Annotated in this window: 57 protein-coding genes (1 of these 57 running past the window's edge); 41 read left to right on the top strand and 16 right to left on the bottom strand. The window is 71.2% G+C overall.

The window, feature by feature from the left end:
• The 6 genes from BM204_RS17405 to BM204_RS17380 all read left to right on the top strand — a co-directional run.
• Positions 1-709: the 3' portion of an L-aspartate oxidase gene (locus BM204_RS17405; protein WP_091115999.1), read on the top strand. 1,028 nt of this gene lie to the left of the window's left edge; only the last 709 of its 1,737 coding nucleotides appear in the window; its start codon lies off the left edge, out of view; the stop codon is at positions 707-709.
• The gene (nadC, locus tag BM204_RS17400) at positions 706-1,629 is read left to right on the top strand and encodes a carboxylating nicotinate-nucleotide diphosphorylase (RefSeq protein WP_091115997.1); all 924 of its coding nucleotides are present in this window, start codon (positions 706-708) and stop codon (positions 1,627-1,629) included. The genes BM204_RS17405 and nadC overlap by 4 nt, the downstream gene beginning before the upstream one ends.
• On the top strand, positions 1,626-2,399 hold the full coding sequence (locus tag BM204_RS17395; RefSeq protein WP_091115995.1) for a type III pantothenate kinase: 774 nt from the start codon (positions 1,626-1,628) through the stop codon (positions 2,397-2,399). Before nadC ends, BM204_RS17395 begins: the two co-directional genes overlap by 4 nt.
• A gap of 77 nt (positions 2,400-2,476) precedes the next feature.
• Positions 2,477-2,803, top strand: a complete 327-nt coding sequence (locus BM204_RS17390; protein WP_091115993.1) for a histone-like nucleoid-structuring protein Lsr2 — start codon at positions 2,477-2,479, stop codon at positions 2,801-2,803.
• Between the two features lie 194 nt (positions 2,804-2,997).
• Positions 2,998-5,565 (top strand): ATP-dependent Clp protease ATP-binding subunit, encoded by a 2,568-nt coding sequence (locus BM204_RS17385; RefSeq protein ID WP_091116093.1) that lies wholly within the window; start codon positions 2,998-3,000, stop codon positions 5,563-5,565.
• Between the two features lie 100 nt (positions 5,566-5,665).
• A complete protein-coding gene (locus BM204_RS17380) occupies positions 5,666-6,742 on the top strand; it encodes a glycosyltransferase family protein (protein WP_091115990.1) in 1,077 nt (358 codons plus the stop codon).
• Here the strand turns inward: BM204_RS17380 and BM204_RS17375 are convergent.
• Positions 6,708-7,589: an HhH-GPD family protein gene (locus BM204_RS17375; protein ID WP_091115987.1), complete on the bottom strand. Its 882-nt coding sequence runs from the start codon at positions 7,587-7,589 to the stop codon at positions 6,708-6,710. The two genes, BM204_RS17380 and BM204_RS17375, sit on opposite strands and share 35 nt — an antisense overlap.
• Positions 7,590-7,654: 65 nt before the next feature.
• On the opposite strand from BM204_RS17375, the gene BM204_RS17370 reads away from it, so the two are divergent.
• Positions 7,655-8,494 carry a hypothetical protein gene (locus tag BM204_RS17370; RefSeq protein WP_091115984.1) on the top strand — a complete coding sequence of 280 codons (840 nt, stop codon included), beginning with the start codon at positions 7,655-7,657 and terminating at the stop codon, positions 8,492-8,494.
• A 173-nt stretch (positions 8,495-8,667) separates the two neighbouring features.
• Here the strand turns inward: BM204_RS17370 and disA are convergent, their stop codons facing one another.
• Together disA and radA are read right to left on the bottom strand one after the other, a co-directional pair.
• Entirely contained in the window at positions 8,668-9,750 is a 1,083-nt protein-coding gene (disA, locus tag BM204_RS17365; RefSeq protein WP_218031265.1) for a DNA integrity scanning diadenylate cyclase DisA, read from the bottom strand.
• A 49-nt stretch (positions 9,751-9,799) separates the two neighbouring features.
• The gene (gene radA, locus BM204_RS17360; RefSeq protein ID WP_091115979.1) at positions 9,800-11,221 is read right to left on the bottom strand and encodes a DNA repair protein RadA; all 1,422 of its coding nucleotides are present in this window, start codon (positions 11,219-11,221) and stop codon (positions 9,800-9,802) included.
• Between the two features lie 205 nt (positions 11,222-11,426).
• Between radA and BM204_RS17355 the strand changes: the two genes are divergently transcribed.
• A complete protein-coding gene (locus BM204_RS17355; RefSeq protein WP_091115977.1) occupies positions 11,427-12,458 on the top strand; it encodes a LacI family DNA-binding transcriptional regulator in 1,032 nt (343 codons plus the stop codon).
• Positions 12,459-13,118: 660 nt separating this feature from the next.
• On the opposite strand, the gene BM204_RS17350 is transcribed toward BM204_RS17355, so the two are convergent.
• The 3 genes from BM204_RS17350 to BM204_RS17340 form a co-directional block, all read right to left on the bottom strand.
• The gene (locus tag BM204_RS17350; RefSeq protein ID WP_246166340.1) at positions 13,119-13,706 is read right to left on the bottom strand and encodes a class I SAM-dependent methyltransferase; all 588 of its coding nucleotides are present in this window, start codon (positions 13,704-13,706) and stop codon (positions 13,119-13,121) included.
• 182 nt (positions 13,707-13,888) lie between these two features.
• Positions 13,889-14,527 carry a VOC family protein gene (locus tag BM204_RS17345; protein WP_091115973.1) on the bottom strand — a complete coding sequence of 213 codons (639 nt, stop codon included), beginning with the start codon at positions 14,525-14,527 and terminating at the stop codon, positions 13,889-13,891.
• A gap of 136 nt (positions 14,528-14,663) precedes the next feature.
• The gene (locus BM204_RS17340) at positions 14,664-15,440 is read right to left on the bottom strand and encodes a DUF3109 family protein (protein WP_091115970.1); all 777 of its coding nucleotides are present in this window, start codon (positions 15,438-15,440) and stop codon (positions 14,664-14,666) included.
• A 40-nt stretch (positions 15,441-15,480) separates the two neighbouring features.
• Here BM204_RS17340 and BM204_RS17335 point away from each other — a divergent pair, with 40 nt between their 5' ends.
• The 10 genes from BM204_RS17335 to BM204_RS17290 all read left to right on the top strand — a co-directional run bounded on the left by BM204_RS17335 (position 15,481) and on the right by BM204_RS17290 (position 23,389).
• Entirely contained in the window at positions 15,481-16,416 is a 936-nt protein-coding gene (locus BM204_RS17335) for a Ppx/GppA family phosphatase (RefSeq protein ID WP_091115968.1), read from the top strand.
• On the top strand, positions 16,413-17,204 hold the full coding sequence (locus tag BM204_RS17330) for a sugar phosphate isomerase/epimerase family protein (RefSeq protein WP_091115965.1): 792 nt from the start codon (positions 16,413-16,415) through the stop codon (positions 17,202-17,204). Before BM204_RS17335 ends, BM204_RS17330 begins: the two co-directional genes overlap by 4 nt.
• Positions 17,201-17,794, top strand: a complete 594-nt coding sequence (locus tag BM204_RS17325; protein ID WP_091115963.1) for a TetR/AcrR family transcriptional regulator — start codon at positions 17,201-17,203, stop codon at positions 17,792-17,794. The genes BM204_RS17330 and BM204_RS17325 overlap by 4 nt, the downstream gene beginning before the upstream one ends.
• Positions 17,795-17,968: 174 nt before the next feature.
• On the top strand, positions 17,969-18,694 hold the full coding sequence (locus tag BM204_RS17320) for an ABC transporter ATP-binding protein (protein ID WP_091115961.1): 726 nt from the start codon (positions 17,969-17,971) through the stop codon (positions 18,692-18,694).
• The gene (locus BM204_RS17315; protein ID WP_091115959.1) at positions 18,691-19,425 is read left to right on the top strand and encodes an ABC transporter permease; all 735 of its coding nucleotides are present in this window, start codon (positions 18,691-18,693) and stop codon (positions 19,423-19,425) included. Before BM204_RS17320 ends, BM204_RS17315 begins: the two co-directional genes overlap by 4 nt.
• Positions 19,426-19,434: 9 nt before the next feature.
• Positions 19,435-20,370: a proline dehydrogenase family protein gene (locus tag BM204_RS17310; protein ID WP_218031264.1), complete on the top strand. Its 936-nt coding sequence runs from the start codon at positions 19,435-19,437 to the stop codon at positions 20,368-20,370.
• Between the two features lie 7 nt (positions 20,371-20,377).
• Positions 20,378-21,181 carry a pyrroline-5-carboxylate reductase gene (gene proC, locus BM204_RS17305; RefSeq protein WP_091115956.1) on the top strand — a complete coding sequence of 268 codons (804 nt, stop codon included), beginning with the start codon at positions 20,378-20,380 and terminating at the stop codon, positions 21,179-21,181.
• Positions 21,181-21,918: a mycothiol-dependent nitroreductase Rv2466c family protein gene (locus tag BM204_RS17300; protein ID WP_246166337.1), complete on the top strand. Its 738-nt coding sequence runs from the start codon at positions 21,181-21,183 to the stop codon at positions 21,916-21,918. The genes proC and BM204_RS17300 overlap by 1 nt, the downstream gene beginning before the upstream one ends.
• A complete protein-coding gene (locus tag BM204_RS17295) occupies positions 21,918-22,475 on the top strand; it encodes a hypothetical protein (RefSeq protein ID WP_091115953.1) in 558 nt (185 codons plus the stop codon). The genes BM204_RS17300 and BM204_RS17295 overlap by 1 nt, the downstream gene beginning before the upstream one ends.
• Positions 22,476-22,483: 8 nt before the next feature.
• Entirely contained in the window at positions 22,484-23,389 is a 906-nt protein-coding gene (locus tag BM204_RS17290) for a haloalkane dehalogenase (RefSeq protein ID WP_091115951.1), read from the top strand.
• A 199-nt stretch (positions 23,390-23,588) separates the two neighbouring features.
• On the opposite strand, the gene BM204_RS17285 is transcribed toward BM204_RS17290, so the two are convergent.
• From BM204_RS17285 to BM204_RS17275, 3 genes are read right to left on the bottom strand one after another with little or no spacing between them, the layout of a single operon-like run.
• A complete protein-coding gene (locus BM204_RS17285; protein ID WP_246166334.1) occupies positions 23,589-24,266 on the bottom strand; it encodes a TetR family transcriptional regulator in 678 nt (225 codons plus the stop codon).
• Positions 24,232-24,672 carry a thiol-disulfide oxidoreductase DCC family protein gene (locus BM204_RS17280; protein ID WP_091115948.1) on the bottom strand — a complete coding sequence of 147 codons (441 nt, stop codon included), beginning with the start codon at positions 24,670-24,672 and terminating at the stop codon, positions 24,232-24,234. The genes BM204_RS17285 and BM204_RS17280 overlap by 35 nt, the downstream gene beginning before the upstream one ends.
• 12 nt (positions 24,673-24,684) lie before the next feature.
• Positions 24,685-25,119 (bottom strand): hypothetical protein, encoded by a 435-nt coding sequence (locus BM204_RS17275; RefSeq protein ID WP_091115946.1) that lies wholly within the window; start codon positions 25,117-25,119, stop codon positions 24,685-24,687.
• A gap of 134 nt (positions 25,120-25,253) precedes the next feature.
• On the opposite strand from BM204_RS17275, the gene BM204_RS17270 reads away from it, so the two are divergent.
• Both BM204_RS17270 and BM204_RS17265 read left to right on the top strand, forming a co-directional pair.
• Positions 25,254-25,790 carry a SigE family RNA polymerase sigma factor gene (locus tag BM204_RS17270; RefSeq protein ID WP_091115944.1) on the top strand — a complete coding sequence of 179 codons (537 nt, stop codon included), beginning with the start codon at positions 25,254-25,256 and terminating at the stop codon, positions 25,788-25,790.
• The gene (locus BM204_RS17265; RefSeq protein WP_091115942.1) at positions 25,790-27,010 is read left to right on the top strand and encodes a Kelch repeat-containing protein; all 1,221 of its coding nucleotides are present in this window, start codon (positions 25,790-25,792) and stop codon (positions 27,008-27,010) included. Before BM204_RS17270 ends, BM204_RS17265 begins: the two co-directional genes overlap by 1 nt.
• 94 nt (positions 27,011-27,104) lie before the next feature.
• Here the strand turns inward: BM204_RS17265 and trpS are convergent, their stop codons facing one another.
• Positions 27,105-28,094 (bottom strand): tryptophan--tRNA ligase, encoded by a 990-nt coding sequence (trpS, locus tag BM204_RS17260; RefSeq protein WP_091115940.1) that lies wholly within the window; start codon positions 28,092-28,094, stop codon positions 27,105-27,107.
• A 203-nt stretch (positions 28,095-28,297) separates the two neighbouring features.
• Between trpS and BM204_RS17250 the strand changes: the two genes are divergently transcribed.
• From BM204_RS17250 to BM204_RS17230, 5 genes are all read left to right on the top strand, one after another.
• Complete coding sequence (locus BM204_RS17250) at positions 28,298-29,494, top strand: acetoin utilization protein AcuC (RefSeq protein ID WP_091115936.1); 1,197 nt, start codon at positions 28,298-28,300, stop codon at positions 29,492-29,494.
• A gap of 152 nt (positions 29,495-29,646) precedes the next feature.
• Positions 29,647-29,853, top strand: coding sequence for a helix-turn-helix domain-containing protein (locus BM204_RS17245; protein WP_091115934.1), 207 nt, complete (start codon positions 29,647-29,649; stop codon positions 29,851-29,853).
• 172 nt (positions 29,854-30,025) lie between these two features.
• Complete coding sequence (locus tag BM204_RS17240; protein ID WP_008356322.1) at positions 30,026-30,127, top strand: 30S ribosomal protein bS22; 102 nt, start codon at positions 30,026-30,028, stop codon at positions 30,125-30,127.
• Positions 30,128-30,155: 28 nt separating this feature from the next.
• Positions 30,156-31,244 (top strand): NAD-dependent epimerase/dehydratase family protein, encoded by a 1,089-nt coding sequence (locus tag BM204_RS17235; RefSeq protein WP_091115932.1) that lies wholly within the window; start codon positions 30,156-30,158, stop codon positions 31,242-31,244.
• Complete coding sequence (locus BM204_RS17230; protein ID WP_091115929.1) at positions 31,237-32,472, top strand: 1-acyl-sn-glycerol-3-phosphate acyltransferase; 1,236 nt, start codon at positions 31,237-31,239, stop codon at positions 32,470-32,472. The genes BM204_RS17235 and BM204_RS17230 overlap by 8 nt, the downstream gene beginning before the upstream one ends.
• 115 nt (positions 32,473-32,587) lie before the next feature.
• Here BM204_RS17230 and BM204_RS17225 read toward each other — a convergent pair whose 3' ends face one another.
• The 3 genes from BM204_RS17225 to BM204_RS17215 form a co-directional block, all read right to left on the bottom strand.
• A complete protein-coding gene (locus BM204_RS17225) occupies positions 32,588-33,751 on the bottom strand; it encodes a DUF5667 domain-containing protein (RefSeq protein ID WP_143099820.1) in 1,164 nt (387 codons plus the stop codon).
• Between the two features lie 163 nt (positions 33,752-33,914).
• On the bottom strand, positions 33,915-34,673 hold the full coding sequence (locus tag BM204_RS17220; RefSeq protein ID WP_246166331.1) for a sigma-70 family RNA polymerase sigma factor: 759 nt from the start codon (positions 34,671-34,673) through the stop codon (positions 33,915-33,917).
• 234 nt (positions 34,674-34,907) lie between these two features.
• Positions 34,908-35,789 (bottom strand): HAD family hydrolase, encoded by an 882-nt coding sequence (locus BM204_RS17215; protein WP_091115921.1) that lies wholly within the window; start codon positions 35,787-35,789, stop codon positions 34,908-34,910.
• Positions 35,790-35,918: 129 nt separating this feature from the next.
• On the opposite strand from BM204_RS17215, the gene BM204_RS17210 reads away from it, so the two are divergent.
• The 10 genes from BM204_RS17210 to ppk2 all read left to right on the top strand — a co-directional run bounded on the left by BM204_RS17210 (position 35,919) and on the right by ppk2 (position 46,404).
• Positions 35,919-37,547, top strand: a complete 1,629-nt coding sequence (locus tag BM204_RS17210; RefSeq protein ID WP_091115919.1) for a class I adenylate-forming enzyme family protein — start codon at positions 35,919-35,921, stop codon at positions 37,545-37,547.
• Entirely contained in the window at positions 37,544-37,804 is a 261-nt protein-coding gene (locus BM204_RS17205; protein WP_091115916.1) for a glutaredoxin family protein, read from the top strand. Before BM204_RS17210 ends, BM204_RS17205 begins: the two co-directional genes overlap by 4 nt.
• A gap of 406 nt (positions 37,805-38,210) precedes the next feature.
• Complete coding sequence (locus BM204_RS17200) at positions 38,211-38,870, top strand: redox-sensing transcriptional repressor Rex (protein ID WP_091115914.1); 660 nt, start codon at positions 38,211-38,213, stop codon at positions 38,868-38,870.
• The gene (locus tag BM204_RS17195; RefSeq protein WP_091115912.1) at positions 38,867-40,159 is read left to right on the top strand and encodes a glutamyl-tRNA reductase; all 1,293 of its coding nucleotides are present in this window, start codon (positions 38,867-38,869) and stop codon (positions 40,157-40,159) included. Before BM204_RS17200 ends, BM204_RS17195 begins: the two co-directional genes overlap by 4 nt.
• Entirely contained in the window at positions 40,156-41,112 is a 957-nt protein-coding gene (hemC, locus tag BM204_RS17190) for a hydroxymethylbilane synthase (RefSeq protein ID WP_091115909.1), read from the top strand. Before BM204_RS17195 ends, hemC begins: the two co-directional genes overlap by 4 nt.
• Complete coding sequence (locus tag BM204_RS17185; protein WP_091115908.1) at positions 41,109-42,824, top strand: bifunctional uroporphyrinogen-III C-methyltransferase/uroporphyrinogen-III synthase; 1,716 nt, start codon at positions 41,109-41,111, stop codon at positions 42,822-42,824. The genes hemC and BM204_RS17185 overlap by 4 nt, the downstream gene beginning before the upstream one ends.
• The gene (hemB, locus tag BM204_RS17180) at positions 42,821-43,834 is read left to right on the top strand and encodes a porphobilinogen synthase (protein ID WP_218031263.1); all 1,014 of its coding nucleotides are present in this window, start codon (positions 42,821-42,823) and stop codon (positions 43,832-43,834) included. Before BM204_RS17185 ends, hemB begins: the two co-directional genes overlap by 4 nt.
• A 180-nt stretch (positions 43,835-44,014) precedes the next feature.
• Positions 44,015-44,794: a crotonase/enoyl-CoA hydratase family protein gene (locus BM204_RS17175; RefSeq protein ID WP_091115902.1), complete on the top strand. Its 780-nt coding sequence runs from the start codon at positions 44,015-44,017 to the stop codon at positions 44,792-44,794.
• Positions 44,795-44,980: 186 nt separating this feature from the next.
• Positions 44,981-45,424 carry a pyridoxamine 5'-phosphate oxidase family protein gene (locus BM204_RS17170; RefSeq protein WP_091115899.1) on the top strand — a complete coding sequence of 148 codons (444 nt, stop codon included), beginning with the start codon at positions 44,981-44,983 and terminating at the stop codon, positions 45,422-45,424.
• On the top strand, positions 45,421-46,404 hold the full coding sequence (gene ppk2 / locus BM204_RS17165; protein ID WP_218031262.1) for a polyphosphate kinase 2: 984 nt from the start codon (positions 45,421-45,423) through the stop codon (positions 46,402-46,404). The genes BM204_RS17170 and ppk2 overlap by 4 nt, the downstream gene beginning before the upstream one ends.
• 45 nt (positions 46,405-46,449) lie before the next feature.
• Here ppk2 and BM204_RS17160 read toward each other — a convergent pair whose 3' ends face one another.
• Genes BM204_RS17160 through BM204_RS17150 form a run of 3 tightly spaced genes read right to left on the bottom strand, consistent with a single transcriptional unit; the run spans position 46,450 to position 49,369 of the window.
• Complete coding sequence (locus BM204_RS17160; protein WP_091115896.1) at positions 46,450-46,758, bottom strand: metal-sensitive transcriptional regulator; 309 nt, start codon at positions 46,756-46,758, stop codon at positions 46,450-46,452.
• A gap of 56 nt (positions 46,759-46,814) precedes the next feature.
• A complete protein-coding gene (locus BM204_RS17155) occupies positions 46,815-47,921 on the bottom strand; it encodes an alpha/beta hydrolase (protein WP_091115894.1) in 1,107 nt (368 codons plus the stop codon).
• Positions 47,922-47,950: 29 nt separating this feature from the next.
• Positions 47,951-49,369 carry a sensor histidine kinase gene (locus BM204_RS17150; protein ID WP_170259202.1) on the bottom strand — a complete coding sequence of 473 codons (1,419 nt, stop codon included), beginning with the start codon at positions 49,367-49,369 and terminating at the stop codon, positions 47,951-47,953.
• Between the two features lie 353 nt (positions 49,370-49,722).
• Between BM204_RS17150 and BM204_RS17145 the strand changes: the two genes are divergently transcribed.
• The 6 genes from BM204_RS17145 to BM204_RS17115 all read left to right on the top strand — a co-directional run.
• On the top strand, positions 49,723-50,487 hold the full coding sequence (locus BM204_RS17145; protein ID WP_091115889.1) for a (Fe-S)-binding protein: 765 nt from the start codon (positions 49,723-49,725) through the stop codon (positions 50,485-50,487).
• Positions 50,484-51,980: a lactate utilization protein B gene (locus tag BM204_RS17140; protein ID WP_091115887.1), complete on the top strand. Its 1,497-nt coding sequence runs from the start codon at positions 50,484-50,486 to the stop codon at positions 51,978-51,980. Before BM204_RS17145 ends, BM204_RS17140 begins: the two co-directional genes overlap by 4 nt.
• Positions 51,977-52,564 (top strand): LutC/YkgG family protein, encoded by a 588-nt coding sequence (locus BM204_RS17135; RefSeq protein WP_091115885.1) that lies wholly within the window; start codon positions 51,977-51,979, stop codon positions 52,562-52,564. Before BM204_RS17140 ends, BM204_RS17135 begins: the two co-directional genes overlap by 4 nt.
• 483 nt (positions 52,565-53,047) lie before the next feature.
• The gene (locus BM204_RS22320) at positions 53,048-54,007 is read left to right on the top strand and encodes a sunset domain-containing protein (RefSeq protein WP_143099819.1); all 960 of its coding nucleotides are present in this window, start codon (positions 53,048-53,050) and stop codon (positions 54,005-54,007) included.
• 523 nt (positions 54,008-54,530) lie between these two features.
• A complete protein-coding gene (locus BM204_RS23675) occupies positions 54,531-54,929 on the top strand; it encodes a transposase (RefSeq protein ID WP_174813050.1) in 399 nt (132 codons plus the stop codon).
• Positions 54,926-55,391 (top strand): transposase family protein (locus BM204_RS17115; protein ID WP_501037384.1); only part of this gene is annotated, 466 nt, incomplete at its 3' end. The genes BM204_RS23675 and BM204_RS17115, both read left to right, overlap by 4 nt.

Here is a 55,391-nt window from a genome sequence, read left to right as displayed (position 1 = left end):
GAGCGGAGCGGGCACGTCGAGCTTCTGGGAGAAGCGTTTCCCCACCATCCTCGCCACGGCCCGCTCGCACGGAGTCGACCCGGTCACCCAGCTGATCCCGGTGGCGCCGGCGTGTCACTACGCCTCCGGCGGTGTTCGCACCGACCTGCAGGGCCGTTCCGACGTCCCCGGGCTCTACGCCACGGGTGAGGTGGCCTCCTCGGGCGTGCACGGCGCCAACCGGCTGGCCTCCAACAGCCTCCTCGAGGGTCTGGTGTTCTCCCGTCGGATCGCCGCGGTCCTGCCCGCCGAGCTGCGCCCCTGGTCGGCCCCGGTCGAGGACCAGCGGCCCGAGGACCTCGTCTCCGGCGACGTCCGGGCCGAGCTGCAGGAGGTCATGACGTCCCGAGTCGGCGTGCTGCGCCATGCGACCGGTCTCTCCGACGCCACCGCGCTGCTCGACAAGCTCGCGGGCACCCCGGCCGAGCTCGTCGACGTCCAGTCGTGGGAGACCACCAACCTGCTCACCATCGGCGCCGCGCTCGCCGCCGCCGCGACGCTGCGCGAGGAGACCCGCGGGTCGCACTGGCGCGAGGACTTCCCCGAGCGCGACGACGCCACCTGGGCCGGTCACTTCGATGCCGTCATGGTCGACGGATCGACCGAGCTCTGCTTCCGGCCGGCCCCGGCCAGCGACCCCGGTCCGACCCACCACGGAGGCACCGCATGATCCCCACGTCGTACGACGCCCTGCCGGCCGGTCTGATCGCCGAGCTGGAGATCGCCGGCCTCGACCCGCGCGCGCTCTACGCCGCCATCCTCGCCGCGCTGGCCGAGGACCTGCCCGAGGAGCTCGGTGGCGAGGACGTGACCAGCCGGGCCACGATCGCTGCTGACGCCGAGGGCGCCGGTGACTTCGCCGCCCGGGAGCCGGGTGTCGTCGCCGGCCTGACGCTGGCCGCGCTGGTCTTCCACGTCGTGCTGGGTGACGACGTCGTCGTCTCCGACCGCCTCGCCGACGGCACGAGCGTCGAGCCGGGCGACGTCGTCATGCGGGTGGCCGGCGCCACCCGTGGCCTGCTCACGGCCGAGCGCACGGCGCTCAACTACGCCAGCCACCTCTCCGGCATCGCCACCGCGACGGCGGCCTGGGTGCGGGCGCTCGACGGCACCCGTGCCCGGGTCCTCGACACCCGCAAGACGCTGCCGGGCCACCGTGCCCTCCAGAAGTACGCCGTGCGGTGCGGCGGCGGCGTCAACCACCGCTTCAGCCTGGCCGACCGGGCGATGGTCAAGGACAACCACGTGATCGCGGCCGGCGGCGTCGTCCCTGCCTTCCACGCGGTCCGCACCGCCTACCCCGACCTGCGCGTCGAGGTGGAGGTGACCGACCTCGACCAGCTGCGCGAGTTGCTCGAGGTCGGCTGCGAGGAGATCCTGCTCGACAACATGTCGACGCAGCTCATGGCCGAGGCCGTGCGGATCACCGCCGGCCGGGCGAGCCTGGAGGCCTCGGGCGGGCTGACCATCGAGCGGGCCCGGGAGGTCGCGGAGACCGGGGTCGACTTCATCTCGGTCGGCGCGCTCACGCACTCGGTGCAGGTCTTCGACATCGGCCTGGACCTCCAGGACCGCCCCAGCCCGTCATGAGCCTGCTGGCCGTCGACATCGGCAATGCCCACACCGTGCTGGGCCTCGTGGACGAGGGGGTGGTGGGGGCCCAGTGGCGGGTGGCCACCGACGAGCGGCGCACGGCCGACGAGTGGTCGGTGCTGCTGCGCGGACTCCTCGGAGACCTCGAGGACAGCGTCGATGGCATCGCGGTCTGCTCGACGGTGCCGGCGGTGCTGCACGCCTGGCGCGAGATGCTCGTGCGTCACTTCGGTGATGTCACCGCAGTGGTGGTCGAGCCCGGTGTCCGCACCGGTGTCCCGATTCTCATGGACAATCCCCGAGAAGTCGGCTCCGACCGCATCATCAATGCACTTGCGACGGTCTCGCTCTACGGCGGACCCGCGATCGTCGTCGACTTCGGTGGCATCGCCACGACGTTCGACGTGGTGAGCGCGCTCGGCCAGTACGTCGGCGGTGCCATCGCTCCCGGCATCGAGATATCCCTGGAGGCGCTGGGCCATCGCGGTGCCCAGCTGCGCCAGGTCGAGCTCCAACGGCCCCGCTCGGTCATCGCCAAGAACACCGTCGAGGCGCTCCAGTCGGGCATGGTCTTCGGAGTCGCGAGCCAGGTCGAAGGAATCGTGGCGCGCATGATCAGCGAGCTCGGGGAATTGCCTGAGGACGTCACCGTGGTGGCCACCGGATATCTTGCTCCTCTCGTGATCGACGAATGCAGTTGTTTCACCGCGCACGACCCGGCGTTGACCTTGAAAGGCCTCGAGTTGATATTCCTGAGGAATTCGTGAGCTGAATTCCCTTCTGCGTTATTCGGTGCCAGAATGCGGATACCCAAGAATCCATTCGGACAAAGAGGACTGCTTACATGGCGCAAAAGGTTAATATCGTGCTTGTCGATGATCTCGACGGCAGCGAGGCCGACGAGACGGTCACGTTCGCTCTCGACGGCACGTCCTACGAGATCGATCTCACCGAGACCCACGCCTCCGCCCTGCGCGGGGCGCTGGCCGGTTATGTCGGGCACGCCCGCAAGGTCGGCAGCGGCGCTCGTCGCGCCAAGAAGGCGGCGGCCGCCGGACTCGGCCCCAGCGCGCGCGAGGTGCGCGACTGGGCCCGCTCCAACGGGCTCGACGTCCCCGACCGCGGCCGCATCCCGGCCGATGTCCGCACCGCGTTCGACGCCGCCAACTGACCGCTCGCACCACCGGCGCCGACGATGCGTCCCGACAGGCCCGCCGCGCTCGACGCGGCGGGCCTGTTCGCTCTCAGCGGACCGACTTCCGTGCTTTCAGGGAACGCGTAGGCTGTCATCGGGGTTAGACACCTTGTTCTGATCCGTCCGACCCAGGTCGGATCGGCCCCCGTGATCTTTCAGGAGCGATGCGCATGTTCGAGCGGTTCACAGACCGAGCCCGTCGGGTGGTCGTGCTGGCCCAGGAAGAGGCCCGCATGCTCTCCCACAACTACATCGGGACCGAGCACATCCTGCTCGGTCTCATCCACGAAGGTGAAGGCGTCGCCGCCAAGGCCCTGGAGAGCCTCGACATCTCCCTCGAGGCCGTCCGCGCCCAGGTCGAGGAGATCATCGGCCAGGGCCAGCAGGCCCCCAGCGGTCACATCCCCTTCACCCCACGGGCCAAGAAGGTCCTCGAGCTGTCGCTCCGCGAGGCCCTCCAGCTCGGCCACTCCTACATCGGGACCGAGCACATCCTGCTCGGCCTGATCCGTGAGGGCGAGGGCGTCGCGGCCCAGGTCCTCCAGAAGCTCGGCGCCGACCTCAACCGGGTCCGCCAGCAGGTCATCCAGCTCCTCTCGGGCTTCCAGGGCAAGGAGTCGACCGCTGCCGCGGCCGCCCAGGGTGCCGGGGCCGATGCCCCGTCGTCCTCGCTGATCCTCGATCAGTTCGGCCGCAACCTGACCCAGGACGCCCGCGAGGGCAAGCTCGACCCGGTCATCGGTCGTGAGTCCGAGATCGAGCGGGTCATGCAGATCCTCTCGCGCCGCACGAAGAACAACCCGGTGCTGATCGGTGAGCCCGGCGTCGGCAAGACCACGATCGTGGCCGGCTTGGCCCAGGACATCGTCCGCGGCACTGTGCCGGAGACGCTCAAGGACAAGCAGATCTACACCCTCGACCTGGGTGCGCTCGTCGCCGGCTCGCGCTACCGCGGTGACTTCGAGGAGCGCCTCAAGAAGGTCCTCAAGGAGATCCGCACCCGCGGGGACATCGTGCTGTTCATCGACGAGATCCACACCCTCGTCGGTGCTGGCGCGGCCGAGGGCGCGATCGACGCCGCCAGCATCCTCAAGCCGATGCTGGCTCGCGGTGAGCTGCAGACGATCGGTGCGACCACCCTCGACGAATACCGCAAGTACCTCGAGAAGGACGCCGCCCTCGAGCGCCGCTTCCAGCCGATCCAGGTCGCCGAGCCCTCCATCGCCCACACGATCGAGATGCTCAAGGGCCTGCGCGATCGCTACGAGGCGCACCACCGCGTCACGATCACCGATGAGGCGCTCGTCTCGGCCGCGACCCTGGCTGACCGCTACATCTCCGACCGGTTCCTGCCGGACAAGGCGATCGACCTCATCGACGAGGCGGGCTCGCGCCTGCGCATCCGTCGCATGACGGCCCCCGCCGACCTGCGCGAGTACGACGACAAGATCGCCGAGGTGCGCCAGCGCAAGGAGGCCGCCATCGACGGCCAGGACTTCGAGGCCGCTGCTCGTCTGCGCGACGAGGAGAAGCAGCTCATCCTGAAGAAGTCCGACCGCGAGAAGCAGTGGCGTGCGGGCGACATGGACGAGGTCGCCGAGGTCGACGAGGAGCTGATTGCCGAGGTGCTGGCGGTCGCCACCGGGATCCCGATCGTCAAGCTCTCCGAGGAGGAGTCCACGCGGCTGCTCAAGATGGAGGACGAGCTCCACAAGCGCGTCATCGGTCAGGAAGAGGCCGTCCGGGCGCTCTCGCGGGCCATCCGCCGCACGCGGGCGGGTCTCAAGGACCCCAGGCGTCCCGGTGGGTCGTTCATCTTCGCCGGTCCGTCCGGTGTCGGAAAGACCTGGCTGTCCAAGACGCTCGCCGAGTTCCTCTTCGGTGACGAGGACGCGCTCATCCAGCTCGACATGTCGGAGTTCTCCGAGAAGCACACCATCTCGCGGCTCTTCGGCTCGCCTCCGGGCTACGTCGGCTACGAGGAGGGTGGCCAGCTGACCGAGAAGGTACGGCGCAAGCCGTTCTCGGTGGTCCTCTTCGACGAGGTCGAGAAGGCGCACCCCGACATCTTCAACAGCCTGCTGCAGATCCTCGAGGAAGGTCGCCTGACCGACTCGCAAGGCCGGGTGGTCGACTTCAAGAACACCGTCATCATCATGACGACCAACCTCGGCACCCGCGACATCAACAAGGCCGTCAACCTGGGCTTCCAGGCCTCGGGCGACGCCGCAGGCTCCTACGAGCGCATGAAGGGCAAGGTGGCCGAGGAGCTCAAGCAGCACTTCCGTCCCGAGTTCCTCAACCGTGTCGACGAGATCATCGTCTTCCCGCCGCTGACCAAGGAACAGATCGTCTCGATGGTCGACAACATGATCGCGGCCGTCGAGCTGCGGCTGCGCGACCGTGACATGAGCCTCGAGCTCACGCAGGCGGCCAAGGACCTGCTCGCAGATCGCGGCTTCGACCCGGTGCTGGGTGCCCGACCTCTGCGTCGCACGATCCAGCGCGAGATCGAGGACACCCTGGCCGAGAAGATGCTCTTCGGCGAGGTCGGCCCGGGGCAGATCATCGTGGTCGGCGTCGAGGGCTCCGGCCCGACGGCCACCTTCACCTTCGTGGGTCAGAAGGTCGGCGCACTGCCCGACCTGCCGCCCTTCGAGGTGGCAGAGGTGGGCGTGCTCGAGGGTCCCGACGACAGCGAGGGGCCGATCGACGTACCCCGCGGTGACGACGACTGACGCTCCACCCGCAGCGCGTGCCAGCGAGGGTCTCACCGGTCATCCGGTGGGGCCCTCGCGGTCGTTGAGGGGCAAGGGGACACCCCCTAAGGTGCATGCCATGCTCTTCACCGCCAGCACCATCAAGGACACGCTGCCCAACGTGCAGCGTTTCGTGACGGGCAACCTCGCCGGCGGCGCGGACCACCTCTTCGTCTTCCTCGACGCCGGTGACACCGAGGTGCGGGCCTACCTCGATGAGCACCCCCACGTCACCTGCGTGCGCACCGACAAGTCGTGGTGGCACGGCGACCGACCGGCCGAGCTCAACGTGCGCCAGCGCATCAACGCCAACCTCGTCAAGGCGCTGCTCAGCGTCGTGGACGGAGCCGAGTGGTTGTTCCACATCGACGGCGACGAGGTCCTGCAGGTCGACCGGGCGGCTCTCGCCGAGGTCCCCGCCTCGACACGGGTGGTGAAGCTCGCCCCGCTGGAGGCGGTGTCGCAGCGCAGCTGGGACGGCGACCCCACCTGGTTCAAGCGCCTGCTGGGCAAGGGCGACCTGACGCTGCTCACGACGCTCGGTGCGATCGACCGGCCCTCCAACGGCGCGCTCTTCCACGGGCACGTCGACGGCAAGTCCGGTGTGCGCCCTGCTCTCGACGTCTGGCTCACCCTCCACCTCGGCGTCGACGCCGACGGCACCGAGCTCGAGGCCCACGCCGACGACCGGCTGCGGCTGCTGCACTACGAGTCCTACTCGGGCGAGGACTTCGTGCGCAAGTGGACCTCCATCCTCGCCGCCGGCCCCATGGCCAACTTCCGTCCTGCCCGCGAGCCCACCGCGGTCGCGCTCGGCGCGCTCATCGGCAAGGGACTGAGCGAGGAGCAGGCGCGCCCCTACCTGCTGCGGATCTTCGAGCGCACCACGCTCGACGACCTCGACACCCTGCGCGACCTCGGGCTGCTCGTCGAGGCCGACCCCCGGACGGGCACCCACGTCCCTGCGCCGTTCCCCGAGGGGGCGCGCGACGACATGGAGGCGCTGCTCGAGAGGCTCGCCGAGGAGCCCAAGCAGGACTTCCATCCCGGAAGGCCCGCGGCCGTGGCCCAGACGATCCTGGACCGCGCCGTCGCTGGTGTCACCGGGTCGTCCGGCGCGACTAGGGGAGTGCGTAGCTTCCGGCGTCGACCCTGACCACGAGCCGGTCCTCGAGCAGGCTGGCCAGGCAGCGAAGCCGCTGACCCTCGTCGGCCCACGCCGCGTCGAGCCTGCTGCTCGGCACCGCCGCGTGGCTGTCACGCAGCACCGCCAGCAACCGGCCCCGACACTGCCGGTCGGTGCCGGCCCAGGTCTGCGCCTTGCGCGGCGGCCCGTCGTACGCCGGGTGGCCGGCCGCGCGCCACGCGCACAGGTCGGCGACCGGGCAGTCCCCGCAGCGCGGGCCGGCCGCCGTACAGACGAGGGCGCCGAGCTCCATGACCGCCACCGACCAGGTGGCCGCCGTGGGGACGTCGAGGGGGAGCAGGGCGGTCGCGGTCGCGCGCTCGGCCTTCGTGACCGACGTGCCGGGGAACTCGATACCGCCCGTGGTGCGCGCGAGGACCCGGCGCACGTTGGTGTCCAGCACGACGTGGCGCCGGCCGTAGGCGAAGCTGGCGATGGCGGCCGCGGTGTAGTCGCCCACCCCGGGCAGGGCGATCAGGTCGACGTAGGTCTCCGGCACGACACCGTCGTGGTGCTCCACGATCGCGGTGGCTGCGGCGTGCAGCCGCAGGGCTCTTCTGGGGTAGCCGAGTCGTCCCCAGGCCCGCACCGCCGCGCCGGTGGGCTCGGCGGCCAGGTCTGCGGGGGTCGGCCACCGCTCGAGCCACTGCGCGTGGACGGGGAGCACGCGGGCGACCGGGGTCTGCTGGAGCATCAGCTCCGAGACCATCACCGACCACGCCGACGCACCCGGCTCGCGCCAGGGCAGCTCGCGGGCGTGCTCGTCGTACCAGGCGAGGATCGGCTCGTGGAGGGGGTGAGGGGCGAGGTCGGACATCACCGACCATTGTCCCCTCGGTGTGGCAACGCGATCGAGGGCGGGCGGCTGACTAGCGTTGGCGCATGGCTTCGTCGATGACTCGGGGCCCGCACTCGGCGGGCGTCTACTGGCGTCGGCGCCTCGTGTTGCTCTCGGTCGCCACGATCCTGGTGGTGGGGCTCGCCCGGCTGCTGGGTGGCAGCAGCGACGGGTCGTCGAGCGACGCGGGCGTGGTCGAGCAGGCCGCCGCCGCGCCGACCTCGGCCGCCACCAGCCAGTCGCCGTCACCGACCGGCAAGGGGAAGGGCAACCGACCCAGCGCGACGCCGACCACCGAGGCCCCGCCGCCGCTCGCCGTGCCCGACGGGCCGTGCGTCGAGTCCGACGTCGTGATCACGCCCTCGGCCGTCGACGCGGTCGCGGGCCGCGACGTCGTGATCCTGCTGGCGCTGACCACCATCGTCGACCCCGCCTGCACCTGGCGGGTCTCCTCGGGCAGCCTCTCGGTGAAGCTCACCTCGGGCGACGACGACATCTGGTCCTCGCAGCAGTGCCCCTCCGTCGTGCCCGTCAAGGACGTCATCGTCCGCTCCGCCGAGCCCACCACCGTCGCGTTGGTGTGGAACGCCAAGCGCTCCGACGAGGACTGCTCGCGCTTGACCGAGTGGGCAGAGATCGGCGACTACCACGTGATCGCTGCCGCCCTCGGCGGCGAGCCAACCGATGTGCAGTTCACCCTCGAGGCTCCCGTCGCCGACGTGATCACCGAGACCGCCACCCCGACGCAGCAGGCGTCCCCGTCGGGGTCGGGCTCGCCGTCAGGACAGGGCTCAGGCTCAGGCTCGGTCGGTGGCTCCGGTGCTGGTGGGTCGGGCGGCCAGGGCAGTCAGCCCTCGGGTGCCGTGGAGCCCAACGGCCGCTGAGACGTCGTACGCCGAGTCGGCGCGATGTTGCACGGGGCCGGTGGGGCCGGCGATCGGCGCGGCTGACGTCCCCAGGATCGACCGCCCCGGTCTCGTCACGCCGGGTGGCGGGTTCGTTGCTCACCCGCGCGGCTCGCTCGACCACGATCAGCGAGTCCGTTGACGCGTCGCCGCTAGACGTAGCGCTCGAGGATCGTCGACTCGGCAAGGCGGGACAGGCCCTCGCGGACACTCCGAGCGCGGAGCTCGCCCACGCCCTCGACGGCCTGGAGGTCGTCGATGCCGGCAGAGAGCAGCTTCTGGAGCGTGCCGAAGTGGTCGACGAGCCGATCGACGACCGAGGAGGGCAGCCGGGGGACCTTGGCGAGCAAGCGGTAGCCGCGGGGGGCGACCGCGCCGTCAAGGTGCTCGCTGCTGCCGAGACCGAGGACCTTGGCGGCGGCGGCAGGATCGACGAGCTCGGTGGCCGAGAGCAGCTCGAGGCGGTTGAGCAGCTCCTCGGGGCTCTTGCTGCGACGCCCGGTGGCGACGTAGTCGCGGATCACCAGCTCACGCTCGGTGTCGACGCCGGTGATGAGCTCCTCGAGCTGGAGGGAGAGCAGGCGGCCGTCGGTGCCGAGCTCGAGGACGTAGTCGTCGATCTCGCGGGCGATCCGGGTGACCATCTCAAGGCGCTGCGCGACGACGGCGACGTCGCGGACGGTCACCAGGTCCTCGATCTCCAGCGCGGACAGGGTGCTGGCGACCTCGTCGAGGCGCAGCTTGTAGCGCTCGAGGGTGGCCAGCGCCTGGTTGGCCCGCGAGAGGATCTGGCCGGAGCCCTCGAGGACGTGGCGGGTCTCTCCGACGTAGGCGGCGATGATCTGCATCGACTGGGACACCGAGATCACCGGGAAGCCGGTCTGGCGGGCCACGCGGTCGGCGGTGCGGTGGCGGGTGCCGGTCTCCTCGGAGGGGATCGTGTGGTCCGGCATGAGGTGTACGGCGGCGCGCAGGATGCGGGTCAGGTCGCCGTCGACGATGATCGCGCCGTCCATCTTGGCCAGCTCGCGCAGGCCGGTGGCGGTGAAAGGGACGTCGAGGGTGAAGCCGCCGGTCGCGATCGAGTCGACCGTCTTGTCGTGGCCCATGACGATCAGCGCGCCGGTGCGCCCCCGCAGGATGCGCTCGAGACCGTCACGCATCGAGGTCCCGGGAGCGATGGAGGCGAGGGTCTCGCGCAGGCGCAGGACCTCATCGGTTCGATCGACTGGCACGGCGCTCCCTGGGTGCTGAGACATGGCCTCGGTCGGCCTCGCCAGGAGTTTAGCCGTCGTCCACGCCGTGGAGCGCGCGCTTTGCCGGTCGGGCGACGCCGAGCACCCGTAGGGCGGAAGCGACGTCCGGCGCGTCGATCACACGCATGCCGTCGATGGTGCGGTCGGTGGAGGTCGGACGGACGCCGCCGGGCGTCGACGGACCGGCGGGGACCACCGCCATGCGGAAGCCGAGCCGGGCTGCCTCGGCCAGTCGTTGGGGCAGGTCGCGCACCCGGCGCAGCTCTCCGGCGAGGCCGATCTCGCCCATGGCGACCACCCCGGCCGGCGGCGCGTTGTCGAAGGTGGCAGAGGCGAGGGCGACCGCGACCGCGAGGTCGCTGGCCGGCTCGCCGAGCCGCGCGCCGCCCACGGTCGAGGCGAAGACGTCGTGGGCGTGCAGGCGGATGCCGCAGTGCTGCTGGAGCACCGCGAGGACCATCGCGATGCGTGAGCCGTCCAGCCCCGACGTCGTGCGCCGGGGACGCTCCATCGCCGACGGGGTCACCAGGGCCTGGACCTCGGCGAGCAGCGGACGCCGGCCCTCCATGGTCACCGCGACGCAGGTGCCGGAGACGCGGCCATGGTGGTTCTCGATGAAGAGGCCGGTGGGGTCGGTGACGGCCGTGATGCCCTCGGGGCCGAGGTCGAAGCAGCCGACCTCGTCGACCGGGCCGAAGCGGTTCTTGATGGCACGGACCATCCGGAAGCGGGAGTTGCGGTCGCCCTCGAAGTGGAGCACCACGTCGACGAGGTGCTCCAGGACGCGGGGGCCGGCGATCGATCCGTCCTTGGTGACGTGGCCGACCAGGACCACGGTGATGTTGCGGGTCTTGGCGACGCGGATCAGCGCGGCGGCGACCTCCTTGACCTGGGTGACCCCGCCGGGGACCCCCTCGAGCCCGGAAGCCCCGATGGTCTGGACGGAGTCGACGACCAGGAGCGTCGGCCGGACGGTCTCGATGTGGGTCAAGATGGCGCCGAGGTCGGTCTCGGCCGCGAGGTAGAGCTCGTCCTGGACCCCGCCGGTGCGGTCGGCGCGCAGGCGCACCTGGGAAGCGGACTCCTCGCCCGTGACATAGAGGGTGCGGTGGCTGCGGGCCGCGGTCTGCGCCGCGACCTCGAGCAGCAGCGTGCTCTTGCCGACGCCGGGCTCGCCGGCCAGCAGGATCGCCGCACCGGGCACCAGCCCGCCCCCGAGCACCCGGTCGAGCTCGGGCACGCCGCTGGCGCGGAAGGCCGACTCGCTCACCGAGACCTCGGTGATCCGCACGGCGGCGGTGGTGACGGCGGAGGCTGCGGTGCGTGTGGTGGGGGCAGCGGCCTCGGTGACCGAGCCCCACGCCTGACACTCGCCGCAGCGGCCGACCCACTTGCCGGTCTCCCAGCTGCACTCGCTGCACCGGAAGGCGGGTCGCACGGTCTTGGCCATGCACCGAACGCTAGGCCCTGCCACCGACAGTGGCTCCCCGGCCCACGCCCACCCCCGACGCCCACCCCCGACGCCGCCCCCGACCCGACCTCGACGCCGACCCGGACCCGGGACTCACGCGCACCATCGGCGGAGGGGTGAGGACGAGCGCCGTCGTACTCCCATATGATCCCCATTGGAACGATCAAGTCCGCCGGAGGTGCGCATGACGAGGATCCCCGGGAGGGCGCTCACGGTGCCGCCGACCCTCGCCGACGTCGCCGAGCGGGCCGGGGTGTCGCGACAGACCGTCTCCAACGCGGTCAACAACCCCGAGCTGCTGCGCGCCGACACCCTCGTGCGGGTGCAGGAGGCGATCGAGGAGCTCGGCTACTCGCCCAACCGCGCCGCCCGCAACCTGCGCACCCGCTCCTCGCACCTGATCGGGTTGCGGATGAGCCCGGTCCAGGAGTTCACCGCCAACGCGGCCGCCGACCGGTTCGTGCACTCGCTGGTCGACACCTCGCGGGAGGCCGGCTACCAGGTGCTGCTTTTCTCGGGGGACGCGACCGATCCCGAGTCCGGCTACGACGACCTGCTGCGCTCGACCGCGGTCGACGCCTTCGTCGTCACCGACACCTACCTCGGCAACCCGCAGGCCGCCTGGCTGCGGGAGCGGCGGGCGCCCTTCGTGGCGTTCGGCCGGCCCTGGGACGACCCGTCCGCGACGCACCCCTGGGTCGACGTCGACGGTGCGGCCGGAGCGGAGCTCGCCACCCGGCACCTCCTCGACAAGGGGCACACCCGCATCGCCTGGATCGGCTGGCGCAAGGACTCCTTCATCGGCGAGGACCGGCGCTCCGGTTGGAGCCGCACGCTCAAGGAGCGCGGCCTGCCGACGACCGGTCTCGCCTCCCGGGTCGAGGACACCGTCAACAGCGGCCGCGAGGCCAGCGCCGTGCTGCTCGACGAGGCACTGCCGACCGCTTTCGTGTGCGCCTCCGACACCCTGGCGATGGGTGTGATGCACACGCTCGCCGAGCGCGGCATGCACGCCGGCGAGGACGTCGCGGTCGTCGGCTTCGACGACTCCCAGACTGCGCAGGTCATGCACCCCGGGCTCACCTCGGTGCGCCAGCCGTTGGAGGACGTCGCGATCGAGGTCGTCAGCGCGCTCGAGGGTCTGCTCGCCCATCCGCGGCGCATCGCGGAAGGCAAGCTGCTCACCCCTACGCTCGCCGTCCGTCGCTCCAGCTAGTCGGGATCGTGCCGCGCACGGACACGATGTCGTCGCGGGCGAACGTACGCATTGGCCTCCGCGCGCCGGCCACAGGCGTGAGGCAGGTGGGCGTCGCCCGATTGAGTACGTCCGACTACGAACCTCCGCGACCTCAGGAGCGCGAGGCTCGCCTGAGGTTGGGCGTCTGGCATCCGCGCAGCGGCCGCGCCGATGTGCGGGACCGATCCCGCAACGTCTCACCGGAAGGTGCCCAGCGCCATGCCCATGTCAAAGAATTGCCGTCCCAGGCCGCGTGGATCTCCATGGGGGACGGGGCATCCTCAGCGATGTCGTGCCCGGTTGCGGTCATCCGAAAGGTGACGACGCCACGACAGCCACTCAGGCTGCGTGACCCGACATGTCACCTGTCCGTGCAGCAGTCCCGCGCGTGCTCGGTCAACCTCCGGGCGTAAATACGACAGTGAACATTCACCGCTCTCCTCTCCGCTCACCGCTCCGCGGTAAAGCACTGGAGGTAGCGCCATCAAGTCGATCATGGTCGCGATGGCAACACGACCGCGTGGAACAAGTCACGGACGACCATCCCGGCTCGTCAGCACGCACATCGGCCAGATCCGGACGGGCGGTCCCGCCGTCATCAGCCTGAGGTCGAACACCTAGAACGCAGAACGCCTAGGCCTAGAACACCTTCGCCCACACGTTGACCGCGTAGTCGACCTCGAGCCCCTCGTGGCGACGCAGCACCGTGTCGGCGACGTCAGGCTTGAGCTCGATCCTCACGACCGCCTCGAGGTCGGCGCGCGAGGTGAAGCGCCAGCCCATGTCGACCGGCGTGCGGGTCCAGCCGCGCTGCGCCCAGAAGCGCTCGACCTCAGCGGGCGGCGGCAGGTGCGGGTAGCCAAGGCGGAACCACGCGCCGAACGTCGACCGGGAGCCGTCGTTGTCGATGATGATTGCAGTGCCCCCACGTCGTACGACGCGGTCGAGCTCGGCCAGCCCCGGCTCGCACCCGGGCCCGAAGAAGTAGGCCCACCGCACGTGCACCACGTCGACGCTGTGGTCGGGAAGAGGCACGTCCTGGGCAGTGCCCTGGAGGACGAGGACCCCCGCGACCGCGTTCGTACGACGGCGGGCGAGGGCGAGCAGGTCGGGGTGCGGCTCGACGCCGGTCACCGAGCCGGTGGGACCCACGGCGGCGGCGAAGCCGGGCAGGTGGAAGCCTGTGCCGCAGCCGAGGTCGAGGAGGTGGGCGCCGGAGAAGTCCACGAGAGCGCGGATCGCGCTCTCGAGGCGGCCGTCGGGATCGACGGCCAGGTTCTCGATCTCGTAGGTCGCGGTGTGGGACCAGATGTTGGGGCTGGGGACGGTGCCCCGCGGCAGCGGCCCGTCATGAGGCCCGTCAGGGCGCCCGTCAGAAGGCCCAGCGGGAGGCCCAGCGGGGTGCGGCGTCAGAGACGGACCAGACCGCGCGGGGTCTGGAAGTGCGCAGCGAGGATCCCGGGAGTGCCGTTGGGGGCGACCCATTCGACCTTGACGTCCTCGAGGGGGGACTCGACGCTCTCGCCGAGCCACTCGCTCACCCGCTGCGGATCACCCGCGATCTCCAGGCAGGCAAGGGAGAAGTCGCCGTCGGAGCCCGAGAAGGGGCGCAGCTCGTCGCCGGTCTCCCACTCGATGAAGAACGGGAGCTGGGGGTCGGAGATGAGGCCGTTCACGCCGATCTGGCGCCAGCGGAGCTCGGTGCCGTCGGGGCGGCGGCGGCTGCCGACGACCGCGGAGCGGCCCAGGCGCTGCTCGACGACGGTGATGTCGTCGACGGAGACGACCCAGCCGAGCCAGCCACCGCCGAGGGCGGAGCGGGCGCGCACGGCCTGGCCGAAGGGCGCCTTGTTCGAGGCCGGGTGGTCGAGGACCTCGACGACCTCGAGATAGGTGCGGTCGGCCAGCGGCAACGTCATGTTGCGGGTGCCGAAGCGGGGGTGGATGCCCCCGTCGGTGAACTCACGACCGAGGAGATCGCCCAGGCGCTGGGCGGTTCCTGCGAGTCCATCCGGCCCTGCAGCGAAAGAGAGGTGATCCAGGCGCATGCCGGTCATTGTGCGGCAGGCAAGGGTGTGCTTCCGGAGGCGGGGTCGGGGTCTCTTGACGTCGAGACGTCACCAGGCGCGGACGGGCTCCGCCCCGGAGGATCGACGGTCGGGCGTGTCGGTCCGCCGGCGTGGGTCAGTGCGGGTCGGCGGGGTGCAGCGCGAGCGCTGATCGCGAGCGCACGTGGGCGTCGCAGTGCCGCACCAGCTCGGCGTACGCCGCCGGGCCCATGAGCTCGGTCAGCTCCGGGGCATGCGTGACGTAGACCGGCTCGACGGCGACGTGGGCCTCGGTGTTGCCTGAGCAGTACCAGTCGAGGTCGTGGCCGCCGGCACCCCAGCCCCTGCGGTCGTACTCGGTGATGGTGACCTCGGTGTAGGTCGTGCCGTCCTGGCGCTCGACGTTGCGGAAGCGGCGACGGATCGGCAGCTGCCAGCAGACGTCGGGCTTGGTCTCGAGCGGGTTGCGGTCCTGCTGCAACGCCAGTCCGTGCAGGGCGCAGCCCGCGCCGACGGGGGTGCCGCCGGGCGCGAAGTCGGCGCGGTTGTGGAACACACAGGCCTGCTGGCCCTCCACCTCGACCGTGCGCGTCTTGCGCTCGCCCTCGTCGTCGGTCTCGATCCAGTCCTTCTTCTTGACCGCGCGACCGGGGTGGAACTGCCACTGCGTCTCGTCGAGCTGCGCAACGAAACCGGCGACCCGCTTCTCGTCGTCCTTGTCGGCGAAGTGCGCGCCGAGGGTGCAGCAGCCGGTGTCGGGGGCGTCGGCATAGATGCCCTGGCAGCCCTGGCCGAAGATGCACATGAAGCTCGACGTGAGCCAGGTGAGGTCACAGCGCATCACCTCGGTCTCGTCGGCCGGATTGACGAACTCCACGAAGGCGCGCGGAAAGACCAGGTCGACTTCGGGCATGCGCGTCAGCCTACGGGGAGGGCGGCGGTAGGTTTGACCCATGCGCCTGGGCGTCCTGGACATCGGTTCCAACACCGGCCACCTGCTGGTGGTCGACGCACACGACGGCGCAGCACCGCTGCCGGCCTTCTCCTACAAGCAGCCGTTGCGTCTCGCCGAGCACCTCGACGAGACCGGCGCGGTCTCGCAGACCGGCATCGACGCGCTCGCGGCCTTCACCGCTGAGGCGCTGGTCGTTGCGGAGGACAAGGGCTGTGAGGCGATGCTGAGCTTCGCCACGTCGGCGGTCCGCGACGCGGTCAACTCCGACGCCGTCCTGCGCACCGTGAGCGAGCGCACGGGCGAGCACATCGCCGTGCTCTCCGGTGAGGACGAGGCGCGCCTGACCTTCCTCGCCGTACGACGCTGGTTCGGCTGGTCGGCCGGCCGCCTGGCGGTCTTCGACATCGGTGGCGGCTCGCTGGAGATTGCCGGCGGGGCCGACGAGCGCCCGGACGTCGCGTGGTCCTTGCCGCTCGGGGCGGCCCGGCTGGCCAGGACGCTCTTCGACGTGGACCTCGACGAGCCCCGGATCCGTCAGCTCCGCAAGCAGATCCGCACCGAGATCGCCCGCGACGCCGGCAACCTGCTCCGGGCCGGCACGCCCCACCGTGCGGCTGCGACCTCCAAGACGTTCCGCTCGCTGGCCCGCATCTGCGGGGCTGCGCCCTCCGGTGACGGCCCCCTGGTCCCGCGCTCCCTCCAGCTCGACACCCTGCGGCAGTGGATCCCCAAGCTGGTGGCGATGACGCCCGATGAGCTGGCCGACCTGCCCGGCGTCTCGCCGAGCCGCACCCACCAGATCGTCCCCGGCGCGCTCGTCGCCGAGGCCTGCATGGACATCTTCGACCTCGGCGAGCTGGAGATCTGTCCGTGGGCGCTGCGGGAGGGCGTCATCCTCGAGCGCATCGACACGATAGGCGTGCTCGACGGGTGACCCCACGCATCGGACTCTCCACCGCCTCGGTCTACCCCGAGTCGTCCGCGCATGCCTTCGCCTACGCCGCACAGCTCGGCTACGAGGCGGTCGAGGTGATGGTCGGCATCGACGCGCTGAGCCAGCAGACCTCCGCGGTCCGGCAGCTCTCCCAGCACCACGAGATGCCGGTGAGCGCGATCCACGCGCCCTGCCTGCTCTTCACCCAGCGGGTCTGGGGCACCGAGCCGTGGGGCAAGCTCCAGCGCTCGGCGGAGATGGCGGCCGACGTCGGCGCCGAGGTGGTCGTCGTACACCCTCCCTTCCGGTGGCAGAAGGACTACGCCCGCGACTTCGTCAACGGCATCGCGGCCCTGGAGAACTCCACTGGGATCAAGTTCGCGGTCGAGAACATGTATCCCTGGCGAGCCTCCTCGCGTCGCGGCATGGAGATGTACCTGCCCGGGTGGGACCCCTCCGAGGAGCCCTACGCCAACACCACCATCGACCTCTCGCACGCCGCGATCGCGGCCTCGGACCCGATCGACATGGCCAAGCGCCTCGGCGACCGGCTGCGCCACATCCACCTCACCGACGGCAGTGGGTCCGCCAAGGACGAGCACCTCGTGCCCGGCCGCGGCTCCATGGGCGCCGCCCCGTTCCTGCGCTACCTCGCCAAGGTCGGCTTCGACGGGGAGATCGTCGTGGAGATCAACACTCGCCGCTGCAGCAGCCGCGAGGAGCGTGAGACCGACCTACGCGAGTCGCTCGACTTCGCGCGCGAGCACTTCGTGGTGCCCGCGTCGTGAGCGCCCCGCGTCGGGGGAGGCGGCCCGGCGCACCCGACACCCGGGCGGCGATCCTGGCGGCCGCGCGCGAGGGCTTCGCCGCCTCCGGCTTCAGCCGTACGTCGGTCCGCTCCGTCGCCGCGGCGGCCGGGGTCGACGCGGCGCTGGTGCACCACTACTTCGGCACCAAGGACGACCTGTTCGTCGCGGCCCTCGCGCTGCGCGTCGACCCCCGCGAGGCACTGCTGCCGGTGGTCGAGGGCGGGCTCGACGGGGCGGGGGAGCGGCTGCTCCGCGTCTTCGTCTCGGTGTGGGACGACGAGGAGACCAGGCTGCCGCTGCTGGCCGTCGTCCGCGGGATCGCTGAGCCCGCAGGCCAGCGGCTGCTGCGCGACGGGGTGATGCGCATGGTGCTGGGCCCTGTCGGGGAGGCCCTCGGACTCGACGACGCACCCCGCCGCATGACCCTCGTCGCCTCCCAGCTCGTCGGCCTCGTGGTCGTCCGCTACCTGCTCGCCGTCGAGCCGCTCGCCTCGATGCCCTCCGAGCAGCTCGTCGCCACCTATGCGCCGGTGGTCCAGGGGTTCCTTGACGGGGTGTTGCCGGGCTGAGGCCGGCCTGCATGAGTCCCCGGATGTCCGGGGACTCTGGCGCTTGAGAGGTGTTGCAACACCCCTCAAGCGACAGACTCGCCCGCCAAGACCCACCACGTCGGGTGGGACGACCTCCTCGGAGGTCCGGTCGACCCTTGCCAACGGCCCACCCGGACGCGCACAATTCATCGCATGATGAAATCAATCGTCGAGACCCGAGGACTGACCGTCGTCCGCGGACACCACCCGGTGCTCACCGACCTCGACGTCAGCATCGGCCCCGGGGTGACCGGCCTGCTCGGGCCGTCGGGCTGCGGCAAGTCGACGCTCCTGCGCTCGATCGTCGGCGTCCAGCGCATCGAGGGCGGCAGCGTGACCGTGCTGGCGGAGCCCGCGGGCAGCGCGCCGCTGCGGCGACGGGTCGGCTACGTGACGCAGGCCGCCAGCGTCTACGACGACCTCACGGTCGCGGAGAACCTGCGCTTCTTCGCCCGCGTGCTCGGGGTCCCCGACATCGCGACGGAGGCGGCGCGCGTGCTGGAGGCCGTCGACCTCGGCCGGCAGCGTGACGCGGTCGTCGGCGAGCTCAGCGGCGGTCAGCGCAGCCGGGTGAGCCTCGCGGTCGCGCTTCTCGGTACGCCGGGGCTGCTGGTCCTCGACGAGCCCACGGTCGGCCTCGACCCGGTGCTGCGGCGCGACCTCTGGGCGCTCTTCCACCGGCTCGCGGACGACGGCACCGCGGTGCTCGTCTCCAGCCACGTCATGGACGAGGCCGAGCGGTGCGACCGGCTGCTGCTCATGCGCGAGGGCCAGATCCTCGCCGACGACACCCCCGCAGCCATCAAGGCCGGGGCGGGCGCCGACGACATCGAGACGGCGTTCCTCATGCTCGTCGAGGGCGACGGGGCAGTGGCATGAGTCCCCGGGTCGTCGCGGCAATCGCCCGTCGGGTCCTCACGCAGCTGCGTCGCGACCGCCGCACGCTGGCCATGTTGTTCCTCCTCCCGACCCTGCTGATCACCCTGCTGTGGTGGATGTACAGCAACGACGGCGCGGTCTTCGACCGCGTCGGTCCCGCGCTGCTGGCGATCTTCCCCTTCACCATCATGTTCCTGGTGACCAGCGTGACCACGCTGCGCGAGCGCTCGAGCGGCACCCTCGAGCGGCTTCTCGCGATGCCGATGGGCAAGCTGGACTTTCTGCTCGGATACGCCGTGGCCTTCGCGATCGTCGCTGTGGCCCAGTCGGTCCTCGCCGTCGGGATCAGCGTCGGCCTCCTGGACCTGGAGGTGGCCGGACCGGTGTGGCTGCTGACCGTCGTCGCGGTCGTCGACGCCGTGCTCGGCACGGCGCTCGGTCTGCTCGTGTCGGCCTTCGCTCGTACGGAGTTCCAGGCCGTCCAGTTCATGCCGGCCCTGGTGATCCCACAGATCCTGCTGTGCGGCCTGTTCGTCTCGCGCGATGCGCTCCCCGAGGTCCTGGGCGCCCTCTCCGACGCGCTGCCGCTGTCCTACGCCGTCGACGCGATGACCCACCTGGGCGTCGCGACCACGACCGCGGAGGTGTGGGCGGACCTGGCGGTCGTGGGCGGCTTCGTCCTCGCCGGTCTCGCCCTGGGGGCGGCGACCCTGCGACGTCGTACGGCGTAGCCTGGCGCCATGTCCCTGCTCCGCCAGCCGATCCTGCTCCTGTCGCGGAGCGACCGGGTCAAGACGCTCGTCGCCACCATGCCCGTGACCTCCGGCATCGTCACCAGCTACGTCCCCGGTGAAACCACCGAGGCGGCCGTGGCCGCGACCGCCGACCTGGTCGACGACGGCCTCAAGATCACCCTCGACTTCCTCGGCGAGGACACCCTCCGCGTCGAGCAGGCCGACGCGACCGTGGCGGCCTACGTCGAGCTGCTGCGCCAGCTCACCACCAAGGGGCTGCCGCGTCACGCGGAGGTGTCGGTCAAGCTGACCGCGATCGGGCTGCTGTTGCCCGACCACGGTCACAAGACGGCCCTCGAGAACGCCCGCACCATCTGCCGGGCCGCGCGCAACGCGGGCACCACGGTCACCCTGGACATGGAGGACCACACCACCACCGATGCGACCCTGGCGATCCTGCGCGACCTGCGCAAGGACTTCCCCGAGACCGGCGCGGTGCTCCAGGCCTACCTGCACCGCACCGAGGACGACTGCCGCGCGCTCACCTACGAGGGCTCGCGGGTGCGGCTGTGCAAGGGCGCCTACAACGAGCCCGAGAGCGTCGCCTTCCAGGACCGGATCGACGTCGACAAGTCGTTCGTGCGGTGCCTCAAGGTGCTGCTCGCCGGTGACGGCTACCCGATGATCGCCACCCATGACCCGCGCATGGTCGAGATCGCCTCCTCGCTCGCCAGCCGTTACGGCCGCGCGCGGAAGACCTACGAGTTCCAGATGCTCTTCGGCATCCGCCCCGAGGAGCAGAAGCGGCTCGCCGCCAGCGGCGAGACCGTGCGCGTCTACCTGCCCTACGGCCAGGAGTGGTACGGCTACCTGATGCGGCGCCTCGCGGAGCGCCCGCAGAACCTGTCATTCTTCGTGAAGTCCCTGATCTCCAAGAAGTAGGTCCCACATGAGCCAGACCGCGATCCTCGGCGCCGGGGTGATGGGCGAGACCCTGCTCTCCGGCCTGGTCCGCGCCGGCCGCCGCGTCGACCACCTCCTCGTCGGCGAGAAGCGCGCCGAGCGCGCCCGCGAGCTCGAGGAGCGCTACGGCGTCGCCGTCGTCTCCAACGTCGAGGCTGCCACCTTGGCGGACACGCTGGCGCTCGTGGTCAAGCCGCAGGACATGGGCGACCTGCTCGCGGAGATCGCCGGGGTGCTGCGGCCGGGTCAGCTGGTCGTCTCGCTCGCGGCCGGCATCACGACTGCCTTCATCGAGAGCCGGGTGCCCGACGACATCGCCGTCGTACGCGTCATGCCCAACACGCCTGCCCTCGTCGACGAGGGGATGTCGGCGATCTCGCCCGGCTCCCACTGCAGCGACGCCCAGCTCGCTGAGGTCGAGGCGCTGATGGCCTCGGTCGGCAAGGTGCTCCGCATCCCCGAGCGCCAGCAGGACGCCGTCACGGCGATCTCGGGCTCCGGCCCGGCCTACATCTTCTTCGTCGTCGAGTCGATGATCGAGGCCGGCGTCCACCTCGGCCTGCCGCGCACGACGGCCAGCGAGCTCGTCATCCAGACCCTCGTCGGCTCGGCCAAGATGCTGCGCGAGACCGGCACCCACCCGGTGGTCCTGCGCGAGCAGGTCACCTCGCCGGGCGGCACGACCGCCTCGGCCCTGCGTGAGCTGGAGATCCACAAGGTGCGCGCGGCGTTCCTCGCCGCGATGGAGGCCGCGCGCAACCGCTCGCGCGAGCTCGCCGAGGGCATCTGATGATCGACGCGGGGCTGGTCGCGCCCGACGTACGGTTCTGGTTCGACCCGGTCTGTCCCTTCGCCTGGATGACCAGCAAGTGGGTCCGCCAGGTGCAGGCGCAGCGCGACCTGGTCGTCGAGTGGCGCTTCATCTCGCTGCGGCTGCTCAACGCGCACCTCGACTACGACGCGCACTTCCCCCCGGAATATGCAGCCGGCCACACCGCCGGGCTGCGTCTGCTCCGGGTCGCCGCCCACGTGCGCGACGACCACGGAGCCGACGGTGTCGCCCGCTACTACGAGGCGCTCGGCGCCCTGGTCTTCGACCGCGCACCCGACGAGGGCGGCGGCAACGACCCGTCACGCACGGCCGACGTGCTGCTCGAGGCGCTCGCCGCCGCCGGTCTGCCCGCCGACCTCGCCGATCACCTCGACGACACGTCCCGCGACGCGCAGCTTCAGGCCGAGACCGACGAGGCGCTGGCGCTGACCGGCAAGGACGTCGGCACCCCGATCCTGCACATCGCCCCGCCCGAGGGTGCGGCGTTCTTCGGCCCCGTCATCAGCCGGCTGCCCTCCGACGAGGACGCCGGGCGGCTGTGGGACCACGTCGTCGGCCTCGCGACGTTCGCCGGGTTCGCCGAGCTCAAGCGCAGCCTGCGCGAGCTCCCGCAGCTGCGCGCGCTCGGCGTCTCCGAGGAGGATGCGGGCGTGCAGGAGGACTGGCACGGCGGCAGCCGACGGCAGAAGAAGTAGTGGCCGGGCGCCTGCCCGCAGCCTGGGGCGCCGACGTCGACGACCTGCTCCGCGACCACCCGGCCGACGCGCTCGTCGAGCAACCGGCCTACTCGATGACGCGCGCCGTGTCCGTCGATGCCCCGCCCGACCTGACCTGGCGCTGGCTCTGCCAGACCGCCGTGGCGCCCTACTCCTACGACCTGGTCGACAACCTCGGGCGCCGCAGCCCGCGCGAGCTCACGCCCGGCGCCGACGACCTGCGTGTCGGTCAGTCGATGCTGATCATCTTCGACCTGGTCTCCGTCGACCCCGGGCGCCAGTGGACCGGGATCACCCGCCCGTCACTGGTGAGCCGGCTCGTGGGTCCCGTCTCCGTGACGTACGCCGTGCAGCCGGCCGCCGCAGGCACCTCACGGCTGGTGGCGCGCATGGTCGCGCGGGAGCAGGGTCTCGGTGGCCTGTTGTGGGCGCGCGGCCTGGCCTGGGGCGACCTGGTGATGATGCGCAAGCAGCTGCTGACCCTGAAGGAGCTGGCCGAGCGGGACGCACGCCGCGCTGGTCGTCGTGCTGGTTGACTGCGTCCATGGAGACCTACCGCACCCCTGACGAGCGCTTCGACGGGCTCGAGTCGTTCCCGTGGCCGCCGTCCTACGCAGACGTGCCCGACCAGGACGGCGGCACCCTGCGCATGGCGTGGGTCGAGGCCGGGCCCGCCGATGGCCCGGTCGCCCTGCTCCTGCACGGCGAGCCGACCTGGTCCTACCTCTACCGGCACGTCATCCGCGTGCTCGTCGACGCCGGCGTGCGCGTGGTCGCGCCCGACCTGGTCGGCTTCGGCCGCTCCGACAAACCGTTGGCGACCAGCGACCACAGCTTCGCGCGCCACGTGGAGTGGGTGCGCTCCCTGGTCCTGGACGAGCTCGACCTGCGTGAGGTGACGCTCGTCGGCCAGGACTGGGGCGGGCTGATCGGCCTGCGCCTCGTGGCAGAGCACCCCGACCGGTTCGTGGCCGTCGTGGCCGCCAACACCGGCCTGCCGACCGGCGACTTCGACATGCCGGAGATCTGGTGGCAGTTCCGCCGCGCGGTCGAGAGTGCCCCGTCGCTGGACATCGGTCGGTTCGTCGAGGCGGGCTGTCTGCATGGCCTCGCCGAGGCTGACCGCCTTGCCTACGACGCTCCCTACCCGGTCGAGGAGGCGAAGGCCGGGCCCCGCGTGATGCCCACGCTCGTGCCGACCCGGCCCGACGATCCCGCGACCGAGGCCAACCGTGCGGCCTGGGAGGTGCTGACCACCTGGGAGAAGCCGTTCCTCACGCCCTTCAGTGACGGTGACCCGATCACCGGGGCGATGGCGCCGATCCTGCGCAAGCTGGTGCCCGGGGCCGTCGGCCTGGAGCACCCGACGATCGAGGGCGCCGGTCACTTCCTGCAGGAGGACGCCGGAGAGGAGCTCGGTCGGGTCGTCGCGGCTTTCATGGGCCGCTGAGGTCTGCCGAGTCGGCGTGATGTCGCAGGGCGGCGGGATCCGCTTCATCAAGGTAGGCAGGCGGACCCTCCCCGTCCGCGGCCGAGCAGGCGGGCTCGACTGCCCACGGCGACACGCCACCTCCCACGGGGTGCACGCCGAGGGAAGTGACGTCTCGTCGACATACCTTGATGGAGCGGCCCCCGGACGGCGGCGCGCATCAGACCGAGCGCAGGGCCACCATCAGCGCGAGCAGGTCGTCGACCAGGCCGCGCACGACCGGCAGGCAGGAGAGCCGGGCGATCCGGTCGACCATCGGCACGACCTTCTCGACCAGCGCGTGGCTGCGGGCCTGGCCGGCGCTGTCGTCGTGCACCCAGAAGAGCACGACGCCCATCTGCATGAGCCACAGGAGGTCGGGCAGCTCGCGGCGCAGGGCCGGCGCGAGCTTGAGGTCGGAGCCGTCGACGACCTGGCGGTAGAGGCCGATGCTCGCCTCGCGCGCCCCCGCCGACTCCTCGCTGAACGGCGAGAGCGGGCTGGTCGGCTGGGCGGCGTTGCGGAAGAACTGCCCGGCGAACTCGTGGTCGGGCTCGGCCACGTCCAGCCAGGCCCGCAGCACGCCGTGCAGGCGTGCGGCGAACGTCGTCTCGGTCGCCAGCGCACTCGCCGCGCGATGGGCGTGCTCGGTCTGGATGCCGTCGTAGAACGCCTGGATCAGGGTGTCCTTGGACGCGAAGTAGTAGTAGGCGTTGCCGACCGAGACGCCGGCCTCCTGGGCGATCGCGCGCATCGTCGTCCGGTCGTAGCCGTCGCGGCGGAAGAGCCGCATCGCGGCCTCCGTGATGGTCTGGCGGGTCTGCTCAGCCTTGGGGGAGCGGGCTGGCTGGTGCGACACGGTGATCAGGGTAGTCACCCCCTCGGGGGCAGGCCACGGTCCTGGCTCCGGTTCTCGCAGCGCCGTGGAGGAGGTGGCGCAGTCCGGCGGCGGACGTCGCAGCACCCCGCGCCAGGGGCAGCCACTGCGGGCGGGCGAGCTGCTCGGCCAGTCCGCGATGGGCCCGAGTCGCCCACAGGCACATCACCCACGCGTGCTCCTGGGTCCAGACTGCCCCGTCGTCGCCGACGACCGTGATCTCCTCGAGCGTCCGGGCGTGGTCGAGGGTGGGGAAGAGGTCGTGTACCTGTGCCGAACAGGCAGGGACCAGGTGCACCGGGAGGAGCAGCGCCTGCGCCTCGAGCCAGTCGCGGAAGCGGGAGCACAGCGGGCACTGCGCGTCGTAGAGGACGGTCAGCTGCTGCATGGTCGGCGCGCCTCAGCGGCCGGGCGCCGGGAACGGCGCGGCGTACTGGCTCGGGTGCGGGAGCTGTCCCTGGGGTGCGACGGGGCCAGAGCGCAGCGCCTCCAGCCGGCTGCGGCGACGAATCGCGTTGAAGACGTAGACGTTGAAGAAGTGCAGCACCCCGAGCGTGAGCGTCACGACGCCGATCTTGACGCTGAGCGTCTCCAGCAGCCCCCCGAGGTCGAGGACCGGGTCGCTGATGCGCAGGTAGAGGCTGACGAAGCCGAGGTTGAGCAGGTAGAAACCGACGACGAGCAGCTTGTTGACGGCTCTGGCCAGCTCGTCGTTGCCGGCGAAGACGTCGGCGAGGAAGGCCTTGCCGTTGTGCGACAGCGTCGTGGCGACCCAGATGATCAGCGGCACGCTGACGGCCAGGTAGGTGAGGTAGGTGGCGACGGTCCAGTCCATGGGGAGCTCCTCGGTGTGGTGATCGGTCGTTTGGAACGTGTTCAGTTCTTGGACCTGACGCTAGTCCATGTTTTGAACATGTTCAAGTCCGGGGTCGGACGAACCGAACCGGCTCCTGTCGGCATCCTGGGAGCGTGACCGACTTCGACGAGTTCTTCGCCGTCGCCTGGCCCCGCCTGCTGCGCACCACCTACGCCGTCACGGGCGACCGCCAGCTCGCCGAGGACGCACTGCAGACCGCCTTCACGAAGGCGTACGCCGCGTGGTCGCGTGTCAGCCGCGCCGACGAGCCGATCGCCTACGTCCGGAAGATCGCGCTCCACACGGCGCTCGTCCAGCAGCGCAAGGCGTCAGCGCGGCGCGAGACGACCGTGCGGTCGATGCCGGAGGCTCCGGTGCCCGGTGGGTCGTGGCCGTCGGCGGTCTCGTCGGAGGACGGGCTGCTCGAGCGCGACGAGGTCTGGGCCGCGATCGCGGAGCTGCCGCCGCGGCAGCGGGCGGTCGTGGTGCTGCGCTACTACGAGGATCTGAGCGAGCGACAGATCGCCGAGACGCTCGGGATCCGCCCCGGCACCGTGAAGTCGCAGTCATCCGCGGCCCTGAGCACCCTGCGGGGCCTGCTCGGCGACACCACCAACCCGACCGTCTCGCGAGTCAGAGGAGAGCGTTGATGGAGCTCGAGGAACTACTCGGCCGGTCGCTGCACGACGGCCTGGCCCGGATCGACGTACCTGCCGGTGACCTGGCGGCCGTCCGCGCCTCCGGGACGCGGCTGCGGAGTCGCCGTCGCGGTGCTGTCGTGACGGGTGTCGCTGTCGCCGTCGCCGTGGTGTCGGTGTCCGTCGCTGCGCTGGGCGGCGACGCCGGGCGATCCACGGTGCCCGACCCGGCACCACCGGTGACGGGAGCGGGTGCCTGGGAGCGGCTCCCGGACGCGCCGGTGCTCGCCCGCTCGATGCCGCTCGTGGGCTGGACGGGCGAGGAGGTGGTCGTCGTCGGCGGCGATCCGGACCCGTGCCCCGTCAACACCGACTGCGACCGTGTGCCGACCGTCGCTCGCGACGGGGCGGCCTATGACGTCGCCGGCACGTGGCGGGTGATCGCCGAGGCGCCGGTGGGGATGGCCTACTACTTCCGCACCACGATGGTCGGCGACACGATGGTGGTCTTCGGCGACGGGCGGTGGTGGGCCTACGACGCCGGGGACGACGCCTGGACCCGGCTGCCCGACCCGCCCGTGCCCACCGTCGACAGCGGCTCGATCTCGTCGGCCGACGGTCGGGTCTATGCGCTGAGCAGCCAGGGACGCGTGCAGGTCCTCGACCTCGCCGCGCGCACGTGGTCGGCCCTGCCGGCCGGACCGCGGCCGCTCTACAGCGCCGTGGCGGTTGCCACCACAACGGGCGTGGCCGTGTCGGGAGGCACGTCCCCGCGGGACGTGCTGCTGCGGTCGACGACGCAGATCTGGGACGGCTCCTCTTGGAGTGAGCTGTCGACGCGACAGACCAACCCGTTCCGCCACTGGACCGGCGAGCGCCTGGTCGAGCTCGACCTGCAGGTGGCTAACCCGGACGGACTGACGATCTCCTACGGCGGTCGCCTCGACCCCGTGACGGGCGAGTGGTCCCCGCTGCCGGACCCGCCGGCGTCGTACGGCGGGGACGGCTGGTCCCTCGTCGCAGCCGATGGCCCGCTGCTGCTCGGCTGGGGCTTCGTCTACGACGACCGGGGCCAGACCTGGACCCGCGTCCCGCCGAAGCCTGACGAGGCGATCGGCGACGGCGCCTCCGCTGTGTGGGTGGACGGTCGGGTCGTGGTTGTCGACGGTGTCGACCCGCTCACCGCCGCCACGAAGGAGTCACCCGCCCAGGCGTGGGTCTGGGCGCCCTGAGACCCGGACTTGACGGGCGAGTCGCGCGCTTGAGGGGTGTTGCAACCCCCCTCAAGCGCCAGGGTCCCCGGACATCCGGGTACTCATGCAGCCCTCACAGCCCCAACGCCGCCTGAGCCGCAGCAAGGACAGGGGCGGTGACCGAGCGGCACCGTTCGGCGCCGACGGCGTAGACCTCGGTGACGTGCGCCGGGTCGGCGGCGAGCTCGGCGTACGACGCCTGGATCGGCGAGAGCGTCGCGACGACGGCGTCGGTGACGGCCTTCTTCAGCGCGCCGTAGGTCGTGATCCCGTCCGTGGAGCCACCGCACGCCGCGAGGATCTCCAGCAGGTTGGTGACCCCGGGCTTGAGCGAACGATCCGCGCGCACCGACAGGGCGCCGGTGTCGCTGTCGGTGACCGCGCGCGCGACCTTGCGTCGTACGACGTCGGGGGAGTCGCGCAGGTGGATGACCCCTGCCCTGTCCGCACGACCGCCCGTCTTGCCCATCTTGCTCGTCGGGTCGGCGAGGTCCATGACCCGCGCGCCGGCCGGCGGGACCGTGATCTCGGGGATGGTGAAGACCTGCCCGTAGGTGGTGTTGAAGCGCATCGCCAAGTCACGGGTGAGCTCGACGTGCTGGCGCTGGTCGTCGCCGACGGGGACCTGGGTCGGGCGGTAGAGTAGGATGTCGGCGGCCATCAGCGCCGGGTAGGTGTAGAGCGAGACGCGGGTCGAGCCGACACCATGCCCCTTCTCCTTGAACTGGATCATCCGGTTGAGCTCGCCGGTCGTCGCGACGCACTCGAGCAGGTAGCCCAGCTGGGAGTGGGTCGGCACCCGGCTCTGCACGAAGAGCGTGCTGGCGTCGAGGCCGACGGCGAGCAGCAGCGTCGCCTGCTCGGTCACCAGCTCCCGCAGCCGTGCCGGGTCGTGGGCGACGGTGAGGGAGTGCAGGTCGGCGATGCCGTAGAAGCAGTCCGCCTCGTGCTGCTGGGCCGCCATGGGGCGCAGCGCACCGAGCAGGTTTCCGAGCGTGAGGTGGCCGGTCGGCTTGAGCAGCGACAGCCGACGGGTGACAGGGGTGGTGGTGAGGGTGGACATCGTGCTCCTGGAGTTGGGCCCGCAGGAGGTCGTCGGCCCTGAGGTGTGCCAGGAAATGACGATCGGCCGCCCGCAGGCGGCCGATGAGGTGGTGCATCACAGGGGGTCCGCCGGGTCAGGCGGGCCACCACTGGGTCGGACGGGTCGTGTGCACGAGGTGAGCATGCCACGGGTGCTGGCCGCCCGCCGAGTAGGTTGCACCCATGAGCACCGCGGCGGAGTGTGAGGGTCCGGCGACGGTGGTGTTCGACGAGAGCCTGACGCAGTACAACTTCGGGCCCGAGCACCCCATGTCGCCGATCCGGGTCGACCTCACGATGCGTCTGGCCCGCGAGGTCGGGGTCTTCGACCACCACCTGCGCCTCGTCGACGCCCCCGTGGCCAGCGACGACCTCTTGGCCACGATCCACGGCGCGCCGCTGATCGAGGCCGTCAAGCGGATGGGCCACAACCCCGGTCCCGGCGAGGAGCACTTCGGGCTCGGCACCGACGACAACCCCGTCTTCCTCGGCATGCACGAGGCCGCGGCCCACGTCGTCGGCGCGAGCCACGAGGCGTTTCGCCAGGTGTGGAGCGGGGAGTCGCTGCACAGTGCCAACATCACCGGTGGGCTGCACCACGCGATGCGCGACCGGGCGAGCGGCTTCTGCATCTACAACGACATCGCGGTCGGCATCCAGTACCTCCTCGACCAGGGCGCCGAGCGGGTCGCCTACGTCGACGTCGACGTCCACCACGGCGACGGCGTCGAGAAGATCTTCTGGGACGACCCGCGCGTCCTCACGATCTCCCTGCACGAGACCGGCCAGATGCTCTTCCCGGGCACCGGCTTCCCGGTCGACCTGGGCGGCCCCGACGCAGAAGGTACGGCGGTCAACGTCGCCCTCCCGCCCGGCACCAGCGACGCGGGCTGGCTGCGCGCCTTCCATGCCGTCGTACCCCCCCTGCTGCGGGAGTTCGACCCCGACGTCCTGGTGACCCAGCATGGCTGCGACTCCCACGCCGACGACCCGCTGGCCCACCTGATGCTCAGCGTCGACGGGCAACGCGCCGCCTACCTCGCGCTGCACGAGCTCGCCCACGAGGTCGCTGACGGCAAGTGGGTCGTCACCGGCGGCGGCGGCTATGCCCTCGTCGAGGTCGTGCCCCGGGCGTGGAGCCACCTGCTCTCGATCGTCGGCGGCCGACCGCTGGACCCCCTGCTGGAGACGCCGGGCGTCTGGCGTGAGCACGTCCGCGAGCACCTCGGACGCGGCGCCCCGCACCGGTTCACCGACGGCCGCACCCCGGCCTACCGGCGCTGGGAGGACGGCTACGACCCGGACACCTGGCTGGACCGTGCCATCCACGCCACGCGCATGCAGGCCTTCCCCCTGCACGGCCTGGACCCCCAACCCTGAGGGTCCGTCAAGCCGACACGCCGACGCCCCAGAAGTTTCATTGGTGAACCTCTTCCCCATGAGTCACATCTGGCCCTATTCTCACCACGACGCGCCCGTGTGAACATCGGTGGGGAAGCCGATGCCGTGCGCAACAGAAAGTTAGGTGCGCCATGGCAACGAACACGACCGGTGATCTGTCCGAGTCCAAGTTCCTGACCATTGCCGAGGTTGCCGCAATGATGCGGGTCTCCAAGATGACGGTCTACCGCCTCGTGCACGGAGGTGACCTGCCCGCGTTGCGCGTGGGCCGCAGCTTCCGCGTGCTCGAGGAGGACGTCAACGACTACCTCCGCAACAGCTTCTACAACGCGGGCTGAGCAGTCGGACCGCTCCTGGGCGGCGCCTCGTCGGCGCCCGGGAGCAGTCAGGCCGGTCCCGGTGGTGGACCTCACCTGACCGGATTCTTCGGCGCCGCCCATCCACGGATAGGGTGGTGGGGTCCTCCAGGCACTTCCTGGCGGACCCTATGCAGTTTGGAGAGGTATATCCGTGGGTTCTGTCATCAAGAAGCGACGCAAGCGTATGGCGAAGAAGAAGCACCGCAAGCTGCTCAAGAAGACGCGCGTGCAGCGTCGCAAGCTCGGCAAGTAAGCCGGCAGTCGGGGAACTGACCACAGCGATGGCCGGCGTCGGCAAGGTCGTGCTCGTGACCGGGGTCTCGCGAGACCTCGGACGTAAGTTCGCGCGCGCCGTTGCCCTCGAGCCCGGGGTCTCCCGGGTGATCGGCGTGGACGTCGTCCCCCCTCGCGGGGACATAGGCGACGTCTCCTTCGTGCGCGCCGACATCCGCAACCCCGTCATCGCGAAGGTCATCGCGAAGGAGGACGTCGACACCGTCGTCCACATGAGCGTCATCTCGACCCCCGGCAGCGCCGGGGGTCGCAACACGATGAAAGAGCTCAACGTCATCGGGACGATGCAGCTGCTCGCGGCATGCCAGAAGGCGCCCGGTCTGCGGCACCTGATCGTGAAGTCGACGACGACGGTCTACGGCGCCAGCAACCGCGACCCCGCGATGTTCACCGAGGACATGGAGCCGCGCCGCGCTCCGCGTGCCGGCTACGCCAAGGACGTCGCCGAGATCGAGGGCTACGTCCGTGGGTTCGCCCGCCGGCGTCCCGACGTCCGCGTCACGCTGCTGCGCGCCGCCAACGTCATCGGACCTCAGGTGCTGAGCCCGATCACGTCCTACTTCCGGCTCCCGGTGCTGCCCACGGTGCTCGGCTACGACGCCCGCCTGCAGTTCCTGCACCAGCACGACCTGCTCGGCGTGCTGCGCCACAGCGTGAGCGCCGACGTGCACGGCACCTTCAACATCGCCGGTGACGGGATCCTGATGCTCTCGCAGGCTGCGCGCCGACTCCAGCGGCCGAGCGTCCCGATGCCTGGCTTCGCGGTCGGCAACGTCGGCTCGTTCCTCCGCTCGGCGCGGGTGGCCGACTTCTCGCCCGAGCAGCTCTCCTTCCTCACCTACGGCCGCGGCGTCGACACGACCCGGATGCGCGAGGTCCTCGGCTTCGAGCCCCGGTTCACCACCGCGGAGGCCTTCGCCGACTTCGGCAAGACCCTGCCCACGACGGGCGGTCGCTCCGAGCGGGTGCTCGCCGGGATCGCCCGTCAGCTGCCCGAGCCCGGCTACCCGCGGGCCCGGGCCCAGGGGGCGCCCGGCCTCGTCGAGATCGGTCCAGGAGGACTACGCCGTGGGTGACGCCGAGATCATCCCCATCGGGACCCGCGGCCGACCTGGCCGCGGCACCGGCAAGCAGCCGAGCAGCGCCGCGCGCAGCCTGGCGCCCCGCGGCAAGCCCAAGCCGGCCGCCAAGAAGCCAAGCCCCGCCAGGGACCGCGCCACGACCGAGACGCCCGCCGTCGTCGCCGACCCGGTGCTCGACCCGTCCCGCGAGCCGGTCATCGCGACCGACCCCGCGGCGCTGCCCGGCGAGACGCCGATCATCGAGAGCGCACCGGTCATCGAGCAGCCCGCGGCCTCCACCTCGCCGCTGGTCTCGCCGGCGACCACCACGAGCCGCAACCCCCTCGGTGGCATCCCCAGCAAGGACTGGCTGGCAGCTTTCCAGCACGCCGCCCGCGAGGTCTTCGGCGAGCAGTGGGAGCCCCAGCTGGCCCGCTTCCTGGCCTTCCTGCGCCGCCGCGTCACCGGCGACTACGTCGTCGACGAGTACGGCTTCGACCAGGAGGTCACCCAGCGGTTCTTCATGGCCGCGCTGCGACCGATCGCGGAGAAGTGGTTCCGCATCGAGGTCCGTGGCATCGACAACATCCCCACCGACGGCGGGGCGCTGGTCGTCTCCAACCACTCCGGCACGATCCCGATCGACGGCCTCATGACGATGGTCTCGATCCACGACCACACCGGCCGCTTCCTGAGGCCCCTGGGGGCCGACCTGGTCTTCTCGATGCCGATCGTCAGCAGCCTGGCCCGCAAGGGCGGCGCCACCCTGGCCTGCAGCGAGGACGCCGAGCGGATGCTGCGCGGCGGCGAGCTCGTCGGCGTGTGGCCCGAGGGCTTCAAGGGCATCGGCAAGCCCTACGCCGAGCGCTACAAGCTCCAGCGTTTCGGCCGCGGCGGCTTCGTGTCGGCCGCGCTCCGCACCGGCGTCCCCATCGTCCCGCTCGCCGTCGTCGGCGCCGAGGAGATATACCCGCTGGTCGGCAACATTCCCGGCCTCGCGCGCATCCTCGGGGTGCCCTACATCCCGATCACGCCGTTCTTCCCGCTGCTGGGCCCGCTCGGGCTGGTCCCGCTGCCGTCGAAGTGGCTGCTGGAGTTCGGTGAGCCGATCCGCACCGACGACTACGACGGCACGGCCGGCGACGACCCGATGCTGGTCTTCAACGTGACCGACCAGGTCCGCGAGACGATCCAGCAGACGCTCTACTCGCTGCTGATGCAGCGCCAGTCGGTCTTCCGCTGATCCGGATCCCGGCCATCAGCGCCCGATAGCGGTGACTCGTGGCGGTGACAGTGGCCGGCGACAGAACCGGTGACCTGGCCCGGACGGGCAGGTCACCGAGCGTGGGCGCCGAGCCTCAGTCGAGCTCGCCGAGGACGCCACCGACGGTGTCGTCGAGGACCTCGCCGAGGTCGGGCTGGTCGGCCGGCATCGCGGGCGCCGGGGCGGAACCGCCACCGGTCAGGCCGTCGGTCAGGTCGGTGATCGGGTCGTCGTCGTCGTCGTTGCCGGCCGGAGCCTCGCCCGGCGCGGGCGTGCCGGGCTGTGCGATGACGGGCGGCCTGGTCGGCGCGACGGGCGTCGGCTCGTCGGAGGGCTGAGCGGTGCCGCGGTTGCCGCCCCCGCCCGGCTTGCCGCCCTGGCCCGGGCCGGTGGCGCTGGTCGGCTCGGCGGGCGGGTTGTCGGTGACGTTGCCGAGGAGGTCGGTGGCGTTGTTGAACACGAAGTCGGGGATCTCGGTCAGAGCCTTGACCACGCAGGTGGGGCACAGCGCGATGGCCTGCTGGTCGATCTGGGTGAGGACTTGGGCGGCCTGGACGAGGGCGCTGCGGGCACCGTCCGGCACGAGGCCCTCGAGCTGCTGGAGGACGGTCATGCTGTCGGCCGCGAAGTTGCGCAGCTCCGAGATCGACGCCTCCTGGCCGGTGGACTCGTAGGAGGCCAGCATCAGGTCGGACGCCTCGGTCGCCTGCGACGTGAAGGCCTGGAGCGTCTCGGCGATCACCAGCGTGGCGCTGTCGCGCTTCTCACGGCTGAGCTTGTCGACCTCCTCGAGGCGGCCGGAGGCGTTGGCGAGCAGTGTCGAGCCCTTGTCGCCCTCGTCGACCTGGACGCCTGCCTGAGCGTTCTCCAGGGCCCGCTTGAGCGGATAGAGGGTGTCGCCGGGCAGCGCGGTCTGGGCGGCCAAGGCCATCGAGGTGGTGGCGCCGACGATCGCGAAACCGCCCATGGCGACAGCGATGCGGCGCTCACGCGGCGTACGACGGGGGGCGACGGTCAGGCGCGCCTTCAGCTCGGCGTCGGGCGAGGGGGCGAGGGCGGTCTCGGCGGCGATCATCAACCGCTCGCGCAGGTCGGCCACGAAGGTCGGGCGGGCCTGGACGGGGGTGACGTGCCGCAGCGCCTCGACGAGCTCGAGGACGTTGACGTAGCGCGCATCGGTCAGCTCGCGGGTCGAGGCGTTCTCGACCAGGGAGTTGAACTCCTCGGCGCGTCGTCGCGCCGTGAATGCGGGTGTCATCGGGTCCATCCTGTGGTCGTTCCGGTTGCGGGTCGTGCCAGCGAGGTAAAAGGTGCTGACATCGGGCTCAACGACGGGTCAACTACGGAAGTTACGGCGGCGGCCTGATGCAAATACGTGGGCAGCGACACTGCCCCAGCGGGAACAAAACCGACCACCGTCATCACCCCCTGATCCCGTCAGGCATCAGCTTGGCGAGGTTGCGGACCCCGCGCAGCTGGAGCTGCTTGACGGCGCCGTCGCTGCGACCCAGGACGGCGGCGGTCTCGGCGATGCTCATGCCCTGGAGGAATCGCATGACCAGGCAGTCGCGCTGCTCGTCGGGGAGCTCGGTGAGTGCCTTGAGGAGGATCTCGTTGGTGAGCCCGGCGAGCACCGTCATCTCCGGGCCCTCGGTGGTGTCGTCGTGGGCCCCCATGTCCTCGGTGGTCATCTCCAGGCGCGTGCGGCCGGCCTTGAAGTGGTCGGTCGCCAGGTTGCGGGCGATGGTCATGAGCCAGGCGCCGAAGTCCTTGCCCTGCCACCGGAAGTTGGTCATGCTCCGCAATGCTCGGAAGAAGGTCTCCGAGGTGAGGTCCTCGGCCAACGTCGAGGAGCGGGTGCGGTAGAAGAGGAAGCGGTAGACCGAGGACTGGTAGTGGTCGTAGAGGAGGCCGAACGCGTCGGCGTCGCCCTTGCGGGCCAGCTCGACGAGCGCGATCAAGCGGGTGCGCTCGGCCTCGTTCTCCTCCGAGGAGGTCGCCAGGTCGGCGTCGCCGTAGGTGCCGCCTCCCGGACTGCCCGCGCCACCGCTGAGGGGGTGGTGGCTGTCGTCGGCCAGTGCCTCGGTGCTCAGGATCTGCGTGCCTCCCGCGAGCAGTGGCTGCTCGACCAGGATCAGGCGCGCGACCCAGTCGCGCAGGGCATCCAGCCCGCGCTCCATGTCACGACCGTCTGACGGCATGCTGATGAGAGACCCTCCCGCTGAGGCTAACCCCCCGGCGCCCTGTCCTGCGATGGTAGGCCAGTTAGCTACTGACGGGAAACAAATCTGCGATTCTCCGGTCCAGACCAGCGGCCCGAGCGGCGCTCTGAGGCGCACCTGTGTCCGTCGGGCCCTTGGGTCGCGCCCGCATGGGTCCGGATGGGCCCGTTCGGGCGGTCGAGCTCTGCGGCCTCAGCGTCGCTTGCGGAACGCCACACCGGCGGCGACGGTGCCGGAGGCCGCGCCAGCGAGGGCCCCCACGACCAGCCCGGCCCGGGCGGCCTTGCGACCGGTCCGGTAGTCACGGATCCGCCACCCCTCGGCGCGGGCGTGGGCGCGCAGCCGGGGGTCGGGGTTGATCGCCACCGGGTCGCCCACCAGCGAGAGCATCGGCAGGTCGTTGGCGGAGTCGGAGTAGGCAGAGCAGGTGGCGAGGTCGAGCCCCTCGCGGTCGGCAAGGGCCTGCACGGCGACGGCCTTGGCCGGTCCGTGGAGCATGTCGCCGACCAGTCGGCCGGTGTAGACGCCGTCGATGTGCTCGGAGACGGTGCCCATGGCGCCGGTGAGCCCGAGGCGCCGGGCGATGATCGTGGCGATCTCGATCGGGGCTGCGGTCACGAGCCACACCCGCTGCCCCTGGTCGAGGTGCATCTGGGCCAGCGCCCGGGTGCCGGGCCAGATCCGGTGGGCCATCGCCTCGTCGAAGATCTCCTCGCCCAGCTCCTCGAGCTCGGCGACGGTGTGGCCGGCGATGAAGCTGAGCGCGGAGTTGCGGGCCTCGGCGACGTGCTCGGGGTCCTCGACCCCCACGATGCGGAAGTAGGCCTGCTTCCAGGCAGCGCCCAGGATGTCGCGCGTGGTGAAGAAGTCGCGGCGGTGCAGCCCGCGGGCCAGGTGGAAGATGCTGGCGCCCTGCATGACGGTGTTGTCGACGTCGAAGAACGCCGCCGACGTGAGGTCCGCCGGGGTGAGCAGGGCGCTCTCGACCTCGGCCGCCGCGGCCGCTGCCTCCCCGGCCAGGGTCGAGCGTTGCTGGAGGTTCAGTGGCTTGTGGTGCTTGTCCGGCGGCGGCACCGGCTCAGGGTAGCCCGCGACGTCGCGGGCGTCGTACGGCGTGCCTCGGCTTCCTGGGTGTCCCTGGGTGTCCTCGGTGATGTCCGCGGTCCGGCAGAGGCGGCGGCCCGGGTGTGGAAGTATCGCCACATGTCAGGCCAGAACCCGTCCCCGGTCGCCCGGGACGTCGCCGAGCTCGTGGCGAGCGCCGCCGCTGAGAGCCCCGATCGCCTCGCGGTCGTGGAGGCCGGTGGACGTAGCGTCACGTGGGCCCAGCTCGACGACGAGGTGGGGCGGGTCGCGACCGGGCTCGGCGCCGCCGGCATCGTCGCGGGGCTGCGCGTGATGCTCGTCGTCGGCAACCGGATCGAGTTCGTCACGACCTACCTCGGCACGCTGCGCGCCCAGGCCGTCGCCGTGCCGGTCAACCCGACGGCGACCCCGGGCGAGCTCGCCCGGATGATCGCCGACTCCGGCTCCCGGATGGTCGTGGCCGACGGCAGCAGCGTGACCCGGGTGCGCGAGGCCGTCGGGCTGCTGGACCGTGCCCGGACTGGCGACCTGGAGGGCGCCGACGACTTCGACCCCGAGGTCCTGGCGCGCCTGACCCTGCCGCGGGTGGTCGTCATCGGCTCGACCCTGCTCCCCGGCGAGCGCTCCTACGACCACCTGCGGGCCGACAGTGCGCGCCGGATCCCCCCGCTTCAGGACCCCGAGAAGCTCGCGGCCCTCCTCTACACCAGTGGTACGTCGGGCCGCCCGCGCGCCGCGATGCTCACCCACCGCGCGCTGATCGCCAACATCGAGCAGGCCGCTGCCGTCGACCCGCCGATGATGCACGGGGACGACGTGGTGCTCGGGGTGCTGCCGATGTTCCACGTCTACGGACTCAACGCGGTGCTCGGCGGCGTGCTGCTGCACCGAGCCAAGCTGGTGCTCGCCGAGCGCTTCGACCCGCAGGGCACGCTCGACCTGATCGACGACGAGGCGTGCAGCGTGGTGCCGATCGCCCCGCCGGTCTTCGCCTACTGGCGCTCCGTCGAAGGACTCGAGGAGCGGCTCGGCCCGGTCCGCCTGGTGCTCTCCGGCTCGGCGCCGCTGGCCCCGGAGGTCATCGAGGAGTTCACCGCGCGCACCGGCATCGCCGTGCACCAGGGCTACGGGCTGACCGAAGCCTCCCCGGTCGTCACCAGCACGCTGCGCTCCGAGCGGCTCCAGACCGGCTCGGTCGGGGCCGCGCTCGAGGGCATCGAGATCCGCCTCGTCGACGAGGCCGGCGAGATCCCGGTCGGCGACGACCCCGGGGAGATCCAGATCCGCGGCGCCAACCTGTTCAGCGGCTACTGGCCCGACGGTGCTGACGGGCCCGACGACGACGGCTGGTGGTCCACCGGGGACGTCGGCTTCCTCGACTCCTCGGGCGACCTCTTCCTCGTCGACCGGCTCAAGGAGCTGATCATCGTGTCGGGCTTCAACGTCTACCCCGTGGAGGTCGAGGAGGTCATCGCCGAGGTCCCCGAGGTGCGCGAGGTCGCTGTCATCGGCGTCGCCGACCCCATCACCGGTGAGGCCGTGGTCGCCTACGTCGTGGCGCCCGGAGCCGAACCGGCGACCGTCGGGTCCGCCGTACGCGACCACTGCGCGGAGCGTCTCGCCCGCTTCAAGCAGCCCAGTCGGATCGAGATCGTCGAGAGGCTGCCGCTGACCGGCACCGGCAAGGTGCAGAAGGGTCGGCTGCGGGGCCTCGAGCGCCGCCGGGCCCTGGGCATCCTCGGATGAGCGCCCGCTCGGAGCCCGCCGACGCCCGGGTCACGCTCTACAGCCGGCCCGGCTGCCACCTCTGCGACGACGCGCGCGTCGTGGTCGACGCGGTGTGCGCCGAGCTGGGGGAGTCCTACGCCGAGGTGTCCATCGACGACGACCCCGAGCTCACCCGCCGTTTCGGCGAGGAGATCCCGGTGACGTTCGTCGACGGACGCCAGCACGACTTCTGGCGCGTGGACGCCGCCCGGTTGCGCGCCGCGCTGCAGCGCTGACCGTCCCGGTGCCCGACCCGCTGCGGGGGTGGTGCGCGGGTGCTGGACACGCCGCTTCATCAAGGTATGCCGCCCGAGCGGCACTCCCCACGCTGGAGCGGCGACTGCACCACGAGGTCGATCGCGGCTCCCACTTCCCACGGCGACACGCCACCCATCACGGGGTGCCCGCCGTCGGAAGTGGCGTGTCGTCTGCATACCCTGATGGAGCGGCCACCGCCCGACCCGCCACCGCCGGCAGGGACCCGCTGCGGGTGTCACATCTCACATGTGATAGCCCGCCCCGCCTGAGCGGCACCGGCTCGTTTTGTTCTCGCGTTCACAAACTCTTACAGTGATCTGGCCGCACCCCCGGAGGGCCCCGGACGGGGCTCCCTGACCGTGGCGTGCGACTGGAAAGAAGACAGTGACCGCACGGACAACGAGTGAGACTGCCCGGGACATCCCCGAGGCGACGGTCGCCCGCCTGCCCGTCTACCTGCGGGCCCTGACGACCCTGGTCGAGGCCGGCACGCAGACGTGCTCGAGCGAGGACCTCGCCGCTGCTGCCGGCGTCAACAGCGCCAAGCTCCGCAAGGACCTGTCCTACCTCGGCAGCTATGGCACCCGCGGTGTCGGCTACGACGTCGACTACCTGCGCTACCAGATCGCCCGCGAGATCGGCGTCACCCAGGACTGGCCGGTCGTCATCGTCGGCATCGGCAACCTCGGCCACGCCCTCGCCAACTACTCCGGCTTCCGCAGCCGCGGCTTCCGGGTCGTCGCGCTGCTCGACGCCGACCCCGAGCGTCACGACGAGGTCGTCGCGGGCGTCGACGTACGCGCCTTCGACGACCTCGAGCAGATCGTCGCCGACCAGGGCGTCGCGATCGGGGTCATCGCCACCCCGGCCCTGGCCGCGCAGGCCGTCGCCGACCGGATGGTCGCCTGTGGCATCACCAGCATCCTCAACTTCGCCCCCGCGGTCCTCTCGGTCCCGGACGGCGTGGACGTGCGCAAGGTGGACCTGTCCATCGAGCTGCAGATCCTCGCCTACCACGAGCAGCGGAAGGCCCAGAGCGCATGAGCGTCCTCGTCGTCGGCATCTCCCACAACTCTGCCCCCGTGTCCCTGCTCGAGCGGGTCGCGCTCGACGCCGACGGTGTCAGCAAGCTGATCCACGACGCGGCCGGCAGTGAGCACGTCACCGAGGCGACGGTCATCTCGACCTGCAACCGGGTCGAGATCTACACCGAGGTCGACCGCTTCCACGGAAGCGTCGAGGAGCTCTCGCGGCTGCTCGTCGAGCACGCGGGCGAGTCGACCGAGTCGATGTTGCCGCACCTCTACGTGCACTATGACGACGGTGCCGTGTCCCACCTCTTCCAGGTCGCGGCCGGGCTCGACTCGATGGCCGTCGGCGAGGCCCAGATCCTGGGCCAGACCCGCGAGGCGCTGCGGCTCGGCCAGGAGCTCGGCACCGTCGGCTCGGCCCTCAACCTCCTCTTCCAGCAGGCCCTGCGCGTCGGCAAGCGCTCGCGCGCCGAGACCGACATCGACCGCGTGGCCCCTTCCCTCGTCTCCGCCGCGCTCGAGCGCTCCGAGGCTGCCGTCGGGCCGGTCGCCGGCAAGCGGGTGCTGGTCGTCGGCGCCGGTGCCATGGCCGGTCTGGCCACTGCCACGGTGTCCCGTCTCGAGCCGGCCGAGGTGACCGTGGTCAACCGCACGGTCGGTCGCGTGGAGCGCCTCGTGAGCGACTACGGCGTCCGCGCCGGCGGCATGGGCGACCTCGCCGTCGAGCTCGCCCGGGCCGACGTCCTCATCACCTGCACCGGCGCCAGCGGTGTCCTGGTCACGCGCGACATGCTCCTCACCGCCCGCCCCGACGCGCGCCCGCTGTCGATCATCGACCTGGCGCTGCCGCACGACGTCGAGCCCACCGTCGGCGACCTCCCGGGCGTCACGCTGATCGGCCTGGCCGATCTCGCCGAGGCGCTCCAGGAATCCGACGCCGGCCGTGAGGTCTCCGACGTCCGGGGCATCGTCACGCAGGAGGTCACCGCCTTCCTCACCGCGCGTCGCCAGGCCCAGGTCACCCCCACCGTGGTGGCATTGCGCTCGATGGCGACCTCGGTCGTCGACGCCGAGATGAGCCGCCTGGTCGGTCGGCTGCCGCACCTCGACGAGTCGGCCCGCCTGGAGATCCTCCACACCGTGCGCCGCGTGGCCGACAAGCTGCTCCACGAGCCGACCGTGCGCGTCAGGGAGCTTTCCAACGAGCAGGGCGCGGTGTCCTACGCCGCTGCGCTGGCCGAGCTCTTCGCGCTCGACCCCGAGGCCGTCGTGGCCGTGACGCGTCCGGAGGGTCTTGCATGAGCGCGCCCCTCCGCGTCGGCACCCGCGCCTCGCTGCTCGCGACCACCCAGGCCGGCCACGTCGTCGAGATGATCCGCACCACGCTCGGTCGCGAGGCCGTGCTGGTCGAGGTCTCCACCGAGGGCGACCGCACCCAGGCCGCGGGCACACCGCTCGAGACCATCGGCGGCACCGGCGTCTTCGTCAGCGCCCTGCGCGACGCGCTGCTCGCGGGCGAGGTCGACGTCGCCGTCCACTCGCTCAAGGACCTCCCGACCTATCCCGCCGACGGCATCACGCTCGCCGCGGTGCCGCTGCGCGAGGACCCGCGCGACGTCGTCGTGGCCCGCGACGGCCTCACGCTCGGCGAGCTGCCGGTCGGCAGCCGGGTCGGCACGGGCTCCCCGCGTCGGGTCGCGCAGCTGCACGCGCTCGGCCTCGGTTTGGACGTGGTCGGCGTTCGTGGCAACGTCGACTCCAGAATCAGCAAGGTCCGCTCCGGGGAGTACGACGCCGTCGTGCTCGCCAGGGCGGGACTCTCCCGGATCGGCCGTCTCGACGAGGCCACCGAGGTGCTCGACCCGCTCCAGATGCTCCCTGCCCCCGGGCAGGGCGCGCTGGGCATCGAGTGCCGCTCGGAGGGTGGTCTGGCCGAAGAGTTGGCGCGTCTCGATGACGCGCACACCCGCTCGGCCGTGAATGCCGAGAGGGCCGTGCTGGCCACCCTGGAGGGTGGTTGCTCGGCACCGATCGGAGCCCTGGCCGAGGTCGCGGAGGGTGACGAGGGAGACGAGATCTGGGTGCGGGCCATCGCGCTCTCGCTCGACGGGGGCCTGTCGGTTCGGATGTCCGCATCCGGCGCCCCCGCTGACGCCACCAGCGTCGGCAACCGCCTGGCGGGCGAGATGCTCGCCGACGGGGCAGGACAACTGAATCAACCGGCAGACCCATCAGCAGAGGTGCAGAACGCATGACGCGAGGCAAGACCACAGGCACGACCCAGGGCAGCACCCAGGGCACGACCAAGGCCGCCACACGTGGCTGGGTGTCGTTCGTGGGCAGTGGCCCCGGCGACCCCGACCTGCTGACCGTGCGAGCCGTCGAGCTGGTCAAGCAGGCCGAGGTGATCGTCACCGAGTCGCCCGAGCACGCCGGCCTGGTCCGCACGCTGCTCGGCCTGCCCGAGCCGGTCGAGGCCGAGGAGACCGCTGACGGCGAGAGTGTCGCCGCCTGCGAGGTCACCGGCCCCGAGCTGGTCGACGGTGGCTTCGGCGAGGACGGCCAGCCGCTGACTCACGCCGCACGTGCCAAGGTCGTCGTCAAGCACGCCAAGAAGGGGCTGCGCGTCGTACGCCTGCTCTCCGGCGACCCGTTCCTCTACGCCTCCGGGCCCGAGGAGGCCCAGGCCGTGGCCAAGGCCGGCATCGGGTTCGAGGTCGTCCCGGGGGTCTCCTCCGTCGGCGCGGTCCCGGCCTACGCCGGCATCCCGCTGACCACCAAGGACCACCGCGAGATGTCGGTGATCACCTGTGGCGACAAGGTCGACTGGTCGGCCTACGCCGACGACCGCACCCTGGTGCTGCTCTCTGCGGTGGGCCAGATCGGCGACATCGCCAAGGCGCTGATGCTGGCCGGTCGCTCGCCGGAGACCCCGGTCGCCATGACCCGCGTCGGCACCACCACCGAGCAGTCCACGGTCACCTCGACGCTCGAGCACATCGCCACCGACGCCCGCGCCGCCCGCATGGCGCCGCCCGCGATCGTCGTGGTCGGCAAGGTCGTCAACCTGCGCGACACGCTGTCGTGGTTCGAGAGCAAGCCGCTCTTCGGCTGGCGCGTGCTGGTGCCCCGCACCAAGGACCAGGCCGGTGCCCTCTCCTCGCGCCTGCGTGGCTACGGCGCGGTGCCCGAGGAGGTCCCGACGATCTCGGTCGAGCCGCCTCGCAACCCGCTGCAGATGGACAAGGCCGTGCGCGGCCTCGTCGAGGGCCGTTACGAGTGGATCGCCTTCACCTCCGTCAACGCGGTCAAGGCCGTGCGCGAGAAGTTCGAGGAGTACGGTCTCGACGCCCGGGCCTTCTCGGGCCTCAAGATCGCCGCCGTCGGCGACAAGACCGCCCAGGCCATCGCCGCCTGGGGCCTGCGTGCCGACCTGCTGCCCTCGGGCGAGCAGTCGGCGGCCGGCCTCCTGGCCGACTGGCCCGAGTACGACGACCTCCTCGACCCGATCAACCGGGTCTTCCTCCCGCGAGCCGACATCGCCACCGAGAACCTCGTGGCGGGCCTGGTCGACCTCGGCTGGGAGTGCGACGACGTCACCGCCTACCGCACCGTGCGGGCCACCCCGCCGCCGGCGCCGACGCGCGACGCGATCAAGACCGGCAAGTTCGACGCGGTCGTGTTCACCTCGTCCTCGACCGTGCGCAACCTGGTCGGCATCGCCGGCAAGCCGCACCCCTCGACGATCATCGCCGTCATCGGCCCCGCGACCGCCAAGACGGCCGAGGAGCACGGGCTGCGGGTCGACGTGCTCTCGCCCCAGCCCGACATCGACGTCCTCACCGACGCGCTGGCCGACTTCGGCGCGGCGCGCCGCGTGGCGATGATCGAGGCCGGTGAGCCCGTCACCAAGCCGTCGGCGCGCAAGCCGTCCGGTCGTCGTACGAAGGCCACCTCGTCGCGATGACACCCAGCTCCGGAGAGGCGCGCGGCGATGAGGTGACGGGCCCGGTCGTCCGCCCGCGCCGGCTGCGCACCACTCCGGCGCTGCGTCGCATGGTCGCCGAGACCTCGCTCGAGGCGCGTCAGCTCGTGCTGCCGCTCTTCGTCCGGGAGGGACTCGAGGAGCCGCGGCCGATCTCCTCGATGCCCGGTGTGGTCCAGCACTCGCGCTCCTCGCTCCGTGCTGCTGTGGCTGAGGCCGCCGAGCTGGGGCTCGGGGGCGTCATGCTCTTCGGCATCCCCGAGGCCAAGGACGCCGAGGGCTCGGGCGCCCTCGACCCCGACGGCATCCTCAACGTCGCGATCGGCGACGCGGTCGCGGAGGTCGGCGATGCGGTGACGGTCATGAGCGACCTGTGCCTCGACGAGTTCACCGACCACGGCCACTGCGGCGTCCTCACCCCCGACGGCCGGGTCGACAACGACGCCACCCTGGCGGTCTACGCCGAGATGGCGCGCGTGCAGGCCGCCGCCGGCGTCCACATGGTCGGACCGAGCGGCATGATGGACGGCCAGGTCGCGGTGATCCGGGCCGCGCTCGACACCTCCGGCTACCAGGACGTCTCGATCCTGGCCTACTCCGCGAAATACGCCTCCGCCTTCTACGGTCCCTTCCGCGAGGCCGTCGACTCCTCGCTCCAGGGCGACCGACGCACCTACCAGCAGGACTCCGCCAACGCCGTCGAGGGCGTGCGCGAGGCACTGCTCGACATCGACCAGGGCGCCGACATCGTCATGGTGAAGCCCGCCCTGGCCTACCTCGACGTGCTGCGCCGGGTCCGCGACGCCGTCTCGGTGCCGGTCGCGGCCTACAACATCTCCGGCGAGTACTCCATGGTCGAGGCCGCCGCCGCCCGCGGCTGGATCGACCGTGAGGCCGCCATCCTCGAGACCCTCGGCTCGATCCGTCGTGCCGGCGCCGACGTGATCCTGACCTACTGGGCTGCCGAAGCTGCGCGGTTGTTGCGGGGTTGAGGTCGGCTCGTGCATGAGTACCCGGATGTCCGGGGACCTTGTTGCTTGTCAGGGGTTGCAACACCCCTCAAGTGCGCGACTCGCCCACCCAGTACGACGAGCCGAGCGGCCGAGGGAACCTCACGGCGGGCGCGTCCTAGGGTGGGCGGCACCCCACCCTGCTGCACGAGAGGCGCCACCATGTCCGATGTCCCCGATGTCCCCGAGGTGCTGGTCGAGGCACGTGACGGCGTGCAGGTCATCACGATCAACCGCCCCGAGGCGCGCAACGCGCTCAACGGCGTGGTCGCCCGCGGCATCGCAGCGGCCATCGACGAGCTCGAAGCGAGTGACGACCTGCGCGTGGCGGTGCTGACGGGCGCGGGCGGCACGTTCTGCTCGGGGATGGACCTCAAGGGGTTCCTCACCGGCGACGTCCCGATCGTCGAGGGCCGCGGCTTCGGCGGGCTCACCGAGCGGCCGCCGAGCAAGCCCCTGATCGCCGCGGTCGAGGGCTACGCCGTGGCCGGCGGCTTCGAGCTCACCCTCGCGTGCGACCTGGTCGTCGCCGCGGAGGACGCGATGTTCGGGGTGCCCGAGGTCAAGCGGGGCCTGGTCGCGGCTGCCGGGGCGGCACTGCTGCTGCCGCAGCGGATCCCGCAGGCCATCGCCCTGGAGATGCTGATGACCGGTGCCTCGATCGATGCCGCCCGCGCGGCCGAGCTGGGCCTGGTCAACCGCGTGACCGCGAAGGGTGGCGCGCTCGAAGGCGCGCTCGAGCTGGCACACCAGGTCGCGGCCAACGGGCCGATGGCCGTGGCGGTCAGCAAGCAGATCGCCCGCTCCGCGCGTGACTGGTCGACCGAGGAGGGCTGGGCCAGGCAGGCCGAGCTGACCATGGGGGTCTTCGGCTCCGAGGACGCCCAGGAGGGAGCCACCGCGTTCGCCGAGAAGCGGCCCCCGGTCTGGAAGGGTCGCTGAGGCGTCGTACGGACGACTGGCCCGGCCGCCAGCTCACCCTCCCCCCGCCCCTCGCCGGCCGCCGGCCGCCAACTCGAGCCGAAGGACCAGCAGCCCGGGACCAACGGCCCTGCCGGGCCCGCGCCGGCCGACCTAGCGTGGAGGTCCGGGTGGCGCTCCGGTCGCCCGCACGTCGAGGAGGCCGCCATGTCCTACGCAGAGTCCCCGGTCCGCGAGCTCGGCCCCGAGGAGTGTTGGGCGCTGCTCCGAGGCGACGAGCTGGGCCGCCTCGCCTACCACCTGGTCGACGAGGTGCACGTCGTCCCCATCAACTACGTCGTCGACGACGGAGAGCTGCTCTTCCGCACCGTGGCCGGCAACAAGCTGCTCGCCGCGGCGCTGGGCTCCGAGGTCGCCTTCGAGATCGACTGGCACGACCACGACCACGCCTGGTCGGTCCTCGCCCGGGGTCGGCTGCGGGTGCTCGACGAGGTCGAGGAGCACCGGCTCGACGGGCTGCCCCTGCGGCCGTGGGTGGCCACGTACAAGTACGACGTCGTCGGGTTGAGGCCCACGGTCGTCACGGGACGCGCGTTCGAACTCGACCGTGGTGCGGGTGGGACCGGGGTCGTGGCCGAGGTCGGCGTGTGACCACCCGGCGTAGGCCCGGAGCCGTCTCGGACCTCCCTGCCACCGTCGGGCGCCCTGGCCATGCCGAGGAGCTCGACGAGATCGCGGAGCTGTCCCAGTCGCTGCTCCGCGAGGGCCACGAGTACGACGACGTCCCCGGCCCGGGCGGGCAGCCGCCATGGCGCGAGGGCTACCCCTACGGACGGAAGCTCTCTCGGGCGCACTACGAGAAGACCAAGCGGCTGCTCCAGATCGAGCTGCTCAAGCTCCAGGCGCACGTCAAGGAGACCGACCAGAAGGTCGCGATCCTCTTCGAGGGTCGCGACGCTGCCGGCAAGGGTGGCTCGATCAAGCGCTTCATGGAGCACCTCAACCCTCGTGGCGCACGTGTCGTGGCGCTCAGCGTGCCGACCGAGCGGGAGCGCACGCAGTGGTACTTCCAGCGCTACGTCGAGCACCTGCCCAGCGGTGGGGAGATCGTCCTCTTCGACCGGTCCTGGTACAACCGGGCCGGCGTGGAGCGGGTGATGGGCTACTGCAGCCCGCAGCAGTACCTCGGCTTCATGCGCGAGGCTCCGGAGTTCGAGCGGATGCTGGTCCATGCCGACATCCACCTCATCAAGCTGTGGTTCTCGGTGTCCCACGACGAGCAGGCCGCCCGCTTCGCGGCCCGCTCGCTGGACCCGGTGAAGCAGTGGAAGCTCTCGCCGACCGACCTCGCCAGCCGCGACAAGTGGGCCGACTACACCGCGGCCAAGGAGGCGATGTTCTTCTACACCGACACCGGGGACGCGCCCTGGACGGTGGTGAAGTCCAACGACAAGCGCCGCGCGAGGCTCGAGGCGATGCGGGTCGTCCTGGCCGCCTTCGACTACCCGTCCAAGGACTTCGCGGTCGTCGGCACCCCCGACCCGCTGGTCGTCGGGCCGGCCTCCCGCGTCCACGAGAGGGGCGAGGACCCCCAGCGGCTCTTCCCCCAGCTCCGCGGCCCCGCAAGCTAGCCGGGCGGGGACAGGCCAGGACGGGCCAGGACGGGCTAGGACCGGCTAGGACCGGACGAGCCGCGCGATCGCGTCGGCGGCTTCCTTGAGCTTCTCCTCGCCCTCCGGGCCGCCGGTCTTGGCAGCCTCGACGACGCAGTGCGCCAGGTGCTCGTCGAGCAGGCCGAGCGCGACCGACTGGAGCGCCTTGGTCATCGCGGAGATCTGCGTGAGGATGTCGATGCAGTACTGCTCCTCCTCGACCATCCGCTGCAGCCCCCGGGCCTGGCCCTCGATGCGTCGCAGCCGCTTGAGGTAGGCGTCGCGGTGCTGGTGGTGCACGTAGCCGGGCTCGATCTCGTCGGAGGCGCTCACCCCAGGAGGCTATACCCCCCACCCGTACGCCGGGACGACGTGCGGCGGGTGCCGGGTCAGAGCCCGTGCAGCCAGCGGAGCACGGCTGCGCGGGTCTTCGGGGCGGACCGCTCCAGGGGGAGGGCGCTGCCGGCTCCGGCGATGATCCGGGTCGTGACCTTCGTGCTGGAGCGGAACGACGCGGCGGTGTCCTGCGTGGCCTCCCGGCGGATGCGCGCGTCCTTGCTGCCCGCCATGAGCAGCACCGGCGCCTCGACCTGGCCCGCGGTCAGCACGGACGACAGCAGAGTGGAAGGCAGGCTGGTGACGTCACCGCAGGGGGTGCTGTTGCGCTGGGAGAGGGCGTTGCGGCGCACGGCGGCCGGGGCGCTGGCGAAGAGCAACCGCTGGAAGGCGGCCTTGCTGGCGCCGTACGACGCGTAGCCGGGGCCGGTCAGGCAGGCCGAGGTCTGCTGGCGGGCCTGGTCGACGGCGAGCTGGGAGGCGTTGGAGCCGGCCCAGGACATCAGGACCAGCCCGTCGACGTCGTCGTGGCGTGCGGCCTCGAGCTGGGCGATGGCGCCTCCGGTGCCGTGACCGTGCACGACGACCGACGAGGCGTGGGGCGGGCTGAAGCCGCCCTGGGTAAAGTCGTAGATGCCGGCGTAGAGGTGCTGGACGACCTGGTGGAGCATGTTGGCCTGCGCGTCGAGGCAGGTGCTGCGGCCGTTCGCGAGGGGGCTGCTGTCGTAGCCCAGGCGGTCGAGGACCAGCGAGAGCTCGCCCTCGCGTCCCAGCTGGGTGGCGTAGTCGTAGGCCGGGTGCTGTCGCAGGTTCCAGAACCAGCCGCCGGTGCCGGCGTCGTGGACCAGCACGTTCATCCGGGTGCTGCCGGCGTAGCCGAGGACCTTCTGGCGCGGGCCGACGAGCCGGGCGCGCACCGGGTAGACCTGGTTGTCGGCCGGGCAGGACAGCAGGCTGTTGCCGGTGTTGGTCAGGTCGAAGGCGACGGTGCGCGAGATGACCTGGTGCCGACGGCCGTCCGCGGCGGGTGCGGTGGCGGTGGCGGTGGCGGGTGCGGTGGCGGTCGGGACGGCCGCGGACGCGCCGTTGGTCGGCACGGCGAGGGAGCCGAGGCCCAGGGCGACGACGAGGGCGAGCAGGGCGCGAGCACGGAACGACATGCTGTTGAATATACGTCAATAGGTGGGTATCAAACAGACTCCCGGTATGTGATCCCGGCTACGCGAGCGTCGCCGCTGCCGTTCGTACGCCGCTCGAGGGGGACCGTCACCGTGAAGGTGCTGCCCGTCCCCGGGGTCGACTGCACGTCGATCGTGCCGCCCATGGCCGTCACCAGCTGCCGGCAGATCGCCAGCCCGAGCCCGGTGCCGCCGAAGCGCCGGGTGATCGAGGAGTCGGCCTGCTGGAAGGAGTCGAAGAGGCCGTCGTGCTGATCCGCGGTGAACCCGATGCCGGAGTCGGCGACCGTGAAACGCAGGATCGTCGGTCGGGGGCCCGGGACCTGGCTGACCCGCACGCGCACCCAGCCGGCATCGGTGAACTTCACCGCGTTGCCCACCAGGTTGCTCAGCACCTGGCCGAGTCGGGCAGCGTCCCCGGACAGCCCGAGGGGGAGTTCGGGGTCCAGGGTGACGTCGAGCGTCAGTCCCTTGGCCTCCGCGGTGGGGGCGTGGTGGGCCACCGACTCCGCGACCAGCGCGGCCAGGTCGAGGTCGACGTCCTCCAGCTCGATGGCCCCGGCCTCGATCCGGGAGAAGTCCAGGACCTCCTCGACCAGCCGCAGCAGGGACCGGCCCTGGCGGTCCATGATGTCGGTGAGATGACGCTGGCCCGGGTCCAGGTCGTCGGCCGCGAGCACCTCGACGGCCGCGAGCACGCTCGTGAGCGGGGTGCGGATCTCGTGGCTCATGGTGGCGAGGAAGAGGGACTTGGCGTTGCTCGCCTCCTCCGCCGCGCGACGGGCCTCGTCCAGCGCGGTCTGCATCAGGTTCTGCTCGGTGACGTCCTCGGCGATGCCGTAGACGCCGACGACCTGCTCGCCGACGATGATCGGCAGTCCGGTGATGCGCAGGTCGACCGTGGTGCCGTTCTTGAGGTGGAAGCCCACCTCGAACCGCTGCGGCTCGCGCGCGACGAGGAGCGAGAACGTGAGGAGCATCGTCTCCAGCTCGTCGGGGAGCAACAGGTCAGGGAACGACGTCCCCACCAGCTCCGCGGCGCGGTAGCCGCTGATCTGCTCTGCCGCGGCATTCACGCTCGTGAAGCGCCCCTCGAGATCGAGGGAGAAGACGGCGCTCGGGTGGTAGTCGAAGAGCGAGCGGTAGCGCTCCGTCGTCTCGCGGAGAGCGCGGTCGATGCGGGCGCCGCGATCGAGCTCCCGACCGAGCAGGCGGCTGCGGCGCCAGGCGATGATGGCGAAGCCGACCATCCCCACGACCCCGGTGAAGACGAGCTCGTCGACGTTGTCGCCCTCGTTCCGCAGCAGCCACCTGCCCCGTACCTCGGCCAGGTTGGTCGCCACCGAGACGACGAACGTGGCGGCCATCGCCAGCAGCACGAGGCCGACCTCCCACAGGTGCGGGCGCTGGGAGGGGGCGGTGGTGGTCACGTGCCTCCTCGTCCTGGGGCGTCGGTGGCGTCGCTGCCGCCGGCCGCCTGCTGCCTGCTGCCTGCTGGCACCAGTGTGACCCCAGACCCGGGGGGCGCGTGAGCGAATCGAGCAAGCCCTGGGTGGGGCGGCTGTCGTGCGCCTGGCGGGCGCGTGAGCACCGACGGGTCGGGGACTTCGCCGCTGACCGCCAACCCACCCGGGCAGTTCAGGGCCTACGTCGAGCGGCTCACGCTCAGCGCGGCTCCCGAGGCCGCCAGCTGCCGGCATTCCGCCGGCCCGGACTCGCTCTGGCCGGTTGCACGCGGCGGCCGGGCGTTGGGCCCCACCGGAGGCGGGTCATCATGGGAAGCATGCGCGTCGCCCTGATGGTCACCTGCGTCAACGACGCGATGTTCCCCGAGACGGGGAAGGCGGTCGTGACGCTGCTGCGCCGGCTCGGGGTGGACGTGGAGTTCCCCGCGGCGCAGACGTGCTGTGCGCAGCCGATGGTCAACACCGGCTACCTCGACGAGGCGGTCCCGGTGGTGCGCACCTTCGTCGACGCGTTCGCTGGCTTCGACGCCATCGTGACGCCGAGCGGGTCGTGCGCGGGATCGGCCCGTCACCAGCACGGGATCGTGGCGCGGCGCACTGGTGACGCGGGTCTGGCCGCGGCCGTCGCGGAGACGTCGCCGAAGGTCTTCGAGCTCACCGAGTTCCTCGTCGACGTGCTGGGCGTGGTCGACGTGGGTGCCTACTTCCCGCACCGTGTGACCTACCACCCGACGTGTCACTCGCTGCGGATGCTGGGGGTGGGGGACCGGCCCCGGCGTCTGCTCGAGGCGGTGCGTGGGATCCGGTTGGCCGAGCTGCCCTCGGCCGAGGAGTGCTGCGGCTTCGGCGGTACCTTCGCCCTGAAGAACGCCGACACCTCGATCGCGATGGGCGCCGACAAGGCGCGCCACGTGCGCTCCACCGGGGCCGAGGTGATGGTGGCCGGTGACAACTCGTGCCTGATGCACGTCGGCGGCATCCTGTCGCGCCAACGCTCCGGTGTGCGGGTCATGCACCTCGCCGAGATCCTCGCCTCGACCGAGGATGCCCCCTTGGGCGCGGTCGTCGGTGGTGGGCGATGACCGGCACCTTCGTCGGGATGCCGGCCTTCCCGGTCGCCGCCCGGGAAGCGTTGGGTGACACCCAGCTGCGCCACAACCTGGCCCATGCCACCGGGGTCATCCGGGCCAAGCGCGCCGCCGTGGTCGGCGAGGTCGACAACTGGGAGGACCTGCGCCTAGCCGGTGCGGCGGTCAAGGAGCGTGCTCTGACCGACCTCGCGACCCACCTGGAGGAGCTCGAGCGCATGCTCGTCGCCCACGGGGCCACCGTGCACTGGGCGCGCGACGCTGCCGAGGCCAACGCGATCGTCGTCGGCATCGCGCAGGGCCACGGCGTCGACGAGGTCGTCAAGGTCAAGTCGATGGTGACCCAGGAGATCGACCTCAACGGCGCGCTGGCCGCGGCCGGCATCGCCGCGTGGGAGACCGACCTGGCCGAGCTCATCGTGCAGCTCGGGGGCGACCTGCCCAGCCACATCCTGGTGCCCGCGATCCACCGCAACCGCGCCGAGGTGCGCGAGATCTTCCTGCGCGAGATGGGCGGCGCCGGGCGACCGGCGCCCGCGGACCTCACCGACGAGCCGGCGATGCTGGCCGCTGCCGCGCGGGCGCACCTGCGTGAGAAGTTCCTGCGGGCCAAGGTGGGTGTCTCGGGGGCCAACTTCGCGGTCTCCGAGACCGGCACGCTCGTGGTCGTGGAGTCCGAGGGCAACGGCCGGATGTGCCTGACCCTGCCCGAGGTGCTGGTCAGCGTCGTGGGCATCGAGAAGGTCGTGCCCACCTGGGCCGAGCTCGACCCGCTGCTGCGGCTGCTCCCGCGATCCTCGACCGGGGAGCGGATGAATCCCTACACGTCCACGTGGTCCGGCGTCACGCCCGGCGACGGCCCGCAGGAGGTGCACGTCGTACTCCTGGACAACGGGCGGACCCGTGCGCTCGCCGACTCGGTCGGTCGCCAGGCCCTTCGCTGCATCCGCTGCTCGGCGTGCCTCAACGTGTGCCCGGTCTACGAGCGCACGGGCGGTCACGCCTACGGCTCGGTCTATCCCGGCCCGATCGGCGCGATCCTCAACCCGCTGATGCAGGGCACCGGCGACAAGCAGGTCGACTCGCTGCCCTACGCGTCCTCGTTGTGCGGGGCGTGCTTCGAGGTGTGCCCCGTGCGCATCGACATCCCCGAGGTGCTGGTGCACCTGCGCTCGAAGGTCGTCGACGCGCACCGCTCCGACACCGTGCCGAGCGCCGAGGCGGTCGCGATGAAGGGGGTCGCCTGGACCTTCTCCGATGCCCGTCGGCTGGCTCGCGCCGAGCGCGCGTCCGGGGTCGCGGGGCGGGTCATGAAGCGGATGTTCGGCGTCACGCTGCCCGGTGGTCGGGCCGCGTCCGGCAAGCTGCCCGGCCCCGATGGGGGCTGGACCAGCGCCCGGGACCTGCCCGCCCCGCCGGCCGAGTCGTTCCGTGCGTGGTGGCAACGGGTCGGTCGTCTGGGCAGGCAGGGCGGTGGCGAGTCATGAGCGCCCGCGACGACATCCTGGCCGCGGTGCGCGCGGCGCTGGCTGACGCGACCCCCGAGCCGAGCCCCGTCGTCTCCCCGGTTGGCGTCGTCCCCAACGACCTGGTCGGGCTCTTCGCCGAGCGCGTCGCCGACTACCGCGCAGTGGTAGAGCGCTGCTCCGTCGCGGACCTGCCGGCCCGTGTCGCCGCAGCCCTCCCGCCCGGCGCACGGGTCGTCGTACCTTCTGGGCTGGGGCTCGACGTCCCCGGTCAGGTCGTCGACACCGGCCTGAGCTCCGCCGAGCTCGACGCCCTCGATGCCGTCGTCACCCGCGCCGCGCTCGGCATCGCCGAGACCGGCACCATCGTCCTGGACCACGGCCCCGACCAGGGGCGCCGCGCGATCTCGCTCGTGCCCGACGTGCACGTCTGCATCGTGACCGAGGACCAGGTGGTCGCCGACGTGCCCGACGCGATGGGTCGTCTCGACCCGTCGCGGGCCCTGACGTGGATCAGCGGCCCCTCGGCCACCAGCGACATCGAGCTCGACCGCGTCGAGGGCGTCCACGGTCCCCGCACGCTGCAGGTCCTCGTCGTGCGCTGAGCGGCACGCCGGTCAGGACTCACCGCCACCCGGGGAGGTACGGCGACGTCGCGGCCACCCTCCCGGGTCAGCCGGTCACCCATCCGCACCTGCTCGGCACGGGCATCTGCGGCCCTGGGGGCAGCGCTCGCCGCCGCTGTGGGCGGCTCCCCGGGGGGCATGAGCGAAGAATCCTCTCGATGTGGTCTACAGCAAGTTCCCCTGCCTGAGGAGCCTGCAGCCGAGAGGGCATAATCTCCCGAGGATCAGGTGTTGACCACACGGGGGTTGGCCCGACGGTTCTCCCGGTCCCCGGGCCCCTGGGGTATGGAAAGAACTATCCTGACCTGCGGTTATCGGGGTGCCACCAGCGCAAGGGTTGCTCTCGGTCGGGACGCGACCCACTCCCACTTGGAACGCGCGGACGCGGATCTGGAACGGCCGTACTTGAGACCCTTTCCGGATTAGGAGCGCTTGAGGTGAGTTCTTGGGACCCTTGGCCTCGTGACCCAAGTTTTCGTCACCCGCACCGGCGCCAAGTACCACGCCAGCTACGAGTGCCCCGGCATCCTTGACGCCGAGGCTCAACACGGCCGCTCGATCGAGCGATGGCCAACCCCGCTGCAGAACCTGCACCAAGAGCCCTGCGCCATCTGCTGGCCTACAACTGGATCCTGGGACGCGTGGACGCAGCTGGAGCATCGGGTGGAACAGGCCGGCGGCGCGGAGTTCGAGAGAGTCTTCGTCAGGCAGGTGCTGAGGCATGTGCGCGACCTGCGGCCGTTCGATGTTTCGGTACAGCGAGATGCGACGGGCATCAGTGGCAAGCGCTACCGCCTAGATTTCGCCATTCAAGGCGAAGGCAACCTGCGGGTGGCAGTCGAGATTGATGGGAAAAACAAAGCACCCGGCGAACGCTCCCCGGACGAGGTGCGACGCGCCCTTGAGACGCGACGAACCGATCTCTTCGCGGCGGGATGGCGAGTTGTGAACTTCGGCAATGAGCGCGTCGCGAATCGATCTGCTGAGTGTGTCGTCGAGCTCGAGAGCGAGCTGCGAGAGGCGCTGCGCCCCCTTCCGCGTGACTCGCATCCGGAACCTGCCCGAGCGCCCTCAGCGCCAGGTGCAACGTTGCCGACGGTCCCTGAATCTACAGCTGCGCCGGCGACGGCCGCGCGCGGACGGTGGCGCCTCGTGTGGGTGGCTGTGGTCGGCGCCGCCGTTCTGATCGTCGCCGTCGGACTTTGGGCCGTCTTCAAGACAGATCGTGGGCAGGAACCACAGAACCCCAGCGGCTCAGAATGCCCCTCGTCGGCGCCTGTGAAGGGGAATCTGAGCGGAGGTGGCGACAAGATCTTTCACGAACCCGGCTGGACCTACTACGACAAGACGACACCCGAGGAGTGCTTTGCTTCCGTGGAGGACGCCGAGGCGGCCGGGTACCGCCCGTCGGCTATCCAGTAGCGAGGCGAGGAGACACCGGGACACCTCTCTAGCCGTTCCCAGTCTCCGCTTCGTCAGCGCAGCGTGATTCGTCAGCCGTCTCCCAGGAAGCGGCCGCGCAACAATCGACTGGTCGGCCACCGCGGTTCTCGAGACGCTCGTGGCTTCTGTCGCCGGCGCTCACGGAGCGCCATCCCTTTCGTTGACCTCTGCGACGTACTTGGCGGGCGATCCCGCCTACGATCGCGTGGATAGCAAGCGAGCGAGGGAGTCCCATGGAGACGAACGTCCGGACCCCGCTGGATGTGTTCAACCTGCCTCAGCATCTGGTGGTACCACTCTTTCAGCGCCCCTATGTGTGGGACGAGACCGAGCAGTGGCTGCCGTTGTGGCAGGACGTCCGTCGATTGGCTGAGCCCTGTGCGTCAGAGTTGAGTGAGACACCTCCGCTGAGTTCGTTCCCTTGCACGGGGTGAGAAGCGAGACGAGCACGATGACGATGACGACGGCCGATGTGGCTGGCAGCAGTAGCGATGATGGGGTCATGGGACCCAGGGCTAATCGACCGAAACGGCGTAGCTTCTCCGCGGAGTACAAGGCGCAGATTCTCGCCGAGTACGAGGCAGCTGATCGTGGTGTGCGCGGGAGCATCCTGCGTCGCGAAGGCCTGTACTCCTCGCACATCATCGAGTGGCGCAGGGCCGCCCAGGCGGGTGCCGCCGCCGGGCTCGCCCCGGCGACCCGGGACCGGCGTGAGCGTGAACGCGACCGGGAGGTCGCCCAGCTGCGGGCGCGCGCGGAGAAGGCCGAGGCTGAGCTCGCCAAGCACAAGGCGGCGCTGGACCTGATGGGAAAAGCACACGCGCTCTTGGAGACGCTCTCCGAGAGCGCGGACCTGGCCGGCCCGGTGGCCAAGGTGGACGAGAGGCGGTCGAAGCGGTGATCGTGCCGCTGGTCGCCGAGCTCGCCGCGTTGATGAGCATCGCGACAGCGTGTGCGTTGCTGGGTCGCTCGCGGGCCAGTCACTACCGCGCCGAGGCCGAAGCTCTGCGGCGTGCGGGGTTGCCGTTCGGGCCCGAACCCGCACCCGTGCGTGGACCGCGGCCGACGCCGCCGAACGCGCTCACCGACGCTGAACGCCAGCGGGTCCTGGAGGTGTTGACCGAGCCGCGGTTCGCTGACAAGGCCGTCGCACAGGCCTGGGCGGTCCTGCTCGACGAGGGGATCTACCTGTGCTCGATGTCCACCATGCGCAGGGTTCTGCGCGCCAACCACCTCGCCGGCGAACGACGCCGCCAGGCGACGCACCCACCCCGGAAGAAGCCCGAACTCCTCGCCACGAAACCAGGGCAGGTTTGGTCGTGGGACATCACGAAACTGAGGTCGCCGGTGCGTGGGGTCTACT

The sequence above is a fragment of the Nocardioides psychrotolerans genome, assembly GCF_900113685.1.
GTDB classification, from domain to species: Bacteria; Actinomycetota; Actinomycetes; order Propionibacteriales; family Nocardioidaceae; genus Nocardioides; species Nocardioides psychrotolerans.
The sequence above is the reverse complement of the archived record's forward strand: the minus strand, read 5'-3'. Positions and strand labels throughout refer to the sequence as shown.

What these genes read in the sequence shown, in the direction of transcription:
- BM204_RS17320 (WP_091115961.1), top strand. Translation starts at nt 17,969, where the DNA reads ATGATGAAATCAATCGTCGAGACCCGAGGACTGACCGTCGTCCGCGGA.
- BM204_RS17155 (WP_091115894.1), bottom strand. Translation starts at nt 47,921, where the DNA reads ATGTCGTTCCGTGCTCGCGCCCTGCTCGCCCTCGTCGTCGCCCTGGGC.
- BM204_RS17390 (WP_091115993.1), top strand. Translation starts at nt 2,477, where the DNA reads ATGGCGCAAAAGGTTAATATCGTGCTTGTCGATGATCTCGACGGCAGC.
- BM204_RS17210 (WP_091115919.1), top strand. Translation starts at nt 35,919, where the DNA reads ATGTCAGGCCAGAACCCGTCCCCGGTCGCCCGGGACGTCGCCGAGCTC.
- BM204_RS17135 (WP_091115885.1), top strand. Translation starts at nt 51,977, where the DNA reads ATGAGCGCCCGCGACGACATCCTGGCCGCGGTGCGCGCGGCGCTGGCT.
- trpS (WP_091115940.1), bottom strand. Translation starts at nt 28,094, where the DNA reads ATGTCCACCCTCACCACCACCCCTGTCACCCGTCGGCTGTCGCTGCTC.
- BM204_RS17280 (WP_091115948.1), bottom strand. Translation starts at nt 24,672, where the DNA reads ATGCAGCAGCTGACCGTCCTCTACGACGCGCAGTGCCCGCTGTGCTCC.
- BM204_RS17265 (WP_091115942.1), top strand. Translation starts at nt 25,790, where the DNA reads ATGGAGCTCGAGGAACTACTCGGCCGGTCGCTGCACGACGGCCTGGCC.
- BM204_RS17340 (WP_091115970.1), bottom strand. Translation starts at nt 15,440, where the DNA reads ATGCCCGAAGTCGACCTGGTCTTTCCGCGCGCCTTCGTGGAGTTCGTC.
- proC (WP_091115956.1), top strand. Translation starts at nt 20,378, where the DNA reads ATGAGCCAGACCGCGATCCTCGGCGCCGGGGTGATGGGCGAGACCCTG.
- BM204_RS17395 (WP_091115995.1), top strand. Translation starts at nt 1,626, where the DNA reads ATGAGCCTGCTGGCCGTCGACATCGGCAATGCCCACACCGTGCTGGGC.
- BM204_RS17310 (WP_218031264.1), top strand. Translation starts at nt 19,435, where the DNA reads ATGTCCCTGCTCCGCCAGCCGATCCTGCTCCTGTCGCGGAGCGACCGG.
- BM204_RS17235 (WP_091115932.1), top strand. Translation starts at nt 30,156, where the DNA reads ATGGCCGGCGTCGGCAAGGTCGTGCTCGTGACCGGGGTCTCGCGAGAC.
- BM204_RS17370 (WP_091115984.1), top strand. Translation starts at nt 7,655, where the DNA reads ATGGCTTCGTCGATGACTCGGGGCCCGCACTCGGCGGGCGTCTACTGG.
- BM204_RS17315 (WP_091115959.1), top strand. Translation starts at nt 18,691, where the DNA reads ATGAGTCCCCGGGTCGTCGCGGCAATCGCCCGTCGGGTCCTCACGCAG.
- radA (WP_091115979.1), bottom strand. Translation starts at nt 11,221, where the DNA reads ATGGCCAAGACCGTGCGACCCGCCTTCCGGTGCAGCGAGTGCAGCTGG.
- BM204_RS17170 (WP_091115899.1), top strand. Translation starts at nt 44,981, where the DNA reads ATGTCCTACGCAGAGTCCCCGGTCCGCGAGCTCGGCCCCGAGGAGTGT.
- hemB (WP_218031263.1), top strand. Translation starts at nt 42,821, where the DNA reads ATGACACCCAGCTCCGGAGAGGCGCGCGGCGATGAGGTGACGGGCCCG.
- BM204_RS17195 (WP_091115912.1), top strand. Translation starts at nt 38,867, where the DNA reads ATGAGCGTCCTCGTCGTCGGCATCTCCCACAACTCTGCCCCCGTGTCC.
- BM204_RS17220 (WP_246166331.1), bottom strand. Translation starts at nt 34,673, where the DNA reads ATGGAGCGCGGGCTGGATGCCCTGCGCGACTGGGTCGCGCGCCTGATC.
- BM204_RS17205 (WP_091115916.1), top strand. Translation starts at nt 37,544, where the DNA reads ATGAGCGCCCGCTCGGAGCCCGCCGACGCCCGGGTCACGCTCTACAGC.
- BM204_RS17380 (WP_091115990.1), top strand. Translation starts at nt 5,666, where the DNA reads ATGCTCTTCACCGCCAGCACCATCAAGGACACGCTGCCCAACGTGCAG.
- BM204_RS17275 (WP_091115946.1), bottom strand. Translation starts at nt 25,119, where the DNA reads ATGGACTGGACCGTCGCCACCTACCTCACCTACCTGGCCGTCAGCGTG.
- BM204_RS17245 (WP_091115934.1), top strand. Translation starts at nt 29,647, where the DNA reads ATGGCAACGAACACGACCGGTGATCTGTCCGAGTCCAAGTTCCTGACC.
- nadC (WP_091115997.1), top strand. Translation starts at nt 706, where the DNA reads ATGATCCCCACGTCGTACGACGCCCTGCCGGCCGGTCTGATCGCCGAG.
- hemC (WP_091115909.1), top strand. Translation starts at nt 40,156, where the DNA reads ATGAGCGCGCCCCTCCGCGTCGGCACCCGCGCCTCGCTGCTCGCGACC.
- BM204_RS17355 (WP_091115977.1), top strand. Translation starts at nt 11,427, where the DNA reads ATGACGAGGATCCCCGGGAGGGCGCTCACGGTGCCGCCGACCCTCGCC.
- BM204_RS17140 (WP_091115887.1), top strand. Translation starts at nt 50,484, where the DNA reads ATGACCGGCACCTTCGTCGGGATGCCGGCCTTCCCGGTCGCCGCCCGG.
- BM204_RS17250 (WP_091115936.1), top strand. Translation starts at nt 28,298, where the DNA reads ATGAGCACCGCGGCGGAGTGTGAGGGTCCGGCGACGGTGGTGTTCGAC.
- BM204_RS17290 (WP_091115951.1), top strand. Translation starts at nt 22,484, where the DNA reads ATGGAGACCTACCGCACCCCTGACGAGCGCTTCGACGGGCTCGAGTCG.
- BM204_RS17375 (WP_091115987.1), bottom strand. Translation starts at nt 7,589, where the DNA reads ATGTCCGACCTCGCCCCTCACCCCCTCCACGAGCCGATCCTCGCCTGG.
- BM204_RS17335 (WP_091115968.1), top strand. Translation starts at nt 15,481, where the DNA reads ATGCGCCTGGGCGTCCTGGACATCGGTTCCAACACCGGCCACCTGCTG.
- BM204_RS17225 (WP_143099820.1), bottom strand. Translation starts at nt 33,751, where the DNA reads ATGACACCCGCATTCACGGCGCGACGACGCGCCGAGGAGTTCAACTCC.
- BM204_RS17145 (WP_091115889.1), top strand. Translation starts at nt 49,723, where the DNA reads ATGCGCGTCGCCCTGATGGTCACCTGCGTCAACGACGCGATGTTCCCC.
- BM204_RS17300 (WP_246166337.1), top strand. Translation starts at nt 21,181, where the DNA reads ATGATCGACGCGGGGCTGGTCGCGCCCGACGTACGGTTCTGGTTCGAC.
- BM204_RS23675 (WP_174813050.1), top strand. Translation starts at nt 54,531, where the DNA reads ATGGGACCCAGGGCTAATCGACCGAAACGGCGTAGCTTCTCCGCGGAG.
- BM204_RS17385 (WP_091116093.1), top strand. Translation starts at nt 2,998, where the DNA reads ATGTTCGAGCGGTTCACAGACCGAGCCCGTCGGGTGGTCGTGCTGGCC.
- BM204_RS17345 (WP_091115973.1), bottom strand. Translation starts at nt 14,527, where the DNA reads ATGCGCCTGGATCACCTCTCTTTCGCTGCAGGGCCGGATGGACTCGCA.
- BM204_RS17175 (WP_091115902.1), top strand. Translation starts at nt 44,015, where the DNA reads ATGTCCGATGTCCCCGATGTCCCCGAGGTGCTGGTCGAGGCACGTGAC.
- BM204_RS17185 (WP_091115908.1), top strand. Translation starts at nt 41,109, where the DNA reads ATGACGCGAGGCAAGACCACAGGCACGACCCAGGGCAGCACCCAGGGC.